Below are 57,671 nucleotides of genomic sequence, written 5' to 3'. Positions count from 1 at the left end.
AGCGCGGGCCTTCATTGATAATCAAAGCCAAGTCCGACTTGCCGGAGGGCTTGATTCCGGCCTTTACCGCGCCGGCGCTAAATCCGGCGGGTCCGGTGATTCCTGGTGTAGTCATCATATTCTCCTCTTCTTAATGCGCAGCCCTACGGGGCGACTGCGGCTTGGGGCAATCCCAAAGTTTCTGTCCATCCCAACGCAAGGTTCATGCATTGCACGGCGGCACCGGCGGTACCCTTGCATAAATTGTCGAGCGCCGCGGTGATGATGAGGCGGTGGGAATTGTCATCGACGTGGACTTGGATATGCACCATGTTCGTACCCACCACGTTCTGGGTTTCCGGTTGCTGGCCTTCTGGCAGCACGAGGCAGAAAGGCTCATCTGCATAAAATTCTTCGAAGGCGGTGCGCACCTGCTGCTTGCCGATTCCCCCTTTCAGCTCCGCCGTAATCGTCGCCAGAATCCCACGGGGCATGGGTGCAAGCACCGGGGTGAAACTCACGGATACCTCGTCGCGAGAAAATGGTTGCAGGTTCTGCACGATTTCCGGGGTATGTCGGTGAGTGCCGCCTGGTTTATATGCCTTAACGTTTCCCATGGTCTCCGCGCCCAATTGCGCGACGGATGCCTTCTTTCCCGCTCCGGAGACGCCGGTAATAGCGATCACGGACAGGGCGGGCTCCACGAGATCGCGGGCAATGGCGGGCAACGCCCCCAAGGTAATGGCCGTGGGGAAACAACCAGGCACGGCTACCCGGTTTGTACCTTTGAGGTTCGACCTATTATCAGGGATCTCCGGGATGCCGTACGGCCACTGCCCCGCATAATTCCCGCCGTAATAGGCAGCCCAATCACTCTCCTTGCGGAGCCGAAAGTCAGCGGCGCAATCGATGATGGTGACCTCACCGCCCAATTGCTCCGCCAGCCGCGCCGAGTGTCCGTGCGGCAAGCCCAAGAAGACGACGTCATGTCCCGCAAGTTCCTCGGGCGTGGTGTCAGCAATGACGCGATCCGCCAGCTGCGGCAGATGCGGGATAATTTCTGCGACGCGCTGGCCTACTTGGGATTTTCCCGTCAAGGCACCAATGCGCAGGTCACCGGAATGATAGGCAGGGTGGGATAGCAGCAGGCGCAGAATCTCTCCGCCGGCGTACCCTGTGGCCCCTGCCACTGCTACTGAAATCGTCATACGAGGAACTATAGCAAGAAATACGCTCCACTGTATGTTATTCAGTGAACTGGATTACTTTTCGCAGCTCATAGGGCATGAAAATAATTAAAAATCTGCATGAAAAAGCAGAACGGCGAAGACCCAAGACCCGAGTGGCTTATGTGCCACCAAAGTCTGGTTCTTCGCCATTTAATGCAAAAGGCTAGGCTTCTGGCCCGTCCTATGCTCGCATTTCTGCACCGAAGCGCTGCTTGGCCAATTCGGCGGCCGTCGTGCGGTGCTCGTTGACTTCCTCATCGGTCAAGGTACGGTCCGCAGCGCGGAATTGCAGCTGGAAGGCCAAGGACTTCTTGCCCGCACCTAATTGCTCACCTCGGAAGATATCAAACAGGTCGACCGACTCGATGAGATCTCCTGCGCCCTCTTCCACCGTGGCGCGCACCTTTTCCGCTGGAATATCTTCATCCACCACCAGCGCGATGTCCTGATGCAAGGCTGGGAATGCCGACAATACCGGCGCTGGGAAGCGCTCGGTCAGCGGCAGCGCGGTGATATCAAGCTCCATCGCGCACGTGCGCGGTGGCAGGTTGAGGGCTTCGAGCACCTGCGGATGCAATTCACCGGCATAGCCCACGATCTCATCTGTTCCTGCCACCTTGATGGCGGCGCACCGGCCTGGGTGCCATGGCAGGTGGTCCGCGGCTTCAACCTCGATATCCAGGCCAGCGGCGCGGGCCACCAGCCGTGCGGATTCAATCGCGTCCGCGTAGGTGTAATCGCGGCCTTCGCCCCACGGGCCCTCGTGCTCCATCTTGCCGGTTGCAACGGTTGCCACGTGCAAGGGCTGTTCAGGAAGCGTGCGCAGGAGTTCTTCTACCACTTCATCGCCAGGACGCTGTGCAACAGACGGCATAGGTGAGGATTCTGCGCGCTTGAAGGCCACCTGCTGCAAGCCATAGAGCGCCAGATCTTTGCGGCCGCGAGCAACATTGCGGCCCAAGGCCTCAAGCGTTGCGGGAAGCAAGGTCGTGGCCAAGATGGCTTTGTCAGATTCCAAGGGATTCTGCACGGCGACGGTGTTGCGGCGGGCATCGTCAGCCGCAAGGCCCCACACATCAAAGGTGTCGTTTGCGATAAACGGCGTGGGCAAAACCTCTGCATAGCCGGCATAAGCCAAACCGTGGCCGATGGCGCGGCGGCGTTTTTGCGCTGGGGTCAAACCGCGACCGCCTGCCGGGGTGGGCAGAACGGTGGGGATATCTTCCAGGCCTTCCAGGCGCAGGACCTCCTCGATGAGGTCAACATCCATGGAAATATCGGTCCGCCACGTCGCGGGCGTGACCTGCAGAACCGAATCCGATCCTTCCTCGACCGTGCAGCCCACCTCTTTAAGGCGAGAGATAACGGTCTCGCGGGAGTATTCGACGCCGGCGTATTCACTCGGCTTTTCCGCACGCAAGCGAATGGCTTGGGGCTCGGCTACCTCTCCGACGAGGGTACGTCCCTTTTCCACCGTTCCGCCCGCAATCGAGTGCAATAGCGCGCACGCAATATTAAGGGCCACCTCAACGATGGCTGGATCGACGCCACGCTCAAATCGGCGGGATGCCTCAGAGGAAAGCTTGTGGCGGCGAGAGGTACGGGCGACGGTAATGGGATCCCAGATAGCGGATTCGAAGTAGACATCCGTGGTCTGATCAGAAATCTCTGAGTGCGTGCCGCCCATAACACCGGCCAAAGATTGGATGCCGTTGTCATCGCAGATGACCACGTCCTCACCAGAGAGCTCGCGCGTGACGTGATCAAGGGTCTCAAACTTCTCGCCCTCTTGTGCATTGCGCACCGTGAGATCGCCCGCGACTTCATTGGCATCAAAGGCATGCATCGGGGTGCCCAAAAGCAACATGACGTAGTTGGTCACGTCCGTTGCCACATTGACGCTGCGCTGGCCGCACAGCATGAGTTCGCGCTCCATCCAAAATGGGGTGCGCGCCTGCGGATCGATGCCGCTTACCTTGCGCACGCCAAATCGCTGCGCCTTGGTCTCCTCGCGCAGATCGATGTTGATAAGCGAGCCTTCTGCCTCTGGAACCGCAGAGGTATCGATCCCGGCCACCGCTGGATCATCGGCGACGTCCTTAAACTCCAAGTCAAAGGAAGAGGCGATTTCGCGGCTTAAGCCACGCGCAGATAGCGCGTATCCGCGGTCCGGGGTGATGTTGACGTCAAAGTCGGTATCGGACAGGCCGATGACTGGACGGGCATCTTCGCCTACCATGTCCGCGACTTCCTCACCCAGCACGATGATACCGTTTGCCTGCGCGCCAAGGCCCAGCTCAGCAGCGGAGCACATCATGCCATTGGAGATGTGATCGTAGGTTTCGCGCGCCGCGATTTTGAACCCACCGGGCAGCTCTGCGCCGGGCAGGGAAACTACGACGTAATCGTGCAAGCGGAAGTTACGCGCACCGCAGATAATGCCCTGCAATTCACCGGTGCCATTTGCCTGGCCAACGTTGACCTGGCAGTACCGGATGGGCTTTTTGAACTGCGTGAGCTCTTCGATTTCTACGACCTGGCCAATGACCAATGGGCCAGTGGTCTCAGGGATCGGCTCATATCCTTCGGTTTCAAACCCCACGCGGACGAAACCGGAGTCCATATCGGCAGCGGACACGCTCCAATTCGGATTGGAGGCACGAAGGATACGGGTAACCCAGTCTTGGGAAATAAGCATGATGTATCTATCCTTTCTGGGTTTTAAGCCTGTACGCCAAAGGGCAGGGTGAAGCGGACATCGCCTTCGACCATGTCGCGCATATCAGTCAGTCCATTGCGGAATTGCAGGGTGCGCTCAAGGCCCATGCCGAACGCGAAGCCCGTGTATTCTTCCGGGTCAACGCCTACCGCGCGCAGCACGTTGGGGTTGACCATTCCGCAACCGCCCCATTCGATCCAGCCGGCGCCGCCCTTTTTATTGGGGAACCAGACGTCCACCTCCGCGGAAGGCTCCGTGAACGGGAAGTAATTCACGCGCATGCGCGTCGTGGTTTCGGGTCCGAAGAGCACCTTGGCTAGGTGCTCGAGCGTTCCGCGCAAATGAGCCATGGTCAGGCCCTTATCCACGGCTAGGCCCTCCACCTGGTGGAAGACCGGGGTGTGGGTGGCGTCCAGCTCGTCCGTGCGGAAAACGCGCCCTGGGCAGGCGATGTACAGCGGCACATCGCGCTCGAGCATCGTGCGCACCTGCACAGGCGAGGTGTGCGTGCGCAGAACCTGCTTGGAGCCTTCCTTGCCCACGTGGAACGTATCCTGCAGGGTGCGCGCTGGGTGATCCGGCTTGAAGTTCAGGGCATCGAAATTAAAGTACTCGGCCTCAATCTCTGGGCCATCGGCGATTTCCCACCCCATGCCAACGAAAATATCGGCAATGCGCTCCGATAAGGAGGTAATGGGGTGCAGCGCACCCGTTTGCGCCCGGGTCGTAGGAATGGTGACGTCGACGGTTTCGGCCTTGAGCTGGGCCTCGCGGGCCTGCTGCTCCAATTCCTCCTTGACCTGCGCAAAACGCTTTTCCATCTTGCCGCGGGCCATGTTGACGGCCTTACCGGCGGCTTTGCGTTGATCCTTAGGTATTTGGCCGAGGGATTGGCGGGCTTGCGGGATATACCCGTTATCGCCTAAGTGCTCGCGGCGGGCAGCGGTGAGATCCTCTAGCGTCTCTGCTGCTTCGAAGGCTGCGATAGCCTTATCGGCCGCGGCCCCGAGGGCCTGTTCGGTCAATTCGATCTGCGGTGTATCGGACACGTACTTCGTACCTTCTTCTCGCGCGAAAACTAACGCGTGCAATCTTACTCTGTCATTAGGACACGGACAGCCCCAGGGACCCCCTTTTCATTCGCTACCGCGGAGCTACGCGATTGCGGCCTAGTTCTGGTCCTGCGCCTTGGCGGATTCGTACAAGCAGATGCTGGCCGCGGTGGCAAGGTTGAGTGACTCCGCGCGCCCCCGCAGTGGGATGCGTACCCGCATATCGGCCTCTTCAAGCAACTCGCCCAGCCCATGGGCCTCATTGCCGAAGAGCCAGGCGGTGGGTTGGGTTAGGTCGGCATCGGCAAGCTCTACTTCCCCATCCGCGGCTGTGGCGACGATTTGCATGCCAGACTTGCGCAGCTGCCCCAATACGTCCTTGATATTTGGATCGCGCGCGACGGGGACGTGGAATAAGGAGCCGGCTGAAGCGCGGGCAACCTTGCTGCCTAGGGGATCCACGGTCTCGCCCGCGAAAATCACGCCATCGGCACCCATCGCATCCGAAGTCCTAATCAACGTCCCCGCGTTTCCGGGCTCAGAGGTAAGAACCGGTACCGAAATCAACTTCGGCTTCCCGTTGAGGATCTTTCCCGCAGACCACAAGACGGAGGAATTGCACAGAGCGAAAATTCCCGTCGTCGTCGCGGTATCGGCCAGGTGCTTGGTGGCCTTGTCCGTAATGGGGTGGACGTAGACATCCATATACCCACAGGCCGTAACGATGTCCGCAAAGCGCTCGGCAGCCTTCTCCGTCACGAATACGTCCGTCGCCGCACCCGTAGACACCGCAGCATCCACCGCATTTTCGCCCTCGATAATGAACTGCTTGGCCTTCTTACGATTAGCAGCCCGGTGCAATTTCGCCGCGTTGACGATGCGCGGAGTGCGTTCAGTAAAGGCGGAGTCAAAGTCTAAATTCATAGGCCCTACCCTACCTTGGGCGCTGAACTGCTCGTTTCACGCCTCAGACATGACAAAGCCCTGCCAGAAATCCGGCAGGGCCATGGCAAAAACTTACTTCTTTAACGGGACTCCGCGTGCGTCCTTGTCGTAATCGCCCACGCCAAGGAGAATCATGAAGAACTCAATGAACACCCAGATTCCTAAAACGGTCCAGAAAAGGAAGCCCAATAGGAACCAGAAGGTAAACCAGCCGAGGATATTCAGCGACAACTGCACGATGGCATAAGTTGTGCGGCCAGTGTAGAAGTTATGCGCTCCAACACTGCCCAAGAAGAAGCATAGAAGCAACGCAGCTACCCAGGACCTTTGGTTACCTGCCGCCGCATATTGTTGCTGAGTATAGCCCTGCTGCGGGTAACCACCGGATTGGAATTCCTGCGAGTAATACGGCCGATCCTGGCCAGAAAATTGGCTCGAACCAGGGTTGCCTTCTGGTTGCTCGCGGTTACACGGGCTCGTCATGTCGCGACGGTCTCCTTGCAAAGGCTGGATTTATAGCTCAATTAAATTTAGCACAAACAGCGAACAGATTGTTTGCGGGCTTTATGCATAAAGACAGCACGAAGCCCACCCTGCACCGAGTCAATTAGTGCCGGAGTGGGCGAGCATCTATGTAGCTGAGAAGACTTACGCAGCCTTCGGTGCGTTGACGTCCTCGGGCAGGGCAGCCTTGGCGGTCTCGCACAGTGCGGAGAAAGCCTCGAAGTCGTTGACGGCAAGCTCGGCGAGGATCTTGCGGTCTACCTCGATCTCAGCCAAGCGCAGGCCGTGGATGAGGCGGTTGTAGGTGATGTCGTTCATGCGGGCAGCAGCGTTGATGCGCTGGATCCACAGCTTACGGAACTCAGACTTACGCGCGCGACGGTCGCGGTAAGCGTAAGTCATAGAGTGCAGCCACTGTTCCTTGGCCTTACGGTACAGGCGGGAACGCTGGCCGCGGTAACCCTTGGCGGACTTCAGGATCGCGCGACGCTTCTTCTTTGCGTTAACTGAGCGCTTTACTCGTGCCACAGTAATACTTCCTTAAATTCTGATTGAGATGGTGGATGTGGGTTGATTGGGCGCTTTTAGGCGCGACCGAGCAGGCGCTTGACGCGCTTGGTGTCTGGCTGGGAGACGGACTCGGTGCCCTTGAGGCGACGGGTGCGCTTGGAAGGCTTGCCCTCCAGCAAGTGGCGGCGGTTTGCCTGCTCGCGGCGCAGCTTGCCGGAACCGGTCACCTTGATGCGCTTTGCGGTGCCCTTGTGGGTCTTCTGCTTCATGAGTATTAAGTCCTTAAATCCTACGTGGAATATGGTTTACTTTTTGCCCTTACGAACCGGACCCAAAACCATGGTCATATTGCGACCATCCTGCTTGGGGCGGGACTCAACTACGCCAACCTCAGCGACGTCATCGGCCAACCGCTCCAAAAGCCGGAACCCCAGCTCCGGTCGCGATTGCTCGCGGCCGCGGAACATGATGGTCACCTTGACCTTGGATCCCTTTTCCAGGAAGCGAACTACGTTACTCTTCTTGGTCTCATAATCGTGATCGTCGATCTTCGGACGGAACTTCTGTTCCTTCACCACGGTCTGCTGCTGGTTCTTACGAGATTCGCGAGCCTTTTGGGCCTGCTCATACTTGAACTTGCCGTAGTCCATGATTTTGGCAACTGGGGGCTTAGCCTTAGGAGCTACCTCGACCAAATCCAGGTCAGCTTCATAGGCAAGCTTGCGGGCATCATCGGTGCGGACGATACCCACCTGTTCACCACCGGGGCCGACAAGACGGACCTCGGGTACTCGGATACGCTCATTAATGCGAGCTTCAGCGCTGATTGTGGTTCTCCTCGATTAGGGGTTTTGGGTAATGAGTTCACCTACCGTGGACCACAAACGAATCTAACCCGGTCTGCCAAAGACAGCCGGGAGATCTCACAGAGCCAGACACGAACGTCTGGTTACCTTTACCGTTATCCAACGAACTTTAAGTTCGCGGCATCGGGTGGGAGAATCTCCGCTTGTGACCCAGGTTCCTGCAAAAGGTACCTTGGGCGGTAGTGGGTTTGACACTAGCAGCCCGCTACCACTTAAAGCAAACCGCAGAATACTAGGCATCCTCGCAGGTGGAATCGGGCTCTAGTTTCCCATCCTCAATGGCTTTGTCGATGACCTTGAGGACGTCATCGGCAAGATCATCGATCGCGGCGGAGCCACTTTCATAATCCTCGCCTTCGACGATGACACTTAGGGCTACTCCTACCCTTTTGCCGTCCTTTTCATGCACGCCGAATTGGCGGAATGTGTAGTCATCGCTATTTTCATCGAGCCCCCAGCCGCTCTTTGCCCGGGTGCTTGCATGTTTGGATAGGCCAACGCTTTGCCATTCCACAATGTCATTTAATACCTCATGGACGTATTCGGCTTCCTTGATGCAGGGCAATTGCGCGCCGAAATTCGCCTGCTCCTGCAATGGCCAGGTGGAGTAGCCAAAAGCGTCAGCTTCAATGGAGGCCTTCGAGTCGTGCTCACGCAAGAGCTTTTCCACCGCCTCCGAGGCCACGCCTTCTTCCCACTGCACCTGCGACCACAATGCGTACGCGGCATCATTATCGGATTCTTTGATGGCCAGATCCGCCAAGGACAGATCGGCGCCGTCTTGCAGCGCCGTAATGGCAATGGGCACTTTGATGGTGGACCAAGCCGGTCCATCGCCTGTGTCTCCCGCAGAAATTTTTTCTTCGCCGGCGGAGATAGCCACTCCGACATGGGCGTCATAGTCCTTGGACAACGACTCAACGGCGCGCCCCAGATCTTTGGTGAGCGCCGCATCGGCTTTAGCGCTCACGCTTGCCGATGCCCCTTCCCCCGCCGTATCCGCCGCCTGCTCGGGGGACGAGCACGCCGCCACGGCAGCAAGCGATACCGTCGCGAGTATCGCTCCCATTCTCCGCCGTAGATTCATTCCTCACAGACTAGCCCATGTTTTAGAAAAGGGACAATTTTTCGCAGAAACTATCTCCTTAGTTTTTAGGGCAACATTTCCTTGAGGTAGCCGCCAGTATAGGAACCTTCTACCTGTGCGACTTTTTCCGGAGTACCCTGCGCGACCACGGTGCCGCCACCGGCACCACCTTCTGGGCCCATATCCACAATCCAGTCTGCAGCCTTGATGACATCGAGGTTGTGCTCAATGATAAGCACGGAATTACCCTTATCTACCAAGCCTTGAATCACCAGCATTAACCGGCGAATATCCTCAAAGTGCAGACCGGTCGTCGGCTCATCCAGGATATAGATGGTGCGGCCATTGGTGCGCTTTTGTAGCTCCGAGGCAAGCTTCACGCGCTGGGCCTCACCGCCGGACAACGTGGTGGCGGCTTGGCCGAGGCGGACGTAACCCAAGCCGACATCGACAAGCGTGGCCAAGTAGCGGTGGATGGACGTAATGGGCTCAAAGAAGTCCGCTGCCTCTGAGATGGGCATATCCAGCACTTCCGCGATGTTTTTGCCCTTGTAGTGGACCTCCAGGGTTTCGCGGTTATAGCGCGCGCCCTCGCAGACCTCACACGGGACATAGACATCCGGCAGGAAGTTCATCTCGATCTTGATGGTGCCATCGCCCTGGCAGGCCTCGCAGCGTCCACCTTTGACGTTGAAGGAAAATCGCCCGGCCTTGTAGCCGCGCACCTTTGCCTCTTGGGTCTCCGCAAAAAGATTGCGAATCTTATCAAAGACGCCGGTATAGGTAGCCGCGTTGGAACGCGGTGTGCGGCCAATCGGGCTTTGATCCACCTGCACCAACTTATCTAGGTGCTCGATGCCCTCCACACGCTTGGCACGCCCAGGAACCTGTCGGGCGCGGTTCAAGTTATTGGCCAGGGTCTTGGCCAGGATTTCATTAACCACGGTGGACTTGCCGGAGCCTGATACACCGGTAATGCAGACCAGCACGCCGAGCGGAATCTCGACATTAATTCCCTTTAGGTTATTTTCCCGTGCGCCGACTACCTTCAGGGTGCGGTCTTTATCAATCTCGCGGCGGTGATCAGGAACAGCCAGCACCTTGGAACCGGACAGGTACTGCCCCGTTAAGGACTCCTCTACCTTCTCCACGCCGGCGGGCTCGCCTTGGTAAACCACTTCTCCGCCGTATTCACCGGCGCGCGGGCCCACATCCACCAGCCAATCGGACGAGCGGATGGTGTCTTCATCGTGTTCGACCACGATGAGCGTATTGCCAATATCGCGCAGGCGCTGCAGGGTTGAGATCAGGCGGTGATTATCGCGCTGGTGCAAACCGATAGACGGCTCGTCCAAGACGTAGAGCACTCCAGCCAGCCCGGATCCAATCTGGGTGGCCAGGCGAATACGCTGGGCCTCGCCGCCGGACAGGGTCGAAGCACCGCGGTCCAGGGTGAGGTAGTTAAGCCCAACGTCCAATAAGAAGCGCAGGCGGGCCTGGGTTTCCTTCAGCACCGCTCCCGCGATAATTTCCTCACGGTGCCCCAAGACGAGCGAATCCAAAAACTCTGAGGCCTCCTCGATGGACAGGGCGCTTAGCCCCGCGATGGACTGTTCACCATGCGAGGTCGACGCCAAGCGCACGGCGAGGATTTCTGGCTTCAGGCGCGTTCCCTTACACGTGCTACACGGCACCCGGCGGGTGTATTGCAGCAGGCGATCCTTTTGGGACTGCGAATCCGTGGTATCCAATTTGCGGTGCAGGAAGCCTACTGCGCCCTCAAAGGGCGCGGTCCAATTGCGCTGGCGGCCATAGCGGTTCTTATAGCGCACCCGCACCTCGGTTTCGGTGCCGTAAATCAACGCATCGCGCTGCTCCTTCGTCAGCTCGCTGACGGGGGTCTGCGGATCAAAGCCCATGGCCTTGCCCAGCCCTTCCACGAGCTTGACAAAGTACCGCGAGTTCGGGCTGGAATGCCACGGCTGCACGGCATCGACGGCTGGGGCATCCGGATCCGGAATGAGCAGGTCCACATCCACTTCGAGCTTGGTGCCCAAGCCATCACAAACCGGACAGGAGCCAAAGGGCGCGTTAAAGGAAAACGCACGCGGCTCGTACTCCTCGATGGTCAGCGCATGGCCATTGGGGCAGGCCGCCTTTTCAGAATAGGTATGCGTGAGTTCCTCTTTATCAACGAACTCGATGGTGACGAGGCCATCGGCAAGCCGCAAAGCTGTTTCCACGGAATCGGTCAAGCGCTGCTTCTGGGAGGCTTTGACCTGCAACCGGTCCACTACCACCTCAATGGTGTGCTTAACCTGCTTCTTCAGCTTCGGCGGATCGCTTAATTGGTGGGTCTCACCATCCACACGCACGCGGGAGTAGCCCTGCGCCGAAAGATCTTGGAAAAGGTCAACAAACTCGCCCTTGCGCTTGCGCGCTACCGGGGCGAGCACCTGGAACTTCAGCTTTTCTTCCTGCTCCAGTACTGCATCAACGATCTGCTGCGGCGTCTGGCGCTCGATAACGGCATCGCACTTGGGGCAGTGCGGAGTGCCAGCGCGTGAGAAGAGCAGGCGGAGGTAATCGTAAATTTCCGTAATCGTGCCCACGGTAGAGCGCGGGTTGTGGTTCGTGGATTTCTGATCGATGGACACCGCCGGCGATAAGCCACCGATGTATTCCACGTTGGGTTTATCCATCTGGCCCAAAAACATCCGGGCATAAGAGCTCAACGATTCCACGTAGCGGCGTTGGCCCTCCGCGAAGATGGTATCGAAGGCCAGCGAGGACTTACCGGAGCCCGAAAGCCCAGTAAAAACCACCATTTTATCGCGCGGAATATCGATATCCACGCCCTTGAGATTGTGTTCCCGTGCGCCTCGCACAATCAATCGTTCTGCCACTGCGCTCCAGCCTCCACATCATAGATTTTAATCTCCCCTTGAATGTACCCGTAAGCTGGAACGTATGACTAACGAGCTACATCTTCACCAAATCTCCGTTTCGGAGATGGATAATAACTGCTACCTGCTCACCGCCGGCGATCAAGGCTTGCTTGTCGATGCCGCCGATAACGCCCCCGCCATCCTCGACATGGCGCGCGAGGCAGGCGTTGACATCACCGCTGTTCTCACCACGCACCGCCACTGGGATCACGTGCGGGCTCTCGGCGAGGTTTTGGAGGCCACCAACGCAAAACACTACGCCTCCTTTATTGATTCGCCCGCCATTCCGGAAGACGTGGACGTTGAGCTGCGCGAGGGCGATTCCATCGAGTTTGCCGGCATGAAATTGCCGATCATCATCCTGCGCGGCCATACCCCCGGCGGCGTCGCGCTAGTGGCCACCGTTGACGGTGTCACGAACCTCTTTGTGGGAGATTCCGTATTCCCCGGTGGCTTGGGTCGAACGACCTCTGAAGGCGACTTTGTGCGGCTATATAAGGACGTCACCAAGCGCGTCTTCGAGGAGTTCCCAGATAACGCCATCATCCGCCCGGGTCATGGCAAGCCCACCACCTTGGGGGAAGAACGCCCCAAGTTGGGTGATTGGTGGGAGCGCCGTTGGTGATCTAGGCGGCTATTTCAGCGTATAATGGTCAATCACACGATTGGTCTAGAACAACGAGCTAAGGAGCTTAAAGGACTATGATTCGCAAGTTTGCCCGCCCCATGCTGGCATCGGTATTTGTATGGGAAGGTGTAGACGACCTGCGCAATGCCTCGGAGCACACCAAGGAAACCGAAGGCTTCCTCAAGACCCTGCGCAAGTTCGTCCCCTCCGGTTACAAGAACCTGATTCCCAATGATCCGGAACTAGCTACCCGCGCCCTCGGCGGCGCAAAGATCGGTGCAGGTACCACCTTGGCTCTGGGCAAGGCACCACGCACCTCCGCAGCCGTGCTGGCTGCCGCTACCCTGCCCAACTTGGTGGGCAAGAATAACTTCTGGGCCGCAGATAATAAGAAGGACAAGGAAGACCGTCGCAACGGCTTCATTACCAACACCGCCCTGCTCGGCGCACTCTTTATCACCACCCAGGACACCGAAGGCAAGCCTTCCCTGCGCTGGCGCGCACAGAAGGCCGGTGAGCGCACCAATAAGAAGATTCAGCAGGCGCTGCCCACCAAGTCTGAGTCTCAGGAAAAGCGCGAGGAGCTTTCCGCTTGCGCCAGCGAGCTGTCCAATAAGGCCGGCGACTGGTTCAATGAGACCTCCCAGAAGGCTCAGGCCTATGTGGATGACAACAAGGATGACTGGCAGTCCACCGGTCGCGGCCTCCTGGATACCGCCAAGTCCTATGTCGATGACGCCAAGGACTACGTCGATGACAACAAGGATGACTGGCAGGATTCCGGCCGCGACTTCTTGGACAACGCAAAGTCCTTCATCGAGGACTCCGTCGATAGCGCCAAGTCCTACGTTGATGACAACAAGAAGGACTGGCTGAAGTCCGCTGAGTCCAACGCTAAGACCGCCCGCAAGGGTGCCGTCAAGGCCGCGAACAAGGCACAGAAGCGCGCCGATGATGCTGCATCGAAGCTCGACAAGGCAGACTCCAAGCGCGCTGCTAAGAAGGCTTCCAAGCAGGCAGATAAGCTGCAAAAGAAGGCTAATAAGAAGATCGAAGCCGCTATCAAGAAGATTGAAAAGCGCGCTAAGTAATTCGCCTTATCCCTCGCACACGGCCCAGCCCTTACGCTGGGCCGTTGTTCTTTGTCACGGCAAGGTCTAAACTCGAACCTCCCCTACGCGGCACGCGAATGCGTGTCCACCCATATTTTCGTGTTTCATTCTGAGGAGTCTTGTGAACTCTGCACCGAAGAATTCTCCAGCCACTCATTCTCCCGCCGCTGCATCTTCATCCAGCCGCGCGGATAACGCTGGAATTTCAGCCATCGAAGCCGAGCAGAACTATGTCGATGGCCTCTTTGACCGCCTCGATGACGAGGTAGCCACGGCAAACGCGCGCCTGAATGAGGTCCAGGCCGAGGTCGACCCGGCGACCCCCGATGCCGATGCCTTAGTGCGCCGCGAAACGGAATACCACGGCCTGCAGGCCAAATTGGACCGCCTCAACGTCGCGCAGATGGGGCTCGTCTTCGGCCGTATCGATATCGATGCCCCCGGCGATAACCCAACTGATGAGGGACTAGACCGCCGCTATATCGGCCGCATGGGTTTGGATGCTCGCGAAGAAAACTACCGCACCCTGCTTCTGGATTGGCGCGCGCCCATGGCCCGCCCCTTTTACCTCGCCACCACGGCCCAGCCAGAGGGTGTGCACACGCGCCGCCAGATCCGCATGTCCGGCCGCACGGTCACTGATGTCAATGACGAGGCATTAAACGGCCCAGGCGTGCGCGAGGAGGAAGCGGGCGTGGCGAGCGAGTCTGCCCTGTACTTTGCCATGCAACGCGCCCGCACGGGACACATGACGTCCATCGTGGAAACCATTCAGCGCGAGCAGGACGAAATCATCCGGGATAATACCCGCGGCGTGATGGTGGTAGAAGGCGGTCCCGGCACCGGCAAGACTGCCGTCGCGCTGCACCGCGTTGCCTACCTGCTCTATACCCACCGCGAACTGCTATCTTCCACCGGTGTACTCATCGTTGGACCCAATACTAATTTTTTGGACTATATTTCCCGCGTCCTGCCAGAACTCGGTGAAACCGGCGTCGTGCTCTCCACCATCGGTGGGCTATTCCCCGGCATTACACCCACCCATACCGAGGGTCTTGTGGGCCGCGAAATCAAAGGCAGCGAGGCCATGGCGGAAATCCTGAGCGCTGCAGTCAAGGATTATCAGCAGGTGCCGAATGAGGCTCGGGACATCACCGTGGATGGCCTGACCCTGACCATCACTCCATCCATGGTGAAGAAGGCGCGCACCCGCGCCCGCCGCTCACGCAAGCCGCATAACCAGGCGCGCGAGGCATTCATCGAGCACTTCGTGGAGGACCTGGCACAGGAGATGGCCACCAAGGTTGGCACCGATCCGCTGGGCGGGGAAAACCTCTTAAGCCGCGCGGATGTGGACCAATTCCACGACGATCTTGCCATTGATGAGTCCGTGGTCAGCTGCATCGATGATTTTTGGCCCCAGCTTGATCCCTCTGAGGTCCTCGCCGCCTTGTTGTCGTCCCGCGAGCTCATTGCCTCAGCTGCCCGTGGCTACGATGAGGAGACCCAAGCCGCCTTGTACCGCGCAGATGGCTACGGTTGGACCGATTCCGATGCTGCCCTATTGGATGAGTTGGCCGTCCTCATCGGGCTGCCCAGTCCTGAGGAGAAGAAGGCGGCCAAAGACGCCGAGTGGCGCGAGCAGATCGCGGATGCAGAAGATGCGTTGGATATCCTGTCATCTTCTGAATCCACCGATAACGACGATGACATGTTTGAGGCGGAAATTCTCTCGGCGCACGACGTGATCGACGCGGAAACCCTAGCGCAGCGCCAAGAGGTGCGGGATACGCGCACCACTGCGCAGCGTGCCCGGGAGGATCACACGTGGGCCTTTGGCCACATCATCGTGGACGAAGCGCAGGAACTTACCCCGATGGAATGGCGGATCCTCTTCCGCCGCTGCCCGTCGCGGTGGATGACGCTGGTGGGCGATACCTCGCAGACCGGTTCCCCGGCGGGCGTGGATGACTGGGGCGAGGCCTTGGAGCCGTTCATCGCCCAGCGCTTCCGCCACCACCTCCTTACCGTCAACTACCGCACACCTGAGCCCATTACCGAGCTTGCTAATGGCCTATTGGCCTCCATTAATCCGGATGCCACCCCTGCCATTGCTATTCGCGATGGTGTGCCGGTGCGTCGGCTTGACGATGCCGACTTCAGCCCCGGCGTCACCACCGAGGACGATGGGCGCCTGACCGCAATCATTGACGCCACGAACGCCGAATCCGTCAAGGGCCTCGAGTTCGACCACGTAATCGTGCTTAACCCGCGCGAGATTGTCGATGCCTCCCCGCAGGGACTGCAGAACCTGTACGTCTGCATCACCCGGGCCACGCAAACGCTGACCCTAGTGGGAGATACGTCCGGCGTGCTCTAGCCCACTGGGATCACAAAACCCACCGGGCGAATCCAGAGAAGGACTCGCTGCGGTGGGTAAGGCGAAAGCCGGTCAGGCGAAAGCCTAGGTTAATTGACGGTGTGAACAATCATGACGTCACAATCGGACTGGCGCGCCACATCAGCCGGCACCGAGCCAAGCAAACGGCCGGTCAGGGAATTAATACCGCGGTTACCAACGATGAGCAGGTCTGCATCATTGTCGTTGACAATGGACATGAGGGCTTGTACCGGCGTGCCAGGGCGGACTGCGGTTTCCACTTTGGAAACCCCGTGCTTTTCCGCTTCTTCCCTACCCGCCTGCAGGTTAGCTTCAGCCTTCTCATCACCGAGAATAGTGACGGAATCCTGGCGCAAGGTCTTCGAGGCCTGCTCTTGATTCTCGTAGTAAGCACAACCGACGATCAGCGTGGCATCGAATGCAGCGGCAATCTTGGCTGCTCGCTCCACGGCGAGGAGGGAGGACTTGGAACCGTCAGTACCGACAACAATCGTGCTGTAGTCGCTCATGATGACCTTTCTTTGTGGGTGTGTACCCTATCTATTCTAGTGTGCCAACTTGGCGTTACTGCAAGTGTAACAATGAAAAATGATTAACGTTTTTCACTCGTGTTGACCACCACGACATCCACCTTGGATTTATGGGTAAGTTCAGTAGGCACTGAACCGAAAACGCGTCCGCGCACGGAATTAACGCCGCGATTGCCCACGACCAAGAGCTCAACGTCGTATTTCTCCGTAACCTCAATTAAGGCGTTGACAGGGTCACCGGGGGTAGTGACCACCTCAATATTTTCCGCGCCTTCGGACTCTGCAATCCGCTGCGCATTCGTGAGGTAAGTATTCGCCATTTCCTCGCTGACCACCGGTAGCCGGGATCCTTCCCCGCTGGGGGCACCGAGCATGGAGCCTGAATGATTATAGGCTGCGGAGACGATGATGAGCTTGGCGTCATATGCCCGTGCCATTGATGCCGCCGAACGCACTGCGCGCAGGGAAGTTTCGGAGCCATCGGTACCGACGGCGATGGTGTGATACGTAAGCATGATTCTCCTTGCTGGTGAATAACTAGGTCGGCACATTGAACCGGCTTATTAAGTCGCCCCCAGTATAGTCAGGACGCTGAATCAATAAGCCCAAGGTTGCAGGAGTGCGCACTTTTAGGGGGAAAGCGTTATTGGGCCCCTGCGCGTGCTGCTAGATTCCAGCGTCTTTCAGGCCGCGCAATTCCTTCTTCAAATCCGCAATCTCATCGCGCAGCCGCCCGGCCAGTTCGAATTTCAGCTCGCGCGCTGCGGCGCCCATCTGTGCCTGCAGGTCATTAATGAGAGCCTCAACCTCATCGGTAGCCATGCTGGAGACATCGCGCTTTTCCACCACCGCCGAAGGATCCGACTCGGCTACCTCTTCCCCATTGTTTTCGTAGACCTGATCCAAAATATCGGCGATCTTCTTGCGCAAAGGCTGCGGATCCACGCCGTGTTCCTTGTTATAGGCAATCTGCTTCTCGCGGCGGCGCTCAGTTTCATCGATGGCTTCCTGCATCGAGTCTGTGATTTTATCCGCATACATGATGACCTCGCCCGATACGTTACGCGCAGCGCGGCCAATGGTCTGAATGAGCGACGTCGTCGAGCGCAAGAAGCCCTCCTTATCCGCATCGAGGATGGCCACAAGCGAGACCTCGGGCAAGTCCAAACCCTCGCGCAAGAGGTTAATGCCCACGAGCACGTCGAATTCACCCTGGCGCAATTGACGCAGGAGTTCCACGCGCTGCAGCGTATCGATATCCGAGTGCAGGTAGCGGACCTTAATCCCCTGCTCCAAGAGATAATCCGTCAGGTCTTCTGCCATACGCTTGGTCAAGGTGGTAACCAATACGCGCTCCTGAGAGGCAATGCGACCACGGACCTCATCAATGAGGTCGTCGATCTGGCCCTTGGTGGGCTTCACCGTCACCTTAGGATCAACCAGACCGGTCGGGCGAATGACCTGCTCGACAAACTCGCCGCCGGAGGAGGTCATTTCGAAATCACCCGGCGTAGCAGACATGTAGACGGTCTGGCCGACGCGCTCCTCAAACTCGTCGAAGGTCAGTGGCCGGTTGTCCACCGCGGAGGGAAGGCGGAAGCCGAATTCCACCAGGTTTCGCTTGCGCGACATATCGCCTTCGTACATGCCACCAATCTGCGGCACGGTCACGTGGGACTCATCGATGATGGTAAGAAAGTCCTCCGGGAAATAGTCCAAGAGCGTAGCTGGCGCAGACCCTGCCGGGCGGCCATCCACGTGGCGGGAGTAGTTCTCAATGCCGGAACAAAATCCCACCTGCTCGATCATCTCTAGGTCATATTCCGTGCGCATGCGCAGCCGCTGCGCTTCCAAGAGTTTGCCCCGGTTTTCTAGATCTTCTAGGCGCTCAGCCAATTCTTCCTTGATATCGGCCACGGCCTTTTCCATGCGCTCTGGGCCGGCCACATAGTGCGTGGCGGGGAAAATGCGCACTTCATCGACCTGCTCGATAACGTCACCGGTTACCGGGTGGATATAGTACAGCGAATCAATATCATCGCCGAAAAACTCGATGCGCACCGCGCGTTCCTCATATGCCGGAATGATATCGACCGTATCGCCCTTGACGCGGAAGGTACCGCGGGTAAAGCCCACATCGTTGCGCTCATATTGGATATCCACCAAGAGCCGGAGGAAACGGTCCCTATCGAGTTCCTCATCAACGGCAATAATGACCGAGCGATCCAAATAGGATTGCGGGGTACCAAGGCCGTAGATGCACGAGACCGAAGAGACCACCACAACATCGCGCCGCGAGAGCAGTCCAGAGGTGGCCGAGTGGCGCAGGCGCTCTACATCCTCATTGATGGAGGAGTCTTTTTCAATATAAGTATCGGTCTGCGCGATATAGGCTTCTGGCTGGTAGTAATCGTAATAAGAGACGAAATATTCCACCGCGTTATTGGGCAATAATTGGCGCAGCTCATTGGCCAACTGTGCGGCCAAGGTTTTATTGGGAGCCATCACTAGCGTGGGCCGCTGCTGTTTTTCAATCAGCCACGCGGCCGTCGCGGATTTACCAGTACCGGTGGCACCCATAAGCACCACGTCGCGCTCGTCGCGGTTGAGGCGCTCATCAAGTTCCTTGATGGCCGCAGGCTGGTCACCGGCGGGTTCATATTCAGAAACGACTTGAAACTTGCCGGGGGTGCGTTCTACCTCACCGACGACGCGGTGTTCAGAATTTGGAATAAGGGGATGTTCAGCAGCAAAAGCCATGCCCGCTATTCTACTGCTTATACGCTCCTGCTAGCCATTTCACGGAAGCGCGGCCTGGGCGGTGTGTAGCCACTGGTCGAGCTCCCCTGTCGGTTCCCATAGCGCGTAAACCGACGAGGAATCAGAGCGCATCGCTTGGTTGATGCGCCGGCGCAGCCACGCCTTAGATTGCGGGGTATATAGGGACGCCAAATCCCGAGGGGCTACGCCGTCTGGCAGGCCATCGGCAGGCAGCTTCGTCAGCGCACCCAATGCGATGACCGCTTCGGCTTCATCGGAATCGAGGACTCCAGTGCCGCACGAGCGCTGAAAGTGCCGGAGATCAAAAGAACCATCCCGCAGGCTATCGAGTATGTCTCGCGCCGCGTGATTATCGAATGGTCCAGTGCCCCAAGTTCCCACGCTCAAATAGTCTAGGGGCCAAAAGTAAACGTTAATAGGAAAATACGTTAACGCTACTTACCCAAAAGGTTAAGCTTAAGAAGACGCCGCTTCGATTTCATCGCAGACTGCTGCGGCGCGCTCGGCCAATTGTTCCTGCGTGCCGTTATTGTCAATGACATGGCTTGCTGCCGCGAGCCGCTTCTCATCAGAAATCTGGGCGTTAATCCTTTTGCGCGCGTCTGCTTCATCGAGTCCGCGGAACTCCACGAGACGACGCACCCTCTCTTCTGGATCCACGTCAACGACGATGACAAAATCCATATCCCCGTCGAGCCCATTATCCACCAGCAGCGGCATGTCATAGACCGTAAAATCAACGCCTTCTTCGCGCGCGGCGGCAAATTGTCGCTGGGTCTCTTCTTGGATGCGCGGGTGCGTAATCGAATTAAGAAGCTCGGTGTGCTCCTTGTCCACGAAAGCCCGGCGGGCGAGTTCCTTGCGGTCGAGGCTGCCGTCTTCCTGCAGGATGTCCTCGCCGAATTTCTCCGCCAGCTCGGCCAATGCCGGTTGGCCAGGCTTGACGATGTCCCGGGCAATGCGATCTGCGTCCACGACCCGCCAGCCGCGCTGGGCGCACAGCTTCGCTACCGTAGATTTTCCGCTGCCGATTCCCCCGGTTAATCCGATTAGCTTCATAAGATACCAGGGTACGCGAAAAGGAGCCCGGCACGACTGCCTGGGCTCCTTGCTGCGGAATTTAAGAGTGCCTTTAGGACTCGAGTTCTTCTTCCGGCTTTGGATGAACCTGCAAGAGTTCATCGCTTGGGGTGACAGCGCCGGTAGCGCCGCTCACGGAACCAAATTTCTTGGCGTTAGTAACAACGACCGGGGTAATCAGGTTGTAGTCCTTGGACTTGATGAAGTCTGCGTCAAAGCTGATGAGCTTATCGCCAGCGGAAACGCGCTGCTTCTTTTCCACGTGGACATCAAATCCCTCGCCGCCCAGTTCCACGGTGTCTAGGCCAACATGGATGAGCAGCTGTACGCCGTTATCCAGGTTCAGACCGATCGCGTGGCCGGACTTTTGGACGGTGAGCACGGTGCCATCGGCAGGCGCGTAGACGGTATTGCCGGTTGGCTTCACGGCAGCGCCCGGCCCAAGCTTGGCGCCAGCGAAGATGGGATCCGGTACCTCGGACAGGTCCACTGCCTCGCCCTCCAGAGGAGAGTCCAGCTTGATGATTGCCTGTTCTGCTTCCTTGGTGGCGATTCCGGTGGCAGCAGCAACCCCTGCAGCCTGTGCATTCTCGGAACCGTCCGACTCATCATCGGATCCTCCGATGATGCGGGACTCGGAGCGGCTAGCAACCTCTTCCACGGTCTCGTTATTTTCGCGGGCGATGCGCTCGAGGTCGGCCTGCTTTTCCTCTGCGGTGCGGTAACCAAACAGCAGCGTGAGGGAGAAGGAGGTGAAGAATGCCACGGCGATGCCGATGACGTAGCCCACCTGCGGGGTCATGGCTGGGGTGGTCAAGATGGAGGTGAAGACGAAGGCGTTAGCGCGGACATCGAAAAGCCCCATCACTGCGCCACCGATGGCACAACCCGGCAGCAGGCGGTAGTAGGTGCGGCGGAAGCGGAGCAAGATGCCGTAGAGGGACGGCTCCGAAATACCGCCGAGCATGCCGGCTGCAAAGGCACCGACGGAGACCTGGCGCATGGAGTTGTTCTTTTCCCTCATGGAAATGACCATCACGGCGCCGGTGACGCCGAAGCAAGCAAAGTTCCACGCACCCATGGGGCCCTGAATGAAGTCGTAGCCGTAGGTCGTGATGTTTTGAATCATGATCACGTTGAGCGGCCAGTGCAGGCCCATGGGCACCAGGAATGGGTACAGCAGCGGAATGACAATGGCCAAGATGAACGGCGAGAAATCATTAATTTGGAACAGTACCCAAGAGATACCGTTGCCCACGCCGATGCCGAATGGACCGAGCAGGAAGGCAGTTGCCGGAATCATGATGAGCAGGGAGAAGAACGGCACGAAGACCATGTGCACGGCGCTCGGGATGATCTTCTTCAAGCCCTTTTCCACCCAGAACAGGCCGATAGCGGCCAAGATCGGGGGGAATACCTGGGAGCCGTAAGAGTTAATCACCAGCGGCAGGCCGAATACATTCACGGTATCGCCCTGTTCACCCAGGGACATAAACTCCGGTGTCAGAAGCGCGGCAGGAATGGCTGCCGAGACCCACATATTCGCACCCAGCTTCTGCGCGGCGGTGGCACCCACCATCACCGGCAAGAAGTAGAAGACCGATTGGAACATCGCGTGGGCCAAGCGGAAGCCCTCAGGCTGCTCCTCCATCGGCGCGCGGAAGTCTTGAATGCCAACGGTATCTGCCAGTACCAGCAGCGTGATAATGAGGGAGGCACCAAGCAGCGCCCACAGAATCGGGCGGAAGGTATCAGAGAGGAACTCGAAGCAATAGTCGATCCAGTCGTACTTTCCGCGCACGCCGTCGTAGTTCTTCTTGGATGAGGAGGATTCCTCATCAGCGGGACTTACCCCGGGGTCTTTGATGATTTCGCCGTAGTAGTTAGCCACGCCGCCGCCCATGACTACTTGGTAGCCATGGGCACCCTGCGTAACAGAACCGAGAACGGCCGTATCGCTTTCCAGCTTTTCCTGATCTACTTTCCCCACATCAGCGAGTTGAAAACGCAGGCGCGTCGCGCAGTGCGTCAGCGATGTGATGTTATCGGCGCCGCCCAAGCTATCGATGATGTGTGTGGAAGTGTCCTTAACAGATGCCACTTCATACTCCTTGCATAAAGACAAAACAATAGTCAGTACTCAACCGGCCATTACGTCACACTTGGATTATAAGTGATAGGCAACACAAACAAAAGTCCAATTTAGTGGCCTTTAGTGGGGATAGTTGCCTTTTTTGCGGGCGAAATTACTTCGCCGCAGGTCAAGGAACCAGCAAGCGAAAAGTGACAGGCAATCGTTTGCATATACTGTCATAAAACTCACAAAGCCGCGTCCTGTCTCCCTAAAGGAGAAGGACGCGGCTAGTGCAGCTGTGTGGAGTTAGGGACTATCTCACCCTAAACCCCAAAGGCGTCTTAGTTGCCGGCGAGCTTGTCGCGCAGTGCGGCGAGCTGCTCGTCAGAAGCCAAGGATCCGCCGGACTCTGCCTGAGTCTCCGATGCCGGAGCTGCATCGGTGGAGTCAGAAGAGTAGTTGGAGGATGCTTCAGCGGACTCTGCAGCCTCTGCGGCCGCAGCGCGGTTGCGCTCGATCTGAGCGGTGTGCAGGTTGAAGCGGCGCTCGGATTCTGCGTAGCGTGCCTCCCAAGCCTGACGCTGCTCGTCGAAGCCTTCCTTCCACTCGTTGGTGTCCGGGTCGAAGCCTTCTGGGAACACGTAGTTGCCCTGCTCGTCGTAGGAGTCAGCCATGCCGTACTTGGACGGATCGAACTCTTCGGAGTAGTCCTCGTCAGCCTGCTTGACGGACAAGGAGATACGACGACGCTCGAGGTCGATGTCGATGACCTTGACCATAACTTCCTGGCCAACGGTGACAACCTGGTCCGGAACCTCGACGTGGCGCTGAGCCAGCTCGGAGATGTGAACCAGGCCCTCGATGCCTTCCTCGACGCGAACGAACGCACCGAACGGAACCAGCTTGGTGACCTTGCCCGGAACGATCTGGCCCACAGCGTGGGTGCGGGCGAAGACGCGCCATGGGTCTTCCTGGGTTGCCTTCAGGGACAGGGAAACGCGCTCGCGGTCCAGATCAACGTCCAGAACCTCAACGGTTACCTCGTCACCAACGGTGACAACCTCAGATGGGTGGTCGATGTGCTTCCAGGACAGCTCGGACACGTGGACCAGGCCGTCGACGCCGCCAAGATCGACGAAGGCGCCGAAGTTGACGATGGAAGAGACAACGCCCTTGCGGACCTGACCCTTCTGCAGCTGGTGCAGGAACTCGGAACGGACCTCGGACTGGGTCTGCTCCAGGTATGCACGGCGGGACAGGACAACGTTGTTGCGCTGCTTGTCCAGCTCGATGATCTTTGCTTCCAGCTCCTGGCCAATGTAAGGATCCAGGTCGCGGACGCGACGCATCTCAACGAGGGAAGCAGGCAGGAAGCCGCGCAGGCCGATGTCCAAGATGAGGCCGCCCTTGACAACCTCGATGACGGTACCGGTAACCGGCTCTTCCTTGGCCTGCAGCTCCTCGATGGCGCCCCAAGCACGCTCGTACTGTGCGCGCTTCTTGGACAGAATCAGGCGGCCTTCCTTGTCCTCCTTGGTCAGGACAAGTGCGTCAACCTCATCGCCAACCTCGACAACTTCGTCGGGGTTGACGTCGTGCTTGATGGACAGCTCGCGGGAAGGGATAACGCCTTCGGTCTTGTATCCGATGTCCAGCAGTACCTCGTCGTGGTCAACCTTGACGACGGTACCCCCGACAATGTCACCATCGTTGAAGTACTTGATGGTGGCGTCTACAGCTGCGAGGAAGTCCTCTGCGGTTCCGATATCGTTGATCGCAACCTGAGGGGTAGTAGAAGATGGCATATTGTAAAAATGCTCCGAATAAATGTAGGAAATCGTTCGTGGACAACTGCGTGTCTCTCGAATTAAAAGCCCGTCTACACTGCACAAATACAGGAGATAGAGGCCGCATTCGATCCCGCCGCGTGATTGCCCCAAGCTTTCCTACAATAGCCTGCAACAACCCGTGGCATAGACATGCTTGTAAGAGCCTACATCTGTCCAGCTTATACGGCAAATATTGCACGCCACCAAGAAAGGTAGCCCACCCCAATGACTTCGCCCTCTCGCGCCAATCAATCCCACTGGGATGATGATGCGGTCTCTTACCATGCCGAGCACCCCGAGTACCTCTCCTCTTTTTACTGGTGCCCGGAGATGTTGCACGAGGCCGATGCGCAGTTGCTTGGCGATGTCTCCTCCGCCTCTGTCCTCGAAATCGGCTGCGGGTCTGCTGCCTGCACCCAGTGGCTCAGCACCCGCGCCCGCTTTGTCACCGGCTGCGATATTTCCCGCGGCATGCTCTCCCACGCAGATCCCGGGTTGGCGCTCATCCAAGCCGATGCGCTGGCACTGCCCTACGCCACTGATTCCTTTGACGTGGCATTCTCTGCATTCGGCGCATTTCCTTTCCTTGCCGATCTCGATGCCGCGCTCGCGGAGGTTGCCCGCGTGGTGCGCCCAGGTGGACGCTTCGTATTCTCCGTGACCCACCCAATGCGCTGGATCTTCCCCGATGATCCCACCAGCCTCACCGCTGAGATAAGTTATTTCGACCGCGCCTATCTGGAACACGATTCCGCCGGGACGCTAACCTATGCCGAATTTCACCGCACCATCAGCGATTGGTTCCGCGCGCTCCAAGGTCGCGGACCATTCCTCATCGAGGACATCATCGAACCGGAATGGCCCGAAGGCTTGGACATCACGTGGGGCCAGTGGTCCCCGCAGCGCGGAGAAATTTTCCCAGGCAGCATGATTTTCATGTGCCGCGCATACAGCTAACCTAGAGAACATGATTGTCGAAAGACTAGGAATTGCCCTGCGCCGCGCCGTGGCGTGGTGGATCGACGCCTTTCTCGTCGCCGCCATCGTCACCGTGGTGCGGTGGGTGATTAATGCTCTTGCCGATGCCCCCTTAGCCGGCCGCCCCCAAGAAATCTATGAGGCCGTCGCTCTCGCCGTGGTCTTTTATATCTACCGCGTGTGGGTGGAAACGAAGAAGTCTACCTCCCTGGGCAAATGGTCGATGCAGCTCGAAATCATCCCGGCCCGCTCGCCGTTTGTCACCGCGTGCCTGCGCAATTCGTGGCTACTGCTCACGCCCCTGACGCTTACCGGCTGGAATATCGACGGCATTATCGTTGCGATTCTAGGCCTTTCTGTTTTAGCCATCGGCCAAACGCCCTTTGACCTCTTGGCCGGCTGCTTAGTGGAAAAGCGACCTCAGGAGGATTCCACCGCGATGCGCGGCCAGAGGTAGTACACTACGGCAGCGATAGTTAATGCTACAAACGTCCACGAAAACGGAAAGGCCACTGCCACTACGGTAGTCCCAATCATCACCCTAGCCACCTACCTACGGTATCGCCGAGGGCTCTCATCGGCGTCTGCGGTATTTCCGGCCGCCAGGAAAACCTTAAGGCTAGGATCCCCAAAACCGAAATAAACATATCCTCATTCACCGCTCCTTGCAGCATCCTGGTTTAGATCCGATTCTTTTACGACCGGACTCGATCCCCAACGGCTACGAAGGGGTAAAGGATAAACCTTGACAGGATCTATCAAATTAATATTAAGTTTATGAGTACGGAAAAACCATGAAAAGACAGCTGATAATCTCTTGAAAGACATGAGAGAAATCCATGACTGGACTTACATAGAAGATGCAACTGCAGCCAATGGGAGACTTCATTCCATGCTACTCGCGAAGACGTAATAATTATTCTCGAGGCTGTCTAGGAATCTCGCTTATTGATTCTCGGTAAAATCGCAGATAGTATTAGAGGCCTTCCAGACGACTGGACTCCATACGGTATAACGGAAGGTATCTTTTCGGCAGCAGATCCTATAACAGCGATGCTGCATTTTTGGTTGCGTTCTATAAAAGGAGGGCCCGACCCCGGAAAGTAAATACGTCGGGGGTCAGGCCCTACGTCTAACGCCTTAAGCCGTTGCGCATCCGTGTATCGAATATTAGATATGCGAGAAATCCTCCAAGATTTCGTCCGCACCCCTTTTTTGCTACTTAACCCCAAATCTCGACCGTACACAAAGACACTGGGAGTTTCGGTCAGAAAATCCCAGTGTCTACACGTCTCTTGTATTACTACTCTCCGACCCCGCAAGCCCCAGCTACTGCGCCGACCGCAAAGAAGTCCAACAAAGCCTGTTGTATTTCTGGCCAGGATTCTCCTCCTGCTACCTTCGCTCCTTCGCCTACTGCATCCGCATAAGATTTTCCAGAGTTTCGTGCCTTATCGTAGGCCGGCTTGAACGTTTTAAAGAACTTTGTTGCACCTCCCGCCGCCTTGAAAGTTTGCTTCAACTTTAGGATCTTTGCTGGAGGCAAACTTCCAACGAGCGCTGCGCCGACGGCAGCTCCGCACGCAACCCAATTCACTCTTTCAGAAGTCGTCCATTTAGTGGGCATATTTTCTTGAATCCACTGGTCATATGCTTCTTCATCCAGCAATACCTCGTCTGGAATAGACTCGATGAAGATGAAGACTTCTTCCAGCTCGGGGTCAACTTCTTGTTGCTGAACCATCCCCTGAGATGATGGAACAGGTGCGCTTATGGCAGCAGGGGCCGCGCCGGCCGTTACGGACAAGCTCAAAAATAGTGACGTTGCAATTGTCATCCAACGTCTCTTAGTGTTGCTAATAGTCATATAGATCTCCTTGAAAGGTTTCCAGAATGAATAAGACTCGGATTCTCGCAATAGCTCTATTCGCCGCAATTACATTTTTCTCTTTTGCTGGCCAAGTGAAAGCTGCAGGAATTGTAGCCATTATCTCACTGGTGACGATGGTTTTCATCCAAGTCTTTACCCTGATTAGAAAGGACGAATGAGCGCCTCTTAGCACTCTAATAAGATCTTATCAACGTTTTTCATGCCTGCACAACTGTCAAATCCGTGAGGTTATCCTCGTTAAGTGGACATATCGGGGGCAGGCCCTATTTCCTTTCAAGGATAGGTAAGAGTTGATTCGAAAAGTACTCGCGATCGTCGCCTCATTATGCACCGACTCGAGACTTACCCCAGGCCACAGGCACACCACACTAAAGGATGCAAGCTGCCATAAGCCCACCACGGGCAGCACCTGCACTGCGTGTTCTTTTAACTCCACGCGTTTCAACGGAGCATCGGTAAGCCCCAGCACCGTATCTCGTATCGCTCCATCCCCTGCACGCGGTTTCGCGCACAGTCCAGTTATCCGGTCCATATCCTTGATTGAGGAGGCGAACAACGTATTACGCATAGCATAGCCGCGCACGATCTCGGACTTATCCGATTCATCCGCTGCGCGCAGCGCCAAGGACCGGCGCACCGAATGCAGGTCCTGGCCTTGCGTAACGCCAAAGGCGCGAACCGCCTCCGCAGCGGTGCGCCAGCGCTGGGCCGTAAGCCCCTGGGCGGCCAAGCGCATGCGGGCGCGCTCGCGCCGGTTAAGCGTCATCATCGAACTAGTGGGCCGCGGCGTCCCAATCCGTGCCGGCGCCGGCAGAGACTTCGAGTGGCACGTTCAGCTCGATGGCAGAATCCATCTCGCGCTCAAGAATCTCGCGGACTTGATCGGCCTCGCCGGGGGCGACTTCCACCACCAATTCATCGTGTACCTGGAGCAAAACACGAGATTTCATGTCTCGCAACGCACGGTCCACGCGAATCATCGCGACCTTGATGATATCCGCGGCCGTTCCCTGGATCGGGGCGTTGAGCGCAGCGCGCTCCGCGTTTTCGCGGGCCAGCCGGTTATCGGAGTTGAGCTCTGGCAGGTAGCGGCGGCGGCCAAAGAGCGTGGCCGTATAACCATCCTTGCGGGCTTGCTCCACGACATCATCCAGGTACTTCTTCACACCGCCAAAGCGCTCGAAGTAGCTTTCCATAATCGACTTGGCTTCACCGGCAGGGATTCCCAGCTGCTGCGATAGCCCAAATGCGGACAGACCGTAGACCAAGCCATAAGACATGGCCTTTACCCGGCGGCGCAGCTCAGGGGTCACCTGGTCAACGGGCACATCAAAGACCCTAGAACCAACGAAATTGTGCAGGTCTTCGCCGGCCTTGTAGGCCTCAATCAACCCGGGATCGGCAGAGAGGTGCGCCATCACGCGCATTTCAATCTGCGAGTAGTCCGCGGTCATTAGCTGCTCAAATCCCTCTCCCACGATAAACGCCGAGCGAATCTGGCGACCGGCCTCAGTGCGCACCGGGATGTTTTGCAGGTTGGGCTCCGTCGAGGACAAACGCCCCGTCGAAGTCACCGTCTGGTTAAAAGTGGTGTGGATGCGGCCATCCGGTTGGACGGTCTTGATGAGGCCCTCCAGCGTGGTCTTCATCTTTTGGTACTCGCGGTGAGCCAAAAGGTGATCCAAGAACGGGTGCGGGTGCTTGATGGCCAGCTGCTCGATTTCCTTCGCGGCCGTGGAGTAGCCCGTCTTCGTCTTTTTCGTCTTGGGCATATCGAAGGTCTCAAAAAGTACGTTTTGCAGCTGCTTAGGCGAATTCAAGTTGAGCTTGTCATCGCCGGCAAGCTCCCGCGCGGAGCGTTCCTGTTCCGCGACCTGCTCCACAAAGGCATCCTTTTGGGTTTCCAAAATGTCTACATCGACCGCAATGCCCGTAGCCTCCATGCGTGCCAGGATGGTCACCAGCGGCAGTTCCAGGTCGGTGTACAACTCGAACGAGTCGATGTCCTGCAGCTCCGCGGTGAGTTTTTCCGCCAGCTCCATGATTGCCGCCGCCTGATCTACCAGGGAGGAACTATCGAGCAGCGACATCTGCTCCGAGGCGGCGCCGAGGGACTTTTGAAGGTGGCGCTGGTAGACATCGGAAAGCTCGTAGGTACGCTGGCCTGGGCGCAGGATATACGCCGCCAAGGCCGTATCGTGCGCAAGCCCGTCGAGCTCAATGCCGCGCCCTGCCAGCATGTGGAACGCGGCCTTCGCGGCGTGGAAATACTTAGGGGCCGACGATTCTAGCCACTGGACCAAGGCCTTTTCCTCATCGGCGGAAAGTTCCCCAAGCTCCACCTGCAGGCCGTGGTAGTTGCGGTCCACAAACGCGATGGCAGAAGCATCACCCTGACTTGGGATGCCCTCGCCCTGCACATACACAGCTACGTGCTCGCGGCCAGGTAGCCACTCGCTCAAGGAGGCGTCTTCGATAGTGAGCTCTACGCCTGGGGTGTCCGCGGCTTGCTCAGCAGCCTCTGCACCATCGTTGGGGATGGCGGATAAGACACGGTCGCGCAGGTTGGTGCCAAACTCCAGCTCATCGAACTTCGCGGCGACATCGGCAACCTTGGCTTCCCTAAAGGCCAGATCATCAGGGCCAACATCTAAGTCCATGTCTGTAATCATCTGGGTGAGCTTCCGGTTCATCTGCACCTGCTCGATGCGTTCGCGGAAGTTATTTCCCACCACGCCGTTGATTTCCTCGGCGTGCTCTACCAATGTAGCCAAGTCTCCATACTTGACTACCCACTTGGTGGCAGTTTTTTCTCCCACCTTGGGGATGCCAGGGAGGTTATCGGATGGATCGCCGCGCAAGGCAGCAAAGTCGGGATACTGCGCGGGGGTAAGCCCGTATTTATCCTCGACGGCCTCTGGGGTAAACCGGTGCAGCGTGGATACTCCCTTCATGGGATAGAGCACCGTGGTCGAATCCGTAACCAGCTGCAGGTAATCGCGGTCGCCAGTGACAATCAGCGTCTCGTAGTCCTGTGCCTGGGTGGCAAGGGTTGCCAAAATATCGTCGGCCTCGTAATTTTCACGCGAGAGCGTCGTAATTCCCAAGGTCTCCAAGGTATCGCGAATGATGTCTACTTGGCCCTTAAATTCTTCCGGCGCGGCCTCTCGCTGCGCCTTATATTCCGGGAACATCTCCGTACGGAAAGTCTTCCGGCCGACGTCAAAGGCCACCGCGATAGCATCCGGCTTTTCCTCAGAGACGATATTGGACAGCATGGATAAAAAGCCATACACGGCGTTGGTGTGCTGGCCGCCGGAGGTAGAAAAGTTTTCCACCGGCAGGGCATAAAAGGCACGAAATGCCATCGAATGGCCGTCAATGAGCAAAAGGCGGGTCTTATTGGAAGTCACCTGCCCCATATTAGGCAACACAATGGACACGGCGATACCCCGCCCAACCCCACCGTCTTGAGCAGGCCTTTTCACCGGAAAGGGACCCCAATTAGGAATTGCGCCAACCCCTGCGCTAGTATTTCCAACAGTCAAAGGCGCTCGCTTTTGATTGCCCCTGTAGCCCAATTGGCAGAGGCAACGGATTCAAAACCCGTCCAGTGTGAGTTCGAGTCTCACCAGGGGCACAGTACAACCCCCGCTTCTTTCCGGAAATATATCCACGAAGGAAGCGGGGTTTCGTCATGCCGCCTAGTTCCCTATGTCCCCTACAGCGGCCTCGATTCAGCTTATATCCTTCCGCGAATTGCATATTTACACAACGCCCGAGAAGCCTAACTGCTGCAAAATAACGCCTTCTTACCTCGAGACTTTAAGCACAAGCCTGTCTCATATAAGGTGGATAACCGTTAAAGTAATGAAAGATATGCAGGCCTAACCCACCGCGGGCGGTGCTACACCTCGCCGTACGGTCTTGAGCAAAGAGTTTTTGACATCCCGAGTGGCCCGTCAACCGCAGTCTTGTCTTATACCCAGGTAGATTTTTAATTTATGCACTATATTTTGAACGCCATTCGTGGCGCCCTCATCGGTATGGCCGAGCTGGTTCCCGGCATCTCCGGCGGAACCGTCGCCCTCATCGTGGGGATTTATGAGCGCGCCGTCCGCAATGCCAATGACCTCATCTCCGGCAACTTTAAAAAGGTCGAGTGGTCCTTTCTAGCCTCAGTTGCCGTCGGCATGCTGATCGCCGTATTCGGCTTTTCCACGCTCCTATCTAACTTCGTCGACAACAATGTCTCTGCCTCCAGCGCCCTCTTTTTAGGCATGGTGATCATCTCCATCATCGTTCCGCTTTCCATGTTGTCTAAGGCGGAGCGCACCGCCCCCTCGTCCATCATCGCGTTTATCGCTGCTGCCGTCCTGATTTTCATCGTCACGGGCTTTACCTCCGAGCCGCAAGATGACCCGAGCCTCATCGTGGTCTTCTTTGCCGCAGCAATTGCTGTATGCGCGCTAATTCTGCCGGGTATTTCCGGCTCGCTCATCTTGCTGACTATGGGGCTCTACCAGCCGATCATTGGCGCAGTATCGGACCGTGAATTAAGCACCATGGGCGTCTTTGCGCTGGGTGCCCTGTGTGGCCTCGCCGCCTTCATCAAATTGCTCAACTATTTGCTGAGCACCCACCGCGCGCCCACCCTGGCCGCCATGGCGGGCTTCATGCTGGGATCCCTGCGCGCCCTGTGGCCGTGGGGTGCTGACCAGGACGCTTCTTCGGGCGCCATCATCGGATACTTCATCCTCGGTGCCATTATCGTGTCCATCTTCATCTATGTAGACCGCAGGAACGCGCAAGCCATCGAGGAAAGGACGGCGGAATATTAATGCCCTGGGCGATTAATCATCGACCACTAACGGCCGCCATCATGGCGTGCGCACTCCCCTTGAGCGCGTGCGTGGTCAACGAGGAGGATTCCACTCCAGAGGGCTGGGAGGAGCCAGAAACCAGCGAGGTTCCAGAGATCGCCGCGATGTACCACGACGATGACGGCGTGCTCACGGCAGGAACGAACCCGCCCTATGCCCCGTTTCAGCTCAAGGACTCCCACGGCAATCTGCAGGGCGTAGAGCTCGACCTCGCCCGCGCCGTAGCCGGGGTGCTGGGCCTGAAATTCCAGGCGCTGGAGCAAGACTTCTCCATGATCTTGCCGGCGGTACAGTCCGGCCAGATAGACATGGGCGCCTCCGGGTTTACGGATACGGCCGATCGCCGCGATGAGTTCGACTTCGTGGACCACCTCTATGCAGGCATCCAGTGGGCAGAGCTTGTCGATGGCCCCAATAAGGTCGATCCCCAAAACCCTTGCGGTCTGACCGTCGCCGTGCAGCGCACCACCGTGTCAGAGACCGATGATGTGCGCCCCAAGCAAGAAGCCTGCGATGGCGATCTCACCGTCTTGTCCTATGACACTGGGGATAACGCCGCGCTCGCCGTCCTTATGGGCCGCGCCGATGCTTTATCCGCGGACTCGCCGGTGACCGCTTGGGCGGTCAATCGCTCCGAGGGAAAGATGCGCGCTGTGGGCGATATGTTCCAGGCCTCTCCTTACGGCTTCGCGGTCCCGAAGGACTCGGACTTGGCCAAGGCCTCAGCCGCTGCCCTCCAGCACCTCATCGATACCGGTGAGTACGCGGAGATCTTGGCCCGCTGGGGAATTGAAGATGGATTAGTAGACCAGGCGATGATTAATGAAAGGCCCATCAATGGTTAACGAGCACAAAGAGGCAGCCGGCCCCACGGCACAGCAGGAGGCACCCGCTAAGATCGAAGCCCGGCCACTGCGCCACCCCTGGCGGTGGCTCTGCGCGGTCGTGTTGCTCATTCTTGGTCTGTGGTTTGTCATTGCCTCCGCGCGCAATGAGGCCTTCGGGTGGGATACGTACTTCCAGTATCTCTTTGATCAGCGCATCGCTATCGCCTCCCTGCACACGATTGCGATCACCATCTTGTCCATGATCATTGGCGTGGTAGGCGGCGCCATCCTCGCCGTGATGCGCATGTCGCCCAATCCCATCCTGCGCGCCATTTCCTGGATCTTCCTGTGGATTTTTCGCGGCACCCCGATTTATGTCCAGCTTGTCTTCTGGGGCTTGCTATCTGCGATTTATCAATCCATCAACTTGGGCTTTGCAGAGGTCTCCCTGCAAAGCGTGTTAACCAATGCCTTTTTCTTGGCAGTCATGGGCTTGGGTCTCAATGAGGCCGCCTATATGGCAGAAATCGTGCGCTCTGGCATTTCCTCGGTGCCAGAAGGCCAAAAGGAAGCGTCCAAAGCCCTCGGCATGTCTTGGTGGATGACCATGCGGCGCACCGTATTGCCGCAGGCGATGCGCATTATCATCCCACCGACTGGCAATGAGTTCATTTCCCTGCTCAAGACTTCGTCACTGGTGGTAGCTATCCCCTATACCCACGAGATCTTCGGCCGCGCTACGGACATTTCCGCAGCCCTCTTCCAGCCCATTCCGCTCTTGATGGTGGCTGCCTCGTGGTACTTGGTCATTACTTCCCTGCTCATGGTGGGCCAGTACTTCCTCGAGCGCCATTTCGAGCGTGGCGCCACCCGCGAGCTCACCGGGCGCCAACTTGCCGCGCTTGCCGATGCCGAAGGTACTATCCCCCGCAACGTCTCCGTAATCCAGGAGGGTAAAAACTAATGAACACTCCCATGATCTCCGCACAGAATGTGCACAAATCCTTCGGCCAATTCGAGGTGCTCAAGGGCATCGACTTAGAGGTCCAACCCGGCGAGGTTGCCTGCCTATTGGGCCCTTCCGGATCCGGTAAATCAACCTTCCTGCGCTGCGTCAACCACCTGGATAAGGCCACGGCGGGCCGCCTTTATGTCGATGGTGAGCTCATTGGCTACCGCGAAAAGAACGGAATCCTGTACGAAATCAGCGAGAAGCAAGCTGCACAGCAGCGCTCCGATATCGGCATGGTATTCCAATCTTTCAATCTCTTTCCCCACCGCACGGTGATTGAAAACATCATTGAAGCACCAATGCAGGTCAAGAAGGTACCGGAGGATAAGGCCCGGAAGCGTGCCATGGAGCTTTTAGAGGAGGTGGGACTTGCTTCCAAGGCCGATAACTTCCCGGTTCAGCTTTCTGGTGGCCAGCAGCAGCGCGTTGCCATCGCCCGCGCCGTGGCGATGGACCCCAAGCTCATGCTTTTCGATGAACCCACTTCCGCCCTCGATCCCGAGCTCGTTGGCGAGGTCCTTCGCGTCATGAAGGATCTCGCGGCCCAGGGCATGACCATGCTCGTGGTTACCCACGAGATGGGTTTTGCGCGCGAGGTGGCCGATAAAATCTTCTTCATGGATGGCGGCGTAGTCCTAGAATCCGGTACCCCGGCTGAAGTGCTTGAGAATCCACAGCAGCCGCGCACCAAGGAGTTCTTGTCCTCCCTGCTTTAAGCGGGTATAGCGCGGTGCCAGTCGCCGCCTAGGCACCGTAGGTGACGACGCCACGAATCAGCGCACTGAGAGCGCCGAGGCTAGCCACCGATAGCGACAATGCTCGCGCAATATCCCTGGAGACTACATGCGCGATGCGCGAGCCCAGCCAGATGCCGATGAACATTCCGGCAATGCCTGCGGGCCACATGATCCAGGGCAGGCCATCGAATGTCGCAGCACCGAGCGCGGTCTTGGTGATAACGGAAAAGATTCCACCCACCACAAAAATCGGCTGCAAGGTCGCCGTATACATGGCTTGCGGCCATTTGGCCGCCTGGGCGTAGACGGTAATGACCGGGCCTGCCACTCCCGCCAGGGTATTGGTAAAACCGCCAAGGATGCCCGCAGAAATGGCCGGGCCCTTGCCTTCCATCGGCGGGACGAACTTACCACCGTAAGTCACCACCGCCAAGGCGATAAGAAGCGCTGCACCCACCACTATCAAAAGCCCTGCGGTATCGATCTTGCTAATCAACGCTGCGGCCGCCAGAGAACCGATAATCATGACGGGCGCGATGAGCCCAAACATTCTCCAGCTGACATTGCGGCGAACAGTCACCGTGGTAAGCAGAGCATTGACCGCCGCCAAGACGTTGATCACGAGGATGCCTTCTACCGGGCCCATGACCAGCATCAGAATTGGCCCACCAATAAGGCCAAGCCCCATGCCGGAGACGCGTTGCAAGGTGGATCCCGCGACAACGACGGCAAAAATAATCAGCGCCAATATCATCGGCGGTATTTTTCCTTCACCGCTTGTACTACCGGATCAGGAAGCATGCCGGTGACCTCACCGCCGAATTGCGCGACCTGCTTGCACAGCGAAGAGCTGATGTAGCCGTACTTTTCATCGGTAAGCAAAAAGACCGTATCGATGCCGGACAAGCGCCTGTTCATCTGCGCCATCGGCAGTTCGTATTCATAGTCCAAGGAAGAACGCAGTCCCTTGACCAAAACGTCAACGCCGTGCTGCGAGGTATAGTCCACGAGCAGGCCGGACCAATAATCCACGTTAATGCGCGAACCCACGCTCTGGCGGATGAGGTCCATGCGCTCGTGCACGCTAAATAACCCGGAAGGCTTTTCTGGGTTGCCAGTAACAAGCACCGTAACCTCATCAAACATCTGGCTGGCGCGCTCAAAAATATTGACGTGGCCAAGAGTGATGGGATCAAAAGACCCGGGACACACGGCTGTGGTCATAAAATATCGCTTTCTCTAGTTATCTAAGGTGTCATCGGCATCGTCGGTACCGGGACGGGTATAGACTGCCATATCCATACGCGCGATGCCGAAGGTACGCTTCTTTAATTTCTGCCCCGTCGGCACAAACCCTTCTGGCCAGTCGGTCTCGGGCGATTCGACGTGGCGTTCGATGACCACCATCGCGCTATCAGTCAGCGCTGGCTCTATTGCGGCGATGAGCCCCGCGACATCGTCAAACGCATAAGGCGGATCCGCTAAAACCATGTCGAAGTAGCCGCGCGGGGCGCTGGCCAGGTACGTAGATACTTTCCTTTCCTCCACGCGAGCACCGGGATGCTTCACCACGCCTATGTTGTGCTTGATGATGGACACCGCCGCAGGGTTGGACTCCACCAGCACTGCCTCGTCTGCCCCACGGCTTAATGCTTCCAACCCCAAGGCGCCGGATCCAGCGAATAGGTCAAGCACCTTGGAGCCTGGGAATCCCCAACGGGCATTCAACGAAGAAAACAGGCCTTCCCTTGCGCGATCAGCGGTCGGGCGCGTTCCCTCCGCTGGAACTTTGATAGTCCGCCCCCGCGCTTCGCCTGCAATAATCCGCGTCATTTACGCCTCTCCAATCTCCATAATTAAGTCCCCGCCAATAACATCGCTAAAGTCTGCCACCGCTATGCGAGAAATCGTCCCCGGGCCTGGGGACACGACGGGCGATTCCAGCTTCGTCGCCTCAACGGTAGCTAGCTCTTGACCAGTGTTAATTTTCTCGCCTACGTCGACATGGCAGCGAACGATGCCCGCGAAGGGGGCGTAGATTTTCATACCTATAGCCTATCCCCTCTTAGTTTTTCTCCAAGTATTCCTGCTCGCTTTGGCTCAAATTCCGCGTCAGCTCTTCGGCCAACTGGGGATTGCGCTGGACCATGGCATACGCATCCGCGTGAGTGCGCTCGACAATATCTTGGTCATCTGCAAGGTTGAGCAGCCGCAGTGTCCGGTGCGTACCAGATTGCACCGCACCCAGGATATCGCCTTCGTGGCGTTGCCGAAGGTCTAATTCCGCAAGGTCAAACCCAGATGAAGTCTGGGCAATCTGGGTTATGCGCCGATACGAGGCCGAATTATCCTCCGCTTTCGTATGCATCAGACAAATCGATGCGTTCCCGCCGCGCCCTACGCGCCCGCGCAGTTGGTGCAGCTGGGACACGCCGAAATTCTCTGCCTCGCGGATGAGCATGACCGTGGCGTTGGGCACATCGACGCCCACCTCGATGACCGTGGTGGATACCAAGATATCGATTTCACCCCGGGCAAAAGAGGTCATGACCTCATCCTTATTCGGCATCTTGCCGTGCAAGATATCTACCCGCAGCCCCTTAAACGGCCCAGCAGCAAGCTGTTCCGCCAGCTCAAGCACGCCGCCCTCGCCTTCGATGCGCGGGCAGACGATATAGGCCTGGTGGCCATGCGCCACTTCCTCGCGAATGCGCTCGAGCGCCCGCGCCACCCATATGGGCCGCCATTCCGCCACCACTGCGGACTGGATCGGCTTTCTCCCGCCGGGCAGCTCAGCGAGCGTCGATACCGCGAGATCACCGAAAATCGTCATGGCGATGGTACGCGGGATGGGGGTTGCCGTCATGACCAAGACGTGGGGACTTATCCCCTCGCGCGTCTTAGAGCGCAGGCTATCGCGTTGCTCGACGCCAAAGCGGTGCTGCTCGTCCACGATCACCAACCCCAAATCGAAGAACTCAACCGATTCTTGAATGATGGCATGCGTGCCGATGACAATATTCGCCTCACCCGAGACGATATCCAGGAGGGCTTGGCGCTTCTCGGCGGTCCGCATGGAGCCGGTTAAGAGCACAACCTTGACGCCTTCTGGCACCGACGCGCCGATAGACGCCGCGTGCTGGGAGGCCAAAACCTCGGTGGGAGCAAGCAGCGCCGCCTGGCTCCCAGCATCGATGGCCTGCAGCATGGCGCAGGTGGCGACCATCGTTTTTCCCGAGCCCACCTCGCCCTGCAACAGGCGCATCATGGGTAAGGAGCCAGACAGGTCATCGTCGATCTCAGTGATGACCCTGCGCTGGCCTTGCGTGAGCTCAAAGGGCAGGTGGGTCAATAACTCTTCGCGGAAGCCGCCCAAAATAGCGGGCATCGTCGGCGCCGTGTGCGCATGCGCATCGCGTTGGCGCAGCGCCATGACCAAGCCAATGGAGAGCGCCTCGTTGTACTTGAGGCGCTGGATCGCGCGCTGTGGGCCAGCCGCGCCGGGCTCATGGATTTCGCGCACCGCTTGGTCCAGGCTGATAATCATCTGCTGATCTAAAGGTTCCCGGATGGTTGGGGTGTGCGAGAGCACGTAGTGGATGGCCCCCATGAGGTACCACGAGGTGATCTTTGCCGTGGCGGGATATACCGGGATCCATTCCCTCTCGAGCAATAATTTATCGAGTCGGCCGAATTGGGACAGGTTGCGCAGGGATCCGGTTGCCTTCTGCGGCTTTTTCTTTCCCGTCGCTGGCGCCTGTTCGCGGTAGGCGGCGAGTTCCCCGTCTGGGCGCCCGAAGGCATCGATTTCTACGAAATCCGGCTGCTGTAGCTGGGGCTGTTGACGGAAGTATTTTAATTTCCCGCTCATCATCACCCGCTGCCCGCGGTGGAGCATGCGCAAGACGTACATGGCGTTAAAGAACGTGGCGATGATATGGCCATCGAGTTGGACGTTGATGATAGTCGTCTTGCCCGTATCGCGGGTTGTTATTCCCGTTACGGTTCCGGTGACGGTGACGATATCGCCCTCGGCGGCATCGCCAAGCCCCACGTCTTGATTATGGCGAATGTAATCGCGCGGATAGTGCGCTAAGAGTTCCCCGCAGGTCTTATATCCCAACGCTTTGGTGATCTTCGTGGCGTCTTTTTTATCCAGTACCTCGGTCAGAGGGCGGTCATCCTGCCAGCCAAGCATCGCTATTCCACCCCAATCTCGGTGGGAATATCCGGCACCTGCAAGGCCACCACATCGACGCCGAGCTCCGCCGCCAATTCTTCTTGCGAGATGTTAAGCGGGCTAATGACCGTAACCTGTTCCCCGCCCGCCGCAAGCAGCTGGCGGCACATCTGCGCGATGGCTACTTCAGATTCTTCTGCCGGGTGCGCCACCCGCATCGACTGCGCCGCATCGCGCATGGATTCTACGACCGCGGCGGTATCCGCATTATCCGGCTCATAGACGGAGATGGCGGCTAGCCCCGCCGCAAGGGAAGAAATCTCCACCGTATGCGCCGCAGTTGCGTGTTCTTCTAACCCGCTGGATAAAACGATGTCCTCGCCCGCCGCCTGGATTTTTTCTCCTGGTTCGACCACCGTAACCCCAGCGGACTGCACCAGCTCAGCCATGGGGCCGGCGGGCACCGCAGCGTAGACGGTGCGCGTATGACCGCCGCCAGTGTTTTCTCGCTGGGCAGGGGCTTCCGGAAGTGCCTCAAGGCGCAGGTTGCTGACAGATCCTGCGGCAAAGGCGGTTTCGATGACCTTGCCGGCTTGGGTGGAATGGATGTGGATCGAGGCGCTATCGTCGCCTGCTTGCGCGATGACCAAGCTCGTGCCCAAGGGAGCAATCTTCTCCTTCAGCGCCGCGCTATCGCCTTGAAAAAAGAAGACCACCTCAAGTTCGGTGACGGTCTCCGGCACGGATTCGGGTGCGTGGCTGGCCGTGCCCTCGATTTCTGAAAGGAGGGTTTCTAAAAGGATGACCAGTCCGGCACCGCCCGCATCTACCACCCCAGCTGCACGCAGTTCTGGCAGCTGCGAGGGTGTTTCCGCTAGCGCCGTGCGGGCAGCCAAAATCGTCTCCGATACGACGCCGTGAAAACTGGAATCGGGTTGCCGCGCGGTGCTTTCCGCTGTTTCTGCGGCGCATCGCAGTACGGTAATAACCGTTCCTTCCACCGGTTCCGCAATCGCGCGGTCCACGAGCTCTACCGCATGCATAAGCGAAGCTGCAAAGATGGCGCCATCGATGGTGGAATCCACGGTGGCCTCTGCAACCCCGCGCAGGACCTGCGAGAGTACCATCCCGGAATTTCCCCGCGCCCCGCGCACGGCGCCCATCGCAAGCGCGGCCGCAACGTCACCGCCACCCTTTTCCACCTCGGCGACGGCGGCTTCCATGGTGTGCGCCATATTCGAGCCGGTATCTGAATCCGGCACTGGGAAGACGTTGAGCGCATTGATTTCGGCGCGCCGGTGGGAAAGCTCGCCTACAGCGCGGTGCGCCCAATTGCGCAATCCGTGAGCGTCCAGCGTGCTGGGGTATGACATGCGCAATAGTTTACAAGTCCCACGCTATCTCCCGCGCGCCTTGGTCCCGCAAATGGGCGTTTGCCCGGGAAAATGGGCGGGAACCAAAGAACCCGCGGCTGGCTGAAAGCGGCGAAGGGTGCGGGGAGGTAATGCAGGGAACATCGGGGAGGAAGCGCTCGCAGGTTTGGGCATCGCGGCCCCATAAAATGGCGACCATTGGGGTGCGGTTAAGGGCGCGAATGACAGCCTCGGTCACCTCTTCCCAGCCAATGCGCCGGTGCGACCCCGCCTGTCCTGGCGCCACGGTCAGCACCCTGTTTAGAAGCAGTACTCCTTGGTCGGCCCAGGCGCTCAAATCACCGTCTTCGCGCCCGCGAACGCCCACATCGTCATAAAGCTCGCGGTAAATATTGGCCAAGGACCTCGGGGGCTTGACCCCCGGCTTGGTGGAAAAGGCCATCCCCATCGCGTGGCCTGGGGTGGGATAGGGGTCTTGGCCAACGATGAGCACGCGGACATCATCAAGCGGCATCTGGAATGCCCTGCATACGTCTTCAGCCTGTGGCAGGTAATCCTGTCCGTCCAGCGCCTGAGAAATCCGTGGCCAGTGGCGCTCCAGCACCGGCGCGAGAACCGGTTCCCACGAGGGATGATAGGTCGGATGCATATCTAAAATCCTGCCCACCCTTCTGCAAAACGGGGTTGTTTACCATCCACCGTAACGCCGCTGCCGCGCGAGACGGTACCGATTTCCCGGAAACCTGAAGGCGCTTGCTTTGCGGTAGTTCCGATCAGGGTATGGTCCTCGCCGCCGGTAAGGATCCACTCCCACGGATCGCAATCGAGGACGGCGGCCGCGGCGTGCAGGAGTGGATCGGGCTGGATGGCATCGGCATCCAAATCAATGTGTACACCAGAGCGCTGCGCCATGGTCCCACAGTCTTGGATGAGGCCATCGGAATTATCGGTCATAGCCGTAACCTCGGCGGCGCGGGCGATAACTCCGCGGCCGGGGCTGAGCCACGGGGCGCATTGGGCATCAATAAGCGGGTATAAATCCGCATGCTCTGCAGGCAGGTCGCGGCCAAAGCGCTGCAGCAAGGACAAGCCGGCCGCGGCGTGGCCAATCGCTCCGTGGGCCACGACCTTCTGGCCCGCGCGCGCCGCATCAAGGGTCAATGCGGCCCGGCTGCCGCCCAAAAAGCCAATGGCGGTGATGTTGATGACCAGCAGGTCTGATTTCGTAATATCTCCGCCCACCAGCTCAGCGTTGTAGAAAGAGCAATGCTCGGCGATGCCCCTGGCCACACCCCTGACAAAACTCACCGGCGTATCACCCGGTGCTGCGATGGCTAGAAGGGCCGCCACTGGGCGCGCGCCCATGGCTTCGATATCGGCGAAGTTGCGCAGGATAGCCTTTTTGCCAATTTCGCGCGGGGTGGACCATTCCCGCAAGAAGTGCCGGCCATCTACCATCAGATCGGTAGAGGCTACCGTGCGTGAATTAGGCGGTGCCCCGAAAAGCACAGCAGCATCATCGCCATTCAAGCTGCTGGGGGCAGCCGCGGTAATTTCTCGAATCACCGCCTGCTCCCCCACGTCTGCGAGAGTCTGACTTAAGTTCACCGGCATCCTTTCGATAAAATGAGCCCCTATGACATCCCAATTTAACCGCACCGCGATCTTCATTTCACTTGGATTGTCCATAGTGATGGTTTTAGCGGTCCTTTTCGGCGCGAAATACGTATTCACAAACACAGCCAAGGCCCCCGTGGCGGTCTCCCCGGTCGATTCCCCGGAGGCCGATTCGCAGGCATGCACGGACTTTGTGCATGCGCTTCCCGATGAAGCCATGGGCCAACCCCGCGCCGATATTGCAGAACCCGTCCCCGCTGCCGTTGCCGCCTGGGCCGCCAGTTCCCAAGAAAAGGTGACGGCGCGCTGCGGTGTTGCCATGCCTTTCCAGTACACCGATTACTCCACCACGCAAGATATCGACGGTGAACAGTGGTTCAAGGTCAAGGATGCGACCTCTGGCTCCAACCTCTCTACCTGGTACTCGACCCAGCGCTTTCCCGTCGTGGCGGTAACGACCTTTAATGACGAAGAACCGCAGGACCTCAATGAGGCCGTTGCCACCTTGGAAAATAAGCCAGCGGAGACCCACCCTGCCCCATTGCGCAATCTGAAACCGGCAAAAAATGACCGCTGCACCGCAGTAGAAAAGGCGCTGCCGGACGAGATTGCGGATGGCTACCACCGCCGCGAGGTTGACGATAAGGACACCTACGTGTGGAGCTCTGAGGGGTACGAGGATATCGTCGCGCGCTGTGGCGTCGCCCAGCCAGAAAACTACGAGGCGGGCGTGCAGCTCCAGCAGGTCAACGATATTGCCTGGTTTGAGGATACGACCTTGGCGCAAGGCACGACTGCGGGAACCTGGTTTGCGCTAGGCCGCGAGAATTACCTGGCGCTGCACGCCCCGCAGGATTCCGCGCAGGCAGCATTGGTGGCCCTCAGCGATATCACCGCGGAGCACATTCCAGAAAGGTAAAACCAGCGTGCCTGCCGTACCGCGACGTTACGCGGTACGGGCTTACGCGGTGCGGGCTTGGGCGCGGGCAATGAGGACCTCAAGCAGCGTGGGATAATCCACGCCAGAGGCCGCCAACACCTGCGGGTACATGGAAATCGGCGTAAATCCCGGCAGGGTGTTTACCTCATTGATGTACAGCCCTTCTTCGGTGACGAAGAAATCCACGCGGGAAAGGCCCGCGCAGTTGAGCGCCCTAAAGGCCCGAATCGCCATTTCGCGCAATTGCGCCGTGAGTTCTTCTGGGAAAGGCGCGGGAATCTGGGCCGTGACCACGTCATCTAGGTACTTGGTCTCAAAGCCATAGAAACCCTCATCGGAGTCATCTATGCCCTTGAGCAGGGCCGGCACCGAGGCAATCAGCTCTCCATCTGGGTATTGCAGGACGCCGACTTCCACCTCGCGGCCGACGATCTCTGGCTCGACCAAAATCTTGTCATCGTCTTCCAAGGCAATGCGTACAGCTTCTGGGAAATCTGCCCAGTCGCTCACCTTGGATACTCCAATTGAAGAGCCCCCGCGGGCGGGTTTGACGAAGACCGGCAGGCCGAGGCTGTCTTTTTCCTCTGCGGTTAATTCCGTGCGTCCGTGGACAATAACCTCTGGTGCCACCGGCAGGCCCGCTGCGGATAGAATCTTCTTAGTAAATTCCTTGTCCATTCCCACCGAGGACGCCAATACACCAGGGCCCACATAAGGGATGCCGGAGAGCTCAAAAAGCCCCTGCATGGTGCCGTCCTCGCCATAAGGTCCATGGAGAATAGGAAAAATAACGTCAACGTGGGCATACAGCGATCCATCACTAATCGTGCGGATTTCGCCCTTGCGCGAAGGATCCGCAGAAAGCGCCAATTCCGTGCCGCGCCTGACCTCAGGCATGACGCCATCGACGATTTCTAAGCCCTCGGTATCGCCCGGCGTCCACGTGCCCTCGCGCGTAATGCCGATGGGCACCACCTCGAATTTTTCCGGGTCGAGATGCTTCATGATTGCGCCTGCGGATACGCAGGACACGGAGTGCTCGGTACTGCGGCCACCGTAAAGGACGGCCACGCGGGTCTTTTCAGTCATGGGCGATGATTTTACCTTTCTGCTACTCCGACTTCTTGGAGCGACCCATAAGGGCAATGATCATATCGTCTACCGCCATGCCCTGATGGCATACTCCGTAGACGGCTTCCGTAATGGGCATCTCTACCCCAGCCTGCTGGGCCAGGCGGAAGATGGAATCCGAAGAAAACACACCCTCTGCCACTTGGCCATTGGTGGCCGCCTTCGCTTCTTCAAGGCTACCACCTTGACCGAGGCGATAACCGAAGGTTCTATTGCGCGAGAGCGTGGAGTTACACGTGGCCACCAAATCACCCAGACCTGCCAAGCCCGAAAAGGTGAAAGGCTCTGCGCCCAATGCCGTGCCAAGGCGGGTAATTTCCGCTAGGCCGCGAGTGATCATCGTGGCCATGGTGTTATTGCCCAGCCCCTTGCCTGAGGCCATGCCGCAGGCCAAGGCGATGACGTTTTTGCAAGCACCACCGATTTCAGCGCCGATGACATCGGTATTTGTGTAGGGCCGCAAGTAGGGTGCGGCGATGGCCGCCTGTACTGCCTTGGCGCGCTCTTCGTCAGTGCAGGCGATGACCGTAGCCGCAACCTGCCCCTGCGCTACTTCTTTAGCCAGGTTGGGTCCAGAAAGCACCGCTACTCGCTGTGGGTCCACGCCTGCCGTGTCCACGATAACTTCACTCATGCGCTTTAGCGTGCTGGTCTCTACGCCCTTGGAAATGGAAACCAGCGTGGAATCCTCAGGCAATGCGGGCGCCCACCGTTCCACGTTGGCGCGCAGAGACTGCGATGGCACGCCGAAGACCACGATATCCGCGCCGGAAAGCGCCTCTGCTTCGTCGTGTGTGGCGCGCAGCGCCGCGGGAAGGTGAATATCCGGCAAATAATCCGGGTTGGTGTGCGTTTTATTGATCGCGTCCGCCAGCTCGGTCCGTCGCGCCCACAGGGTGACATCATTTCCTGCGTCCGCGAATACCTTGGCCAGGGTGGTGCCCCAGGAACCGGCACCCATCACCGCTACATTTACCATGGCTTCCTCCAAACGTTATTCCTATTATTTCCACCTTAAGGCATTTATCACTCTGGGCGTGGCAAGGATGCGGCAGGGATCTCCCGCGTGGAACAATGATCATGAGGTTAATGCCGATTTTTAACTCACCGAAGAAAGGCACGAAAAGCTATGCCGAGCGCGAAGAAGATGCACGAGACCGATAAAGATAAAAAGTCCGAAAAATTCATTTCCGGCCGGCACCAAGAAATTCCGGTGGATCCCGCCAAAGAATTTCCCCGCACTACCCTTGCCGCCGGCGCGGTAGTTTGGCGGGGCGACGCCGCGAACCCTGAAATCGCACTCATCCACCGCCCGCATTACGACGATTGGTCCCTGCCCAAAGGAAAGGTGGACCCAGGCGAATCCCTGCCTACCACCGCGGCGCGTGAAATCGAGGAAGAAACTGGCTTCCACGTGCGCTTGGGCAAGTTGATTGGCAAGGTCACCTACCCCGTGCAGGGGCGCACCAAGGTGGTCTATTACTGGGCGGCGTTCTACCTCAGCGGCACGTACACGCCCAATGATGAGACCGATGAGCTGCGCTGGGTTCCCATTGACCAGGCACAACAGCTTTTGTCTTATGACGTTGACGCCGACGTCGTCGCCAAGGCACAAAAGCGTTTGCAGTTGGCCCCCACAACGCGGGTATTGTATGTGCGCCACGCCCACGCCCATGACCGAAAGAAGTGGGAGGGCGATGACAACCTGCGGCCTTTGGATAAGAAGGGCCGCCGCCAAGCAGAAATGCTCGTGCCCATGCTGGGCGCCTTCCATCCCACCGCGATCTATTCCGCTCGCCCGCATCGGTGCCAGCAAACCGCCGCGCCGCTTGCCGATGAACTGGGTAAAGAAATTGCCATTAATAAAGACTTTGGCGACGAGGCGTGGGAAAAGAACCCGGCGGCCGCCAAGAAGGCTTTCCGCCGCGTTGTAGAAGACGGCGGGGTACCGGTCATTATCAGCCAAGGACAAACCATCCCCGGCATCATCGAGGATTTAGCGCCGCAATTCCTCAAGAAGCCGCAGGAGGAATTGAAGTTTAAAAAGGCCTCGGTGTGGGTCTTGTCCTTCAATAACGGTGAATTAACCGGCGCCGATTATCTTCCCAGCCCCCTGCCGGTGCGCTAGATAGCTTGAGCCGCGCGAGCCCCTAGCCCTTAGCCGCGCATGCCGAGATTGCGGCGCACGAAAAGGATAGGGGCTAAGGCCATGAGCCCCGGCAGCACGACGAAGCCCACCACGGTTGAGCCTAGCGCCATGTGGAGAATGATGAGCGCGATACCGACCAGCAAGGTGGTACCGATGTTCCTCTTTGCGATCTCCGTGGAAAGCTTAAAGCAGGCCCCTAGGCCTAAATCAGGGCGTGCTGCCTTGACGGCTGGGACCCACCACCAGAAGAACAGGGCGAAAAGTCCGGGAATTACCAGCAGAACGAAGCCGATACCGATGACCACGCTGGTGACGAGGTAAGCCAGCATGATGCCGCCCATGCCTTTGAACGTGAAGAAATCCCCGAACATCAAATCCTGGCCATTGACCTGCTTATTAGCGGCTTGGCACCAGATTGCAGTTGCCCACAGACAGACAATTAACAAAGCTACTACCGCGAGGGCGAGTAATAGCAGGCCCAGTACGCCGAGGGAACCGTCCAAGGCGGCTCCCTCGGTCGCCGCCTCGATGGAAATGGAGCCGCCACCGGCGGCAAAGCCTACGGCGATGATGAGGTATGCAACAAAAAGGACGACCATTTGCACGAGTGGGGCAAAAAGCCACTGCGCCCAATTGCGGCCGAAATAGCGGAAACTATCGCCAAAAATGCTGACGGCATCGATGCCGCCTGTAGCGGATGGCTCACTAAAATTCCCTGGTTGCCCACCTGAGTGGGGCTGTTGGGAGTAGTGATTGTATCCATCATGGTCGCGTGACCCAGAATAAGGCGAAGTCATACCGCAGAGCATAATGGATAAACCCGGCTTTACGCTTTCGCCGCTGATATTTGTCACTCGTCCATTGCCCCACCGCTACCCCAGTTCACGGGTGCGGTGGTGTGCGCCCCCGCCAAAGTGTGGGGCGCACCTGCTGGATTATTCCGCGTGCACCGCGGGCTTGAAGCTGGCGCGAGAGTTCTCGAAACTCGTGATGGCCTCTTCATTGCGCAAAGTGATGCCGATGTCATCGAGGCCTTCCATCAGGCGCCAGCGCGTGTAGTCATCAATGTCGAATGAGTAGGTGTTTTCACCAACCTGAACGGTGCGTGCCTCCAGATCGACCGTGACGTGGGTTTCCCCGGCTTCCAACTGCTTCCAAATAAGCTCGATGTCTTCTTGTTCCATCAGCCCAGTAAGCAGACCAGACTTTCCTGAGTTGCCCCGGAAGATATCCGCAAAGCGGGAGGAGAAGACAGCCTTGAAGCCGTATTCGCGCAGGGCCCAAACTGCGTGCTCTCGGGAGGAACCGGTACCGAAGTCGCGACCGGCAAAGAGGACGGAGCTGTCTTTGAACTGCTCTTGGTTAAGTACGAAGGTGGAATCAGAGCGCCAGTTGGAAAACAGGCCTTCCGCAAAGCCTGTGCGCTGGACCGATTTGAGGTAGCGCGCGGGAATGATTTGGTCAGTATCCACGTTGGACGCCCGCAGCGGGACTCCCGTGCCGGTATGGGTGATAAATTTCTCCATTATTTCAACCTTTCTCGCGTGCTTATTTCAGGTCAGCCGGGCTGGACAGGTATCCAGTGACGGCGGTAGCGGCGGCAACCTGTGGGGAAACGAGGTGGGTTCGCCCGCCAGGGCCCTGTCGGCCTTCAAAGTTACGGTTGGATGTGGACGCAGACCGCTCCCCTGGCTTCAGTTGGTCAGGGTTCATGCCCAGGCACATGGAACAACCCGCCGTGCGCCACTCTGCACCGAATTCCTGGAAAATCTGGTCAAGGCCCTCCTTTTCTGCATCAGCCTTGACCACCGCGGAGGAAGGAACCACGATCATGCGCGTATTGGCGTCGATGGTGCGGCCCTTGACCACCTCAGCTGCAGCGCGCAGGTCCTCGATGCGGGCATTGGTGCACGATCCTACGAAGACGGTATCGATCTTGATATCGCGCAGTGGGGTTCCTGGTTGCAGGTCCATGTACTCCAAGGCTTTTTTCACCGTGGCCTTGGAATTATCATCGCCGCAGTCTTCCGGATCCGGTACGGTTTCGCCCAGCGGCAAGCCTTGGCCCGGGTTCGTTCCCCACGTGACGAATGGCGTCAGGGCTGATCCGTCGATTTCTACGACGCGATCGAATTCGGCGCCATCGTCAGTAGGCAGCGTCTTCCAGTAATCCACCGCTTTATCCCAGTCGACGCCCTTTGGGGCGAACTCGCGACCCTTGACGTACTCAAACGTCGTTTCATCGGGTGCGACCATACCGGCACGCGCACCGGCCTCGATGGACATATTGCAGATGGTCATGCGGGCCTCCATGGACATCTTGCGGATAGCTTCACCGCGATATTCGATGATGTAGCCTTGGCCGCCGCCGGAGCCAATCTTGGCGATGATGGCCAGAATAAGGTCCTTTGCGGAGACGCCTTCCTGCAATTCGCCGGTGACTTCGATGGCCATCGTCTTAAATGGCTTCAAAGATAGCGTCTGGGTGGCCATGACGTGCTCTACCTCCGAGGTACCAATGCCCATGGCAATGGAGCCGAATGCACCGTGGGTCGAGGTATGCGAATCGCCGCACACAATAGTCATGCCGGGCTGGGTAATGCCCAGCTGTGGGCCAACGGTGTGCACGATGCCTTGCTGCTCATCACCCATTGAGTGCAACCGCACGCCAAATTCTTCGCAGTTCTTGCGCAGGGTAGAAACCTGGGTGCGCGATACCTCATCTTTAATCTCTAAGAGGTTGCCGGATTTAATACCCTCCGTCGGCACGTTGTGGTCCTCGGTGGCCAGGTGCAATTCTGGGTGTCGCATTGTGCGACCTTGCAAGCGCAGCCCATCGAAGGCCTGCGGGCTGGTAACTTCGTGCAAAAGTTGAAAGTCAATATAGATAAGGTCTGGTGCGCCCGCGTCGCCCTGCTGGACAACGTGGTCACGCCATACTTTTTCTGCCAAGGTCAGCTTCTGGTTCATAAACATCACTCCACACTTGAAATCTCATAATTTGGGACGTAGATTTCATTATATGGGAGAGTATAGCGCAGTTTCCGGCATTAAGGTACTAGATCGTGCAATGGCCATCATGATGGCCGCCGCAAACCATCCATCGACCCTTAATGAGTTATGCGAAACCACGGGACTACCTCGAGCAACGACACACAGGCTAGCCACCGCATTAGAGGCACACCGCATCCTCGTGCGTACCCCTGAAGGAAAGTGGAAGGCCGGTCCCGCGCTTCCCGGCAACCGCGACCACATCTTAGAAGTCGCAGGCCCCATCATGGACCAACTCCTCAACCGTACCGGTGAGTCCATTCAGCTCTATGAATTCACGGGAACCACCCGCACCTGCATTGCCACCCGCGAACCCAAGTCCGGCCTACACAACGTGGTTCCGGTGGGGCGACAACTGCCACTAACCTCCGGCTCTGCAGCACGCATCATCGCCGGCTTCGTAGACTCCCCCCTCGACGCCGCGCAATTCAGCGCCGCCGATATAGAAGCCGCCCGCCGCCAAGGCTATGCAGAATCCATCGAAGAACGCGAAGCGGGCCTAGCCTCCATTTCCGCTCCCGTCTTCGATTCTTCCGGCGTTTTTCGCGCAGCGCTATCTATCTCCGGTTCTGCTGAGCGCTTTCGCCCCTCGCCCGCCAAGAAATACGCCCACCTGCTCACCTCCGCTGCCCAAGAACTTTCAGAGCTGCTCTAGCTTCCCCAACACCCCACCAATGCCCTGGACCCCCCACCGGCCCAGGGCTTTTATCGCGTCTTACCCCTGCATACCCGACCCCGTCATGGCCTATTGAAAAAATATCGAAAATTTCCGGCGCGCTATTGAAACCGAACTGAAAACATGATTTAATGAAAACAGAGTGAAAACGAGAAGGTCACTCCTTGACCTAAGGCACAGAAAGGATTCATGATTATGACTCACGCTACCCACACTGAACACGAGCACACCCACGGCGAAGGCTGCGGCCACGTCGCTTTCCCGCACGAGGATCACACCGACTTCGTACACGATGGCCACATCCACCGCGAGCACGAAGGCCACTGGGACGAGTGCGAGACAAACGAGCACATTGAGGCCGAAACGCACAGCGACCACACCCACGGCGAGGGTTGCGGCCACGTTGCTGTCCCCCACGGCGACCACGTTGACTACATCCACGACGGTCACCGCCACGCCGCTCACGGTGACCACTACGACGAGCACTAAGTCTCGCCAGTAAGCGCCCTGCAGCGCCCTAACGCCGCGATAATCCACCGCTGAGATGCATGGATTATCGCGGCGCTTTTCTATGCAATGGACCGGCGTGAGTTAACCTTTTATTAACCCTAGCCACATTCATGTGCGGTGCGCGATGGCCCAGGGGTGACGAAGCTGTCAATTTCACGGAAACTGCCTGCTTGACTATTAGTTAACACCGTTTCGGTGCTACGGTCTTTCGAGTGATTACTAGTTGGAAGCTTTTTCTCCAAGACTTCGTCCGCCTGTGGCGGACGCCGCAAGTCTGGGTAATTCTCATCGGATTGATGGTTACCCCTGCCTTATATTCTTGGGTCAACGTCTCCGGTTTTTGGGATCCTTACGGCAATACCGAGCACCTCAAGGTAGCCGTGGTGAACGAGGACAAGGGTGCCTCGTCAGATCTCACCGGCGATATTGACGTCGGCGGGCAGATGATGGAAAAGCTGCACAACAACGACAAGCTCGGCTGGCAGTTTATGGACCGCGGCGAAGCCGAGCACGCCGTGAAATCCGGCGATGTTTTTGCATCCATCATCGTGCCGGAGGATTTTTCTTCCGACTTTGTCAGCCTGTTCCAAGGCACGTACGCTCAGCCCACCTTGGAGTATCAGGTCAATGAAAAAATCAATGCCATCGCCCCCAAGGTCACTGACACTGGTTCTTCTACCCTCGAAACCACGATTAGCGCGACCTTTAATGAAAACGTCGCGAAATCGGTTTCCACCGAGTTGAGAAACTCTGGCGGCGACCTCAGCGATAGGATCAATAGTACCGCGGGCAATACCGCGAATTCCTTCTCAGAGACCGCCGATACTGTGGCTAATTCGCGCAATTCCCTGGCGGATGTCAACGCCACTATCGATGATGCTCGTCCCACCATCGCACAGGCGCGCACGGCGCTAGGCTCCGTGCAGACCACGATTGATGACGCGCAGCAGGCATTAAATCAGGTCACCTCCTTGACCGACGAGGTGCAAAAGGAAGTTACTTCCTTCGCCGATGATGCCACCGCCGCCTATATCCAAGGCACGACTGCGCTTGCCGATGGCACCGCAAACGCCAATGCCAATATCGGCTCTGTCACCGGCCGGTTAAACGGCGCACTCAACCGCGTCGATGCCGCCACCGATGGCGCCCAAGGCATCCTCGGTCAGGCTGATAAAGCCATCGACCAATTAGCCGGTGTCGCTGCCCTGCCAGCCCTTCCCCCAGAGATATCGCAGCAGATCAACCAGTCGGTTTCTGATCTGCGTGACCGCAACAATCAAAACCGCGCGGTATTAGGAGAGCTGGATTCCCTTAATAGCGATACCAACGCCACCCTTGATTCGCTGAATAAGACCTCGGAATTGCTCAATTCCATGGCCTCCCAGGCCCGCGATGATTCCCACGGACTGCGCGATGACGTGGCCAACGGCCTACCTAAGCTGAATTCCGCACTTTCTAATGTTTCCGCTACCGCCGGGCGCCTATCTGCCTCGCTCAACAGCCAAAAGGCTCTGGTTGGGCAAACGGACGGGCTTCTCGGGGGCGTCGACGAGCAGTTGACCCACGCCCAAGAAGTGGTAAAGCGCTTCTCGGTTGATCTGGATCGCGTTGAGGAAGGTCTTCGTTCCGCACGCACCGATGTTATTGCCTTGAGCAACACAGCTAATAACAACACCGTGCTGAAGTCCGTCAACGGTCTTGATACAGACCACGTGTCTTCCTTCCTCTCCTCGCCCGCAGAGATGGAAAGCCATGCAGTCTTCCCTGTCACGCACTACGGCTCCGGCATGTCCTCGCTGTTTATCAACCTCACGCTGTGGATCGGTGCCTTCATGCTCCTGATCATTTTCCGCGCCGAGGTTGACCCGCAGGGCCGCCGGGATCTAACCATCAATAAGGCGTACTTCTCGCGCTTCTTGCTCCTCGGCTTTTTCGCCATTGCGCAGGCACTTATCGTTTCCATCGGTAACTTAGTCATCGGCGTTGAGCACGTCAGCGCCACCGCTTATGTCCTTACCTCTGTATTTATCAGCCTGTGCTACCTCAGCATTACCTATGGCCTCGTCTCAACATTCGGCCACGTGGGCCGCGGCATAGCGGTGGTCTTGGCCTTCATTCAGATTCCCGGCGCATCGGGCCTGTATCCCATCGAGATGACGCCTGACTTCTTCCGCGCCGTCCATCCCTTCTTGCCCTTTACTTACGGCATCGATGCCATGCGCGAGACGGTGGGCGGATTCTACGGCACCCATTACATCCGCGATATCGCCGCGCTGACTGGCATGGCGGTTGTTGCCTACCTCATGGGCACCCTCTTAAGGCGCGGGTTGTCCGACGTCACCATGCTGGTCAATGACGAGCTGGCCAAGGGCGGGCTCGTTATCAACGAACAGGTCCACCTGATTGGCAGCCGCTACCGCTTCACCGATCTTCTGTATGCCTCCGCGGACCGCGAGGGATACCAAAAGAGCTTGGATACCAAGTGGATGACCGCTCGGAAGAATTATTCTCAGTTGATGAAGCTCACGATCGCCATCGGAGTAGCCTTGGTGCTCGCGCTCGTGATTTGCTCCCGATTCATGCCGGACCAGAAGGCGATCCTTTTCGGCATTGCGTGCCTCGTTGCGCTGATTGCGGTCGCGGTCATTTGTTCGCTGGAATACGTAAAACAAAGTATTGCGCACGATAACCGCCTGGCGGATCTCAGCGATGAAGAAATCCAGCAGCACCTAGAGCATCAACGCCAAAACCCCAATCAGTATCGGCTAGAAGATGTCCAGTCAGATAAGCACGCGGAAATATCTTCTACCCCACAATCGCAGGGCGATACCACAGATAAGCCCGCCGTCGACGGCGAAGAATCCGGAAAGGGAGATAAGTCATGAACAATATCCTGACCATTCTCCGCGATGACCTCAAGGCCATCCGTGGCAACGTAATGACCGCCGTCATCATTTTCGGCCTCGCCATTATCCCGCTGCTATTTACCACCTTTAACGTGCTCGCCAGCTGGGACCCATTTGCCAATACCAAACAACTCAAAATCGCCGTCGCCAGTGAGGATGAGGGCCACCAAAGCGACCTTGCTTCGCTCAAGCTCAATTTAGGCGATGAAGTTTTATCCCAGCTCAGCCGCAATGACGAAATCAACTGGGTTCTTACCAATAGCGATGATGCCGTAGAGGGCACCAAGTCCGGTGAGTACTACGCTGGCATCGTCTTGCCCAAGGATTTCAGCTCCAACCTCCTCACCTTCTACGTGGAAGGCACCGAGCCAAGCAAACTTAATCTCTATACCAATGAGAAGAAGAACGCGCTGTCGACCACGATTACCCAACGCAGCGCTACCGGTGTGATTGAGAAGATCGACGAGTCCTTTACCCGCGTTGTGTCCAATGTGGGCCTTGGCGTCATTTCCTCGCTGGACCAGTACCTTGATGAGGGCGATACCCAGGCCGCGCTGAATAACGTTCACAACCGAGTCAATACCGTACAGTCGCGCCTCGATGCAGCCTCTGGCACGGTCATGGCGCTGAGTAACCTGGTAGATTCCACCATTCCGCTCACCCAGGCAGCCAATAACATCCTGAATGAAGCGGGAAACCAGGCCTCCAGTACCACCAATGACAACGGCGAGTCGCCCATTGATATCTTAAAGTCCACGCTGGATGAGTCCACTGGTTCCTTGGATGCGTCCCTCGCCGCGACGACGCAGAGCTACGAGGTCCTATCCTCACAAATCGAGGAATTGCTGAACAATGCTAGCGCCACCTCCGCGCAGACCGCCCAAACCTTCCGCACTGCCGCGGACCGCGTGGGACAGCAGACCGCAGCCTTCCAGGGCGTAAAGGACAGTATCCAGAAGGAAGCCGATAAGGTCGATCTTCCAGGCCCTGTAGCGGCAGGTTATGCGGCCGTGATGGGGCAGCTGGATGCCAGCATCGCCCAGAGCAATGCGTTGCACGATTCTTTGACTTCTACGGCCGATAACATCGAAAACGGCGGGAATTCCCAGGAGTCCAAGCAACAAACGCAAGCTGCGATTGCCAGCGCCAAGCAGGCCGTCGAAAACGCTCGTAACTCCTATAATTCCAATCTGAAGCCACAGCTAGCGGCTCTGGGAGATAGCGTGGGCACGGTTGCCAACGATGTTGATGCGGTCAAGCGCGATATCGCAGGCATCCGCAATACCATCTCTAATGACAACGATGCCCTCGTGCGGGCGCGCGATCTAACCGCAAGTCTATCCGGTACCTTGCAGCATCAGGCGGGTCGCTTTGGCGAACTCAGCCAAAAGATCGATGAGATCCGCGACGGCGGTGACCTAAGTCAGCTCGCCGATCTCATTGGCGATGACCCCGAGCTTCTGGCCTCTCGGATCGCTTCGCCGGTCAATGTGGACCGCCAGCCCATCTACGATGTTGCTTCTTTCGGTGTTGGTATGACGCCGTTCTACCTCACGCTTTCGCTGTGGGTAGGCGCCCTGCTCGCCTGCGTGCTGGTGCACACCAACGCCGAGCGCAAGTACTTGAAGAAGAACGAAGAGCTCGACAAGAAGGATCACTTCACTAGGAACCAAGTCTTCTTGGGCCGCTTCCTTACCTTTGGTCTCATCGGCATCGCCCAAGCCACCTTCGCCGTCCTCAGCCTGATTTTCTTCGTGGAGATCGAGCCCGAGCACCCATTCATGATGCTCTTTGCCTCGTGGATAATCTCACTGGTGTTTATGTTGATAATATATTCACTGGTTATCACATTCGATAGCGCGGGCAAGGCCCTCGCGGTTCTGCTCTTGGTTGTCCAAGTCTCCGGTTCCGGCGGCGCCTATCCTCTGCCACTTCTTCCGGAGTGGTTCCAAAATGTCAGTCCATGGCTGCCGGCCACCTACGGCATCGACGCGTTCCGCAGCGCCATCGCCGGCATTTACGAGGCCGACATCCTCCGGGAGCTCGGCATGCTCCTTCTCTTCGCTATCCCGGCGCTTATCCTCGGCCTGTTCTTGCGCCCCGCCATGGATAACTACCACAAGCGCCTCCAGAAGGCGATTAAGAAGACAAAGGTCATGGCATAGCCTTCCCCACCTTCAAACAACGCCCAGTGCAGCCTGAGAGGCTCTCTGGGCGTTGTTTTTGTAGTGACAGGCCCATCCCCCCTTCCCTTGGCGCTCACGGGGAGCACAACCCGCGCCACCTTTCGCATAGCCAGTGAGCGCGAAGGTCGGTCTGCAGCTACAGCAGGCGCTTTCCGATGCCCCTCCTGGCCCACCACACTTCTCACCAACGGATGTTCAATGCGGTGCAGCGAGAGCCGTTTAAACGCCGCTTGATCAACTTCTCCTGGCCTCTAGAGATGCAGGAAGAAAATGGCAAAAGAAAAAGGCTGCGAGCGGTGAAGCTCGCAGCCAAAATATGGCACTTTCACGAAACTCCCCCACCAGCCTGAACCCCTGACCTGCTAATACCCCTGCACCACAGAATTCCGGGGTGTGCACCACGGCAAGACAACTACCTCGGCGTTCTCACCCAGCGAGGATGCGAACTAATCCACGAGTCACTTCGCTCACAGTCTAAAGTTCCAACTCCATCTGTTCGCCAGTTTCACCATCGTCTGTATATACGGTCAACAGCTCATAGCTCGACTTCTCTTCATCGTCCGGTCCGACCTGAGTCTCTACACGGATCCGCATGTCGTACGACCGCGCAAGGTTCGCTTCGCCCGAGCTAACGAGAGCTGCAAACTCTTCGTCAAGCAGACGAATGGATATCGTTCCAAACTCTTCAGTCTCAATCCGCCATTTGCGCTTAAGAGGCTCAATGAGATTTGCAGTGGCAAAGCGAGCCGAGACGGTCGCAACTTGAACTGTTGGCTCTGGAAGCGTCTCCGCGTAGTTGACCATTCTCCGTCCCTCCTCTTCGTTGATGTGCACTTCAACGCTGCGAGAGCCGGCCAGTTCGACTGCTTCAATCCCTGGTTCGAGAGTCGGCTTTACGATCGCTGCAACATTTTTGCGCCCCCGAGACTTTGCTAAAAGCGCATCAGTTAGCCTTTCAAGTTGCAAGTTCTCACGAAGATCTGGATAGGGAACTTCTGTTTGCTCCTGCATCGCGGCTTTGTTTGACAGTGCCTTCATGACCCAGCCGATGATTTCTTTGACAGTCACAACACCACCCCCAAGGGTGAGTGCAGTGTTGACTTTCGAGTCCGAGGCCCAGTTCAGAACCCCATCGAGAGCCTGACTTCCAACATCAAAGAAGACCGAATACGAGCCTTGCTCGACTCCGACGATCTCCAGCTCAGGCACTTCAGCGGACAGTGGATCGACGTTGCGGTAGATAGCCTTAACGAGTTCGTCCAACGCCAGGAAGACGGGACCGATCTCTGCGACCGACATCGGCTCGGACTGTAGACGTGCGCCGTCGTACTTCAGCAGGAAAGACTCTTCAGACATGGAACTATATTAACGGGTGCACGCTTGGGCCGAGCTGGGCGCACAATTATTCATGATCAATCAAGCCCGTCAGCCACTCCCTTACCGCCGCGAACCTCGTCACCTGCCATGCCGGCAACCTATCCCCCTCCCGCACCGCTGCCACAGCATTCTGAATCAGCCAATGCAGTTAGTTACGCCGCAGTTCCGATCGCCACAATTCCAGTTCGCAGTCAGCAAGCCCAGCTGGGTCGTACGGGAGCGTCAACAAGGCGTCGGGGCTTTGCACCCCATGCTCTTTGAGCACCTTGCGGCCTTCCATCGCTTACCGCTCATCGTTCATGGCCCACAGCAACAGGTCCTCGATGATGCCGCTGCAAAAAGCGAGCTCCTTATCCTCGACCTCGGCTGTTACCCGCGCTACGATTCGCTGGGCTTGACCGGATTCATACAGCCCCGTCCAGCCGCTGAGCATGTCCCACTCGTTGTGCAAAGCGCGCTTCAAGTCAGTGATAAGTTCCTTGGCTCCTGGATGGTGTTGCTCCATCAAGTCAAGGTCCACGTGAGGGAGGTAAGGCCAGTATCGCCGAGCTGTGAGCAGATCAATCATCGCCACGATGTCGGGTGGGAAATCGGATTGTGGGATTGCGGCTTTGGTTTCGACTCCAATGATCCAGTAGCCATCTGATGTGAATAGGGAGTCAGTCATGATGCTCCAGTCTCGTAGGGAGAGGAATGAGTATGCCGGATGGGAGCAGGATCAGCGAACCCCGCTCCGTCGAGTCAACGGAGCGGGATTGGTGTCAACGGCTGAGATTAGAAGGTCAGGCCAGGAATGTTCATGGTCTGAGCCATGAACCTCCGAGTTCGGAGTCCCCATTACGTTGTTAGCAGTTCCGCTTGAAGGAGCCCAGGATTCGTAACTCTGCCCCTGTGCAGGGGCAGGTTATGTTTGTCTGCGTTCCTTTTGCTTTTCTTTTTCAGGAGCAGTGGAACTAGTCGCTGGCTTCGGTAT

Annotated in this window: 52 protein-coding genes and 1 tRNA gene (1 of these 53 running past the window's edge); 16 read left to right on the top strand and 37 right to left on the bottom strand. The window is 57.6% G+C overall.

All coding sequences use genetic code 11. The annotated features are described in order from the left end of the window. The 11 genes from argJ to uvrA form a co-directional block, all read right to left on the bottom strand. Positions 1-115, bottom strand: partial view of a bifunctional glutamate N-acetyltransferase/amino-acid acetyltransferase ArgJ gene (gene argJ, locus ABRP98_RS05225; RefSeq protein ID WP_349857902.1) — the start only. 1,055 nt of this gene lie to the left of the window's left edge; 115 of the gene's 1,170 nt are visible here — the first part of the coding sequence; its start codon is at positions 113-115; the stop codon falls past the left edge of the window. A 28-nt stretch (positions 116-143) separates the two neighbouring features. Further along, positions 144-1,187: an N-acetyl-gamma-glutamyl-phosphate reductase gene (argC, locus tag ABRP98_RS05220; RefSeq protein ID WP_349857885.1), complete on the bottom strand. Its 1,044-nt coding sequence runs from the start codon at positions 1,185-1,187 to the stop codon at positions 144-146. A 202-nt stretch (positions 1,188-1,389) separates the two neighbouring features. After that, positions 1,390-3,906 carry a phenylalanine--tRNA ligase subunit beta gene (gene pheT, locus ABRP98_RS05215; RefSeq protein ID WP_349857884.1) on the bottom strand — a complete coding sequence of 839 codons (2,517 nt, stop codon included), beginning with the start codon at positions 3,904-3,906 and terminating at the stop codon, positions 1,390-1,392. Positions 3,907-3,929: 23 nt separating this feature from the next. Beyond that, a complete protein-coding gene (gene pheS, locus ABRP98_RS05210; RefSeq protein ID WP_023031140.1) occupies positions 3,930-4,976 on the bottom strand; it encodes a phenylalanine--tRNA ligase subunit alpha in 1,047 nt (348 codons plus the stop codon). A 120-nt stretch (positions 4,977-5,096) separates the two neighbouring features. Then, positions 5,097-5,903 carry a TrmH family RNA methyltransferase gene (locus ABRP98_RS05205; RefSeq protein ID WP_349857882.1) on the bottom strand — a complete coding sequence of 269 codons (807 nt, stop codon included), beginning with the start codon at positions 5,901-5,903 and terminating at the stop codon, positions 5,097-5,099. 93 nt (positions 5,904-5,996) lie between these two features. After that, positions 5,997-6,407 carry a TM2 domain-containing protein gene (locus tag ABRP98_RS05200; protein WP_349857880.1) on the bottom strand — a complete coding sequence of 137 codons (411 nt, stop codon included), beginning with the start codon at positions 6,405-6,407 and terminating at the stop codon, positions 5,997-5,999. Between the two features lie 165 nt (positions 6,408-6,572). Continuing rightward, entirely contained in the window at positions 6,573-6,956 is a 384-nt protein-coding gene (gene rplT / locus ABRP98_RS05195) for a 50S ribosomal protein L20 (protein WP_023017886.1), read from the bottom strand. A 56-nt stretch (positions 6,957-7,012) separates the two neighbouring features. Beyond that, a complete protein-coding gene (gene rpmI / locus ABRP98_RS05190; protein WP_239269865.1) occupies positions 7,013-7,207 on the bottom strand; it encodes a 50S ribosomal protein L35 in 195 nt (64 codons plus the stop codon). 36 nt (positions 7,208-7,243) lie between these two features. Then, on the bottom strand, positions 7,244-7,765 hold the full coding sequence (gene infC / locus ABRP98_RS05185) for a translation initiation factor IF-3 (RefSeq protein WP_081443661.1): 522 nt from the start codon (positions 7,763-7,765) through the stop codon (positions 7,244-7,246). A 271-nt stretch (positions 7,766-8,036) separates the two neighbouring features. Then, positions 8,037-8,873, bottom strand: coding sequence for a serine hydrolase (locus ABRP98_RS05180; RefSeq protein ID WP_349857878.1), 837 nt, complete (start codon positions 8,871-8,873; stop codon positions 8,037-8,039). 83 nt (positions 8,874-8,956) lie between these two features. Beyond that, on the bottom strand, positions 8,957-11,797 hold the full coding sequence (gene uvrA / locus ABRP98_RS05175) for an excinuclease ABC subunit UvrA (RefSeq protein WP_349857876.1): 2,841 nt from the start codon (positions 11,795-11,797) through the stop codon (positions 8,957-8,959). 64 nt (positions 11,798-11,861) lie between these two features. On the opposite strand from uvrA, the gene ABRP98_RS05170 reads away from it, so the two are divergent. The 3 genes from ABRP98_RS05170 to ABRP98_RS05160 all read left to right on the top strand — a co-directional run bounded on the left by ABRP98_RS05170 (position 11,862) and on the right by ABRP98_RS05160 (position 15,959). Further along, complete coding sequence (locus ABRP98_RS05170; protein WP_349857875.1) at positions 11,862-12,464, top strand: MBL fold metallo-hydrolase; 603 nt, start codon at positions 11,862-11,864, stop codon at positions 12,462-12,464. Positions 12,465-12,541: 77 nt separating this feature from the next. Beyond that, a complete protein-coding gene (locus tag ABRP98_RS05165; protein WP_349857873.1) occupies positions 12,542-13,558 on the top strand; it encodes a DoxX family protein in 1,017 nt (338 codons plus the stop codon). Positions 13,559-13,700: 142 nt separating this feature from the next. Continuing rightward, the gene (locus ABRP98_RS05160; RefSeq protein WP_349857872.1) at positions 13,701-15,959 is read left to right on the top strand and encodes a HelD family protein; all 2,259 of its coding nucleotides are present in this window, start codon (positions 13,701-13,703) and stop codon (positions 15,957-15,959) included. 89 nt (positions 15,960-16,048) lie between these two features. Here the strand turns inward: ABRP98_RS05160 and ABRP98_RS05155 are convergent, their stop codons facing one another. From ABRP98_RS05155 to rpsA, 7 genes are all read right to left on the bottom strand, one after another. Then, positions 16,049-16,489, bottom strand: coding sequence for a universal stress protein (locus ABRP98_RS05155; protein ID WP_023026529.1), 441 nt, complete (start codon positions 16,487-16,489; stop codon positions 16,049-16,051). 83 nt (positions 16,490-16,572) lie between these two features. Next, entirely contained in the window at positions 16,573-17,025 is a 453-nt protein-coding gene (locus tag ABRP98_RS05150) for a universal stress protein (RefSeq protein ID WP_023026527.1), read from the bottom strand. A 151-nt stretch (positions 17,026-17,176) separates the two neighbouring features. Beyond that, positions 17,177-19,270: an excinuclease ABC subunit UvrB gene (gene uvrB / locus ABRP98_RS05145; RefSeq protein WP_284770501.1), complete on the bottom strand. Its 2,094-nt coding sequence runs from the start codon at positions 19,268-19,270 to the stop codon at positions 17,177-17,179. A gap of 39 nt (positions 19,271-19,309) precedes the next feature. Next, positions 19,310-19,672, bottom strand: a complete 363-nt coding sequence (locus ABRP98_RS05140) for a DUF4259 domain-containing protein (RefSeq protein ID WP_284770502.1) — start codon at positions 19,670-19,672, stop codon at positions 19,310-19,312. Between the two features lie 75 nt (positions 19,673-19,747). Then, positions 19,748-20,350 carry a dephospho-CoA kinase gene (gene coaE, locus ABRP98_RS05135; RefSeq protein WP_284644326.1) on the bottom strand — a complete coding sequence of 201 codons (603 nt, stop codon included), beginning with the start codon at positions 20,348-20,350 and terminating at the stop codon, positions 19,748-19,750. 73 nt (positions 20,351-20,423) lie between these two features. Beyond that, complete coding sequence (locus ABRP98_RS05130) at positions 20,424-22,472, bottom strand: glucose PTS transporter subunit IIA (RefSeq protein ID WP_349857869.1); 2,049 nt, start codon at positions 22,470-22,472, stop codon at positions 20,424-20,426. Between the two features lie 314 nt (positions 22,473-22,786). Beyond that, on the bottom strand, positions 22,787-24,250 hold the full coding sequence (gene rpsA, locus ABRP98_RS05125; RefSeq protein ID WP_349857868.1) for a 30S ribosomal protein S1: 1,464 nt from the start codon (positions 24,248-24,250) through the stop codon (positions 22,787-22,789). Positions 24,251-24,499: 249 nt separating this feature from the next. Here rpsA and ABRP98_RS05120 point away from each other — a divergent pair, with 249 nt between their 5' ends. Both ABRP98_RS05120 and ABRP98_RS05115 read left to right on the top strand, forming a co-directional pair. After that, positions 24,500-25,231: a class I SAM-dependent methyltransferase gene (locus ABRP98_RS05120; RefSeq protein ID WP_349857866.1), complete on the top strand. Its 732-nt coding sequence runs from the start codon at positions 24,500-24,502 to the stop codon at positions 25,229-25,231. A gap of 10 nt (positions 25,232-25,241) precedes the next feature. Next, positions 25,242-25,709, top strand: a complete 468-nt coding sequence (locus tag ABRP98_RS05115; RefSeq protein WP_349857864.1) for an RDD family protein — start codon at positions 25,242-25,244, stop codon at positions 25,707-25,709. An 846-nt stretch (positions 25,710-26,555) separates the two neighbouring features. On the opposite strand, the gene ABRP98_RS05110 is transcribed toward ABRP98_RS05115, so the two are convergent. The 4 genes from ABRP98_RS05110 to polA all read right to left on the bottom strand — a co-directional run bounded on the left by ABRP98_RS05110 (position 26,556) and on the right by polA (position 30,565). Further along, the gene (locus ABRP98_RS05110) at positions 26,556-27,119 is read right to left on the bottom strand and encodes a hypothetical protein (protein ID WP_349857863.1); all 564 of its coding nucleotides are present in this window, start codon (positions 27,117-27,119) and stop codon (positions 26,556-26,558) included. Then, positions 27,109-27,267 (bottom strand): hypothetical protein, encoded by a 159-nt coding sequence (locus tag ABRP98_RS05105; protein ID WP_349857861.1) that lies wholly within the window; start codon positions 27,265-27,267, stop codon positions 27,109-27,111. Before ABRP98_RS05105 ends, ABRP98_RS05110 begins: the two co-directional genes overlap by 11 nt. A gap of 90 nt (positions 27,268-27,357) precedes the next feature. Next, on the bottom strand, positions 27,358-27,912 hold the full coding sequence (locus tag ABRP98_RS05100) for a hypothetical protein (protein ID WP_349857859.1): 555 nt from the start codon (positions 27,910-27,912) through the stop codon (positions 27,358-27,360). Positions 27,913-27,916: 4 nt separating this feature from the next. Beyond that, the gene (polA, locus tag ABRP98_RS05095) at positions 27,917-30,565 is read right to left on the bottom strand and encodes a DNA polymerase I (RefSeq protein ID WP_349857900.1); all 2,649 of its coding nucleotides are present in this window, start codon (positions 30,563-30,565) and stop codon (positions 27,917-27,919) included. 144 nt (positions 30,566-30,709) lie between these two features. Between polA and ABRP98_RS05090 the strand changes: the two genes are divergently transcribed. The 5 genes from ABRP98_RS05090 to ABRP98_RS05070 all read left to right on the top strand — a co-directional run bounded on the left by ABRP98_RS05090 (position 30,710) and on the right by ABRP98_RS05070 (position 34,581). Further along, a tRNA-Leu gene (locus ABRP98_RS05090) sits at positions 30,710-30,783 on the top strand. Between the two features lie 364 nt (positions 30,784-31,147). Further along, positions 31,148-31,984: a DUF368 domain-containing protein gene (locus ABRP98_RS05085; protein ID WP_349857857.1), complete on the top strand. Its 837-nt coding sequence runs from the start codon at positions 31,148-31,150 to the stop codon at positions 31,982-31,984. Next, positions 31,984-32,871, top strand: coding sequence for an ABC transporter substrate-binding protein (locus tag ABRP98_RS05080; protein WP_278722515.1), 888 nt, complete (start codon positions 31,984-31,986; stop codon positions 32,869-32,871). The genes ABRP98_RS05085 and ABRP98_RS05080 overlap by 1 nt, the downstream gene beginning before the upstream one ends. Further along, positions 32,864-33,817, top strand: coding sequence for an amino acid ABC transporter permease (locus tag ABRP98_RS05075; RefSeq protein ID WP_284783040.1), 954 nt, complete (start codon positions 32,864-32,866; stop codon positions 33,815-33,817). The genes ABRP98_RS05080 and ABRP98_RS05075 overlap by 8 nt, the downstream gene beginning before the upstream one ends. Next, on the top strand, positions 33,817-34,581 hold the full coding sequence (locus ABRP98_RS05070) for an amino acid ABC transporter ATP-binding protein (RefSeq protein WP_284770511.1): 765 nt from the start codon (positions 33,817-33,819) through the stop codon (positions 34,579-34,581). Before ABRP98_RS05075 ends, ABRP98_RS05070 begins: the two co-directional genes overlap by 1 nt. Before the next feature lie 28 nt (positions 34,582-34,609). On the opposite strand, the gene ABRP98_RS05065 is transcribed toward ABRP98_RS05070, so the two are convergent. Genes ABRP98_RS05065 through ABRP98_RS05030 form a run of 8 tightly spaced genes read right to left on the bottom strand, consistent with a single transcriptional unit; the run spans position 34,610 to position 41,844 of the window. Beyond that, positions 34,610-35,356 (bottom strand): TSUP family transporter, encoded by a 747-nt coding sequence (locus tag ABRP98_RS05065; protein WP_349857855.1) that lies wholly within the window; start codon positions 35,354-35,356, stop codon positions 34,610-34,612. Further along, a complete protein-coding gene (gene coaD / locus ABRP98_RS05060) occupies positions 35,353-35,826 on the bottom strand; it encodes a pantetheine-phosphate adenylyltransferase (RefSeq protein ID WP_349857853.1) in 474 nt (157 codons plus the stop codon). The genes ABRP98_RS05065 and coaD overlap by 4 nt, the downstream gene beginning before the upstream one ends. 15 nt (positions 35,827-35,841) lie before the next feature. Continuing rightward, positions 35,842-36,435 (bottom strand): 16S rRNA (guanine(966)-N(2))-methyltransferase RsmD, encoded by a 594-nt coding sequence (gene rsmD, locus ABRP98_RS05055; RefSeq protein WP_284770513.1) that lies wholly within the window; start codon positions 36,433-36,435, stop codon positions 35,842-35,844. Continuing rightward, the gene (locus ABRP98_RS05050) at positions 36,436-36,648 is read right to left on the bottom strand and encodes a biotin/lipoyl-containing protein (RefSeq protein WP_284628432.1); all 213 of its coding nucleotides are present in this window, start codon (positions 36,646-36,648) and stop codon (positions 36,436-36,438) included. Between the two features lie 19 nt (positions 36,649-36,667). Beyond that, on the bottom strand, positions 36,668-38,800 hold the full coding sequence (locus tag ABRP98_RS05045) for an ATP-dependent DNA helicase RecG (protein WP_349857850.1): 2,133 nt from the start codon (positions 38,798-38,800) through the stop codon (positions 36,668-36,670). A gap of 2 nt (positions 38,801-38,802) precedes the next feature. Beyond that, a complete protein-coding gene (locus ABRP98_RS05040; RefSeq protein ID WP_349857848.1) occupies positions 38,803-40,155 on the bottom strand; it encodes a DAK2 domain-containing protein in 1,353 nt (450 codons plus the stop codon). 10 nt (positions 40,156-40,165) lie between these two features. Further along, positions 40,166-40,804 carry a uracil-DNA glycosylase gene (locus ABRP98_RS05035; protein WP_349857846.1) on the bottom strand — a complete coding sequence of 213 codons (639 nt, stop codon included), beginning with the start codon at positions 40,802-40,804 and terminating at the stop codon, positions 40,166-40,168. A 2-nt stretch (positions 40,805-40,806) separates the two neighbouring features. Continuing rightward, positions 40,807-41,844: a thiamine-phosphate kinase gene (locus tag ABRP98_RS05030; RefSeq protein ID WP_349857844.1), complete on the bottom strand. Its 1,038-nt coding sequence runs from the start codon at positions 41,842-41,844 to the stop codon at positions 40,807-40,809. Between ABRP98_RS05030 and ABRP98_RS05025 the strand changes: the two genes are divergently transcribed. After that, the gene (locus ABRP98_RS05025) at positions 41,792-42,691 is read left to right on the top strand and encodes a DUF3515 domain-containing protein (protein ID WP_349857842.1); all 900 of its coding nucleotides are present in this window, start codon (positions 41,792-41,794) and stop codon (positions 42,689-42,691) included. The two genes, ABRP98_RS05030 and ABRP98_RS05025, sit on opposite strands and share 53 nt — an antisense overlap. Positions 42,692-42,733: 42 nt before the next feature. Here ABRP98_RS05025 and ABRP98_RS05020 read toward each other — a convergent pair whose 3' ends face one another. Both ABRP98_RS05020 and ABRP98_RS05015 read right to left on the bottom strand, forming a co-directional pair. Then, a complete protein-coding gene (locus tag ABRP98_RS05020; protein ID WP_349857840.1) occupies positions 42,734-43,801 on the bottom strand; it encodes a D-alanine--D-alanine ligase family protein in 1,068 nt (355 codons plus the stop codon). Between the two features lie 22 nt (positions 43,802-43,823). Continuing rightward, positions 43,824-44,822: an NAD(P)H-dependent glycerol-3-phosphate dehydrogenase gene (locus ABRP98_RS05015; RefSeq protein WP_349857839.1), complete on the bottom strand. Its 999-nt coding sequence runs from the start codon at positions 44,820-44,822 to the stop codon at positions 43,824-43,826. A 150-nt stretch (positions 44,823-44,972) separates the two neighbouring features. Between ABRP98_RS05015 and ABRP98_RS05010 the strand changes: the two genes are divergently transcribed. Next, positions 44,973-45,971, top strand: coding sequence for an NUDIX hydrolase (locus ABRP98_RS05010; protein WP_349857838.1), 999 nt, complete (start codon positions 44,973-44,975; stop codon positions 45,969-45,971). Between the two features lie 29 nt (positions 45,972-46,000). On the opposite strand, the gene ABRP98_RS05005 is transcribed toward ABRP98_RS05010, so the two are convergent. The 3 genes from ABRP98_RS05005 to leuC form a co-directional block, all read right to left on the bottom strand. Beyond that, entirely contained in the window at positions 46,001-46,789 is a 789-nt protein-coding gene (locus ABRP98_RS05005; protein WP_349857837.1) for a hypothetical protein, read from the bottom strand. Between the two features lie 138 nt (positions 46,790-46,927). Further along, positions 46,928-47,518, bottom strand: coding sequence for a 3-isopropylmalate dehydratase small subunit (gene leuD, locus ABRP98_RS05000; RefSeq protein WP_349857836.1), 591 nt, complete (start codon positions 47,516-47,518; stop codon positions 46,928-46,930). A gap of 22 nt (positions 47,519-47,540) precedes the next feature. Continuing rightward, positions 47,541-48,962 carry a 3-isopropylmalate dehydratase large subunit gene (gene leuC, locus ABRP98_RS04995; protein ID WP_349857835.1) on the bottom strand — a complete coding sequence of 474 codons (1,422 nt, stop codon included), beginning with the start codon at positions 48,960-48,962 and terminating at the stop codon, positions 47,541-47,543. A gap of 52 nt (positions 48,963-49,014) precedes the next feature. On the opposite strand from leuC, the gene ABRP98_RS04990 reads away from it, so the two are divergent. The 4 genes from ABRP98_RS04990 to ABRP98_RS04975 all read left to right on the top strand — a co-directional run bounded on the left by ABRP98_RS04990 (position 49,015) and on the right by ABRP98_RS04975 (position 55,300). After that, positions 49,015-49,698 carry an IclR family transcriptional regulator gene (locus ABRP98_RS04990; protein ID WP_349857834.1) on the top strand — a complete coding sequence of 228 codons (684 nt, stop codon included), beginning with the start codon at positions 49,015-49,017 and terminating at the stop codon, positions 49,696-49,698. A 216-nt stretch (positions 49,699-49,914) separates the two neighbouring features. Next, a complete protein-coding gene (locus ABRP98_RS04985; RefSeq protein WP_284770527.1) occupies positions 49,915-50,208 on the top strand; it encodes a hypothetical protein in 294 nt (97 codons plus the stop codon). Between the two features lie 233 nt (positions 50,209-50,441). Beyond that, entirely contained in the window at positions 50,442-53,114 is a 2,673-nt protein-coding gene (locus ABRP98_RS04980) for a YhgE/Pip family protein (RefSeq protein WP_349857832.1), read from the top strand. Then, the gene (locus tag ABRP98_RS04975; RefSeq protein WP_349857830.1) at positions 53,111-55,300 is read left to right on the top strand and encodes a YhgE/Pip domain-containing protein; all 2,190 of its coding nucleotides are present in this window, start codon (positions 53,111-53,113) and stop codon (positions 55,298-55,300) included. The genes ABRP98_RS04980 and ABRP98_RS04975 overlap by 4 nt, the downstream gene beginning before the upstream one ends. A gap of 495 nt (positions 55,301-55,795) precedes the next feature. Here the strand turns inward: ABRP98_RS04975 and ABRP98_RS04970 are convergent, their stop codons facing one another. Beyond that, entirely contained in the window at positions 55,796-56,677 is an 882-nt protein-coding gene (locus tag ABRP98_RS04970) for an LAPAL motif-containing putative phage structural protein (RefSeq protein ID WP_349857828.1), read from the bottom strand. A gap of 304 nt (positions 56,678-56,981) precedes the next feature. Next, positions 56,982-57,365, bottom strand: coding sequence for a hypothetical protein (locus tag ABRP98_RS04965; protein ID WP_349857827.1), 384 nt, complete (start codon positions 57,363-57,365; stop codon positions 56,982-56,984). Between the last annotated feature and the right edge of the window lie 306 nt (positions 57,366-57,671).

The sequence above is a fragment of the Corynebacterium sp. KPL2838 genome, assembly GCF_040225455.1.
GTDB lineage: Bacteria > Actinomycetota > Actinomycetes > Mycobacteriales > Mycobacteriaceae > Corynebacterium > Corynebacterium rhinophilum.
The sequence above is the reverse complement of the archived record's forward strand: the minus strand, read 5'-3'. Positions and strand labels throughout refer to the sequence as shown.

Bases quoted from the DNA above. Each gene is read 5' to 3' on its own strand.
- argC (WP_349857885.1), bottom strand. From the start codon at position 1,187: ATGACGATTTCAGTAGCAGTGGCAGGGGCCACAGGGTACGCCGGCGGA.
- pheT (WP_349857884.1), bottom strand. From the start codon at position 3,906: ATGCTTATTTCCCAAGACTGGGTTACCCGTATCCTTCGTGCCTCCAAT.
- ABRP98_RS05205 (WP_349857882.1), bottom strand. From the start codon at position 5,903: ATGAATTTAGACTTTGACTCCGCCTTTACTGAACGCACTCCGCGCATC.
- ABRP98_RS05200 (WP_349857880.1), bottom strand. From the start codon at position 6,407: ATGACGAGCCCGTGTAACCGCGAGCAACCAGAAGGCAACCCTGGTTCG.
- rpmI (WP_239269865.1), bottom strand. From the start codon at position 7,207: ATGAAGCAGAAGACCCACAAGGGCACCGCAAAGCGCATCAAGGTGACC.
- ABRP98_RS05180 (WP_349857878.1), bottom strand. From the start codon at position 8,873: ATGGGAGCGATACTCGCGACGGTATCGCTTGCTGCCGTGGCGGCGTGC.
- ABRP98_RS05170 (WP_349857875.1), top strand. From the start codon at position 11,862: ATGACTAACGAGCTACATCTTCACCAAATCTCCGTTTCGGAGATGGAT.
- ABRP98_RS05165 (WP_349857873.1), top strand. From the start codon at position 12,542: ATGATTCGCAAGTTTGCCCGCCCCATGCTGGCATCGGTATTTGTATGG.
- ABRP98_RS05155 (WP_023026529.1), bottom strand. From the start codon at position 16,489: ATGAGCGACTACAGCACGATTGTTGTCGGTACTGACGGTTCCAAGTCC.
- ABRP98_RS05150 (WP_023026527.1), bottom strand. From the start codon at position 17,025: ATGCTTACGTATCACACCATCGCCGTCGGTACCGATGGCTCCGAAACT.
- uvrB (WP_284770501.1), bottom strand. From the start codon at position 19,270: ATGGCTTTTGCTGCTGAACATCCCCTTATTCCAAATTCTGAACACCGC.
- coaE (WP_284644326.1), bottom strand. From the start codon at position 20,350: ATGAAGCTAATCGGATTAACCGGGGGAATCGGCAGCGGAAAATCTACG.
- rpsA (WP_349857868.1), bottom strand. From the start codon at position 24,250: ATGCCATCTTCTACTACCCCTCAGGTTGCGATCAACGATATCGGAACC.
- ABRP98_RS05120 (WP_349857866.1), top strand. From the start codon at position 24,500: ATGACTTCGCCCTCTCGCGCCAATCAATCCCACTGGGATGATGATGCG.
- ABRP98_RS05115 (WP_349857864.1), top strand. From the start codon at position 25,242: ATGATTGTCGAAAGACTAGGAATTGCCCTGCGCCGCGCCGTGGCGTGG.
- ABRP98_RS05110 (WP_349857863.1), bottom strand. From the start codon at position 27,119: ATGACTATTAGCAACACTAAGAGACGTTGGATGACAATTGCAACGTCA.
- ABRP98_RS05105 (WP_349857861.1), bottom strand. From the start codon at position 27,267: ATGAAAACCATCGTCACCAGTGAGATAATGGCTACAATTCCTGCAGCT.
- ABRP98_RS05100 (WP_349857859.1), bottom strand. From the start codon at position 27,912: ATGATGACGCTTAACCGGCGCGAGCGCGCCCGCATGCGCTTGGCCGCC.
- polA (WP_349857900.1), bottom strand. From the start codon at position 30,565: ATGGGGCAGGTGACTTCCAATAAGACCCGCCTTTTGCTCATTGACGGC.
- ABRP98_RS05085 (WP_349857857.1), top strand. From the start codon at position 31,148: ATGCACTATATTTTGAACGCCATTCGTGGCGCCCTCATCGGTATGGCC.
- ABRP98_RS05080 (WP_278722515.1), top strand. From the start codon at position 31,984: ATGCCCTGGGCGATTAATCATCGACCACTAACGGCCGCCATCATGGCG.
- ABRP98_RS05075 (WP_284783040.1), top strand. From the start codon at position 32,864: ATGGTTAACGAGCACAAAGAGGCAGCCGGCCCCACGGCACAGCAGGAG.
- ABRP98_RS05070 (WP_284770511.1), top strand. From the start codon at position 33,817: ATGAACACTCCCATGATCTCCGCACAGAATGTGCACAAATCCTTCGGC.
- ABRP98_RS05065 (WP_349857855.1), bottom strand. From the start codon at position 35,356: ATGATATTGGCGCTGATTATTTTTGCCGTCGTTGTCGCGGGATCCACC.
- coaD (WP_349857853.1), bottom strand. From the start codon at position 35,826: ATGACCACAGCCGTGTGTCCCGGGTCTTTTGATCCCATCACTCTTGGC.
- rsmD (WP_284770513.1), bottom strand. From the start codon at position 36,435: ATGACGCGGATTATTGCAGGCGAAGCGCGGGGGCGGACTATCAAAGTT.
- ABRP98_RS05050 (WP_284628432.1), bottom strand. From the start codon at position 36,648: ATGAAAATCTACGCCCCCTTCGCGGGCATCGTTCGCTGCCATGTCGAC.
- ABRP98_RS05045 (WP_349857850.1), bottom strand. From the start codon at position 38,800: ATGCTTGGCTGGCAGGATGACCGCCCTCTGACCGAGGTACTGGATAAA.
- ABRP98_RS05040 (WP_349857848.1), bottom strand. From the start codon at position 40,155: ATGTCATACCCCAGCACGCTGGACGCTCACGGATTGCGCAATTGGGCG.
- ABRP98_RS05035 (WP_349857846.1), bottom strand. From the start codon at position 40,804: ATGCATCCGACCTATCATCCCTCGTGGGAACCGGTTCTCGCGCCGGTG.
- ABRP98_RS05025 (WP_349857842.1), top strand. From the start codon at position 41,792: ATGACATCCCAATTTAACCGCACCGCGATCTTCATTTCACTTGGATTG.
- ABRP98_RS05030 (WP_349857844.1), bottom strand. From the start codon at position 41,844: ATGGACAATCCAAGTGAAATGAAGATCGCGGTGCGGTTAAATTGGGAT.
- ABRP98_RS05020 (WP_349857840.1), bottom strand. From the start codon at position 43,801: ATGACTGAAAAGACCCGCGTGGCCGTCCTTTACGGTGGCCGCAGTACC.
- ABRP98_RS05015 (WP_349857839.1), bottom strand. From the start codon at position 44,822: ATGGTAAATGTAGCGGTGATGGGTGCCGGTTCCTGGGGCACCACCCTG.
- ABRP98_RS05010 (WP_349857838.1), top strand. From the start codon at position 44,973: ATGCCGAGCGCGAAGAAGATGCACGAGACCGATAAAGATAAAAAGTCC.
- ABRP98_RS05005 (WP_349857837.1), bottom strand. From the start codon at position 46,789: ATGACTTCGCCTTATTCTGGGTCACGCGACCATGATGGATACAATCAC.
- leuD (WP_349857836.1), bottom strand. From the start codon at position 47,518: ATGGAGAAATTTATCACCCATACCGGCACGGGAGTCCCGCTGCGGGCG.
- leuC (WP_349857835.1), bottom strand. From the start codon at position 48,962: ATGAACCAGAAGCTGACCTTGGCAGAAAAAGTATGGCGTGACCACGTT.
- ABRP98_RS04990 (WP_349857834.1), top strand. From the start codon at position 49,015: ATGGGAGAGTATAGCGCAGTTTCCGGCATTAAGGTACTAGATCGTGCA.
- ABRP98_RS04985 (WP_284770527.1), top strand. From the start codon at position 49,915: ATGACTCACGCTACCCACACTGAACACGAGCACACCCACGGCGAAGGC.
- ABRP98_RS04975 (WP_349857830.1), top strand. From the start codon at position 53,111: ATGAACAATATCCTGACCATTCTCCGCGATGACCTCAAGGCCATCCGT.
- ABRP98_RS04970 (WP_349857828.1), bottom strand. From the start codon at position 56,677: ATGTCTGAAGAGTCTTTCCTGCTGAAGTACGACGGCGCACGTCTACAG.
- ABRP98_RS04965 (WP_349857827.1), bottom strand. From the start codon at position 57,365: ATGACTGACTCCCTATTCACATCAGATGGCTACTGGATCATTGGAGTC.